56 protein-coding genes and 2 riboswitches (2 of these 58 cut by a window edge) are annotated in these 56,167 nt (G+C 62.5%); of the genes, 34 read left to right on the top strand and 22 right to left on the bottom strand.

Annotated elements, in window-relative coordinates; all coding sequences use genetic code 11:
- Both M1D51_RS17270 and M1D51_RS17265 read left to right on the top strand, forming a co-directional pair.
- Positions 1-1,075, top strand: the 3' portion of a protein-coding gene (locus M1D51_RS17270; protein ID WP_458107367.1) for an AAA family ATPase. Its footprint begins 35 nt before the window's first position; the window shows 1,075 of its 1,110 coding nt (coding positions 36-1,110); its start codon lies off the left edge, out of view; its stop codon occupies positions 1,073-1,075.
- Positions 1,072-1,842 (top strand): NUDIX hydrolase, encoded by a 771-nt coding sequence (locus M1D51_RS17265; RefSeq protein WP_458107366.1) that lies wholly within the window; start codon positions 1,072-1,074, stop codon positions 1,840-1,842. Before M1D51_RS17270 ends, M1D51_RS17265 begins: the two co-directional genes overlap by 4 nt.
- A gap of 28 nt (positions 1,843-1,870) precedes the next feature.
- Here the strand turns inward: M1D51_RS17265 and M1D51_RS17260 are convergent, their stop codons facing one another.
- The 6 genes from M1D51_RS17260 to M1D51_RS17235 all read right to left on the bottom strand — a co-directional run bounded on the left by M1D51_RS17260 (position 1,871) and on the right by M1D51_RS17235 (position 8,440).
- Positions 1,871-2,557, bottom strand: coding sequence for a DedA family protein (locus M1D51_RS17260; protein WP_375154254.1), 687 nt, complete (start codon positions 2,555-2,557; stop codon positions 1,871-1,873).
- A gap of 117 nt (positions 2,558-2,674) precedes the next feature.
- Positions 2,675-3,754, bottom strand: coding sequence for a LacI family DNA-binding transcriptional regulator (locus tag M1D51_RS17255; protein ID WP_172324452.1), 1,080 nt, complete (start codon positions 3,752-3,754; stop codon positions 2,675-2,677).
- A 38-nt stretch (positions 3,755-3,792) separates the two neighbouring features.
- Positions 3,793-4,692, bottom strand: coding sequence for a carbohydrate ABC transporter permease (locus tag M1D51_RS17250; RefSeq protein ID WP_172324451.1), 900 nt, complete (start codon positions 4,690-4,692; stop codon positions 3,793-3,795).
- On the bottom strand, positions 4,692-5,570 hold the full coding sequence (locus M1D51_RS17245) for a carbohydrate ABC transporter permease (protein WP_172324450.1): 879 nt from the start codon (positions 5,568-5,570) through the stop codon (positions 4,692-4,694). The genes M1D51_RS17250 and M1D51_RS17245 overlap by 1 nt, the downstream gene beginning before the upstream one ends.
- Positions 5,571-5,616: 46 nt before the next feature.
- The gene (locus tag M1D51_RS17240; RefSeq protein ID WP_172324449.1) at positions 5,617-6,954 is read right to left on the bottom strand and encodes an ABC transporter substrate-binding protein; all 1,338 of its coding nucleotides are present in this window, start codon (positions 6,952-6,954) and stop codon (positions 5,617-5,619) included.
- Positions 6,955-7,003: 49 nt separating this feature from the next.
- On the bottom strand, positions 7,004-8,440 hold the full coding sequence (locus M1D51_RS17235; protein ID WP_458107365.1) for a family 43 glycosylhydrolase: 1,437 nt from the start codon (positions 8,438-8,440) through the stop codon (positions 7,004-7,006).
- Between the two features lie 338 nt (positions 8,441-8,778).
- On the opposite strand from M1D51_RS17235, the gene M1D51_RS17230 reads away from it, so the two are divergent.
- The 3 genes from M1D51_RS17230 (at position 8,779) to M1D51_RS17220 (ending at position 12,869) form a co-directional block, all read left to right on the top strand.
- Entirely contained in the window at positions 8,779-10,338 is a 1,560-nt protein-coding gene (locus M1D51_RS17230; RefSeq protein ID WP_458107364.1) for a glycoside hydrolase family 32 protein, read from the top strand.
- 125 nt (positions 10,339-10,463) lie between these two features.
- Complete coding sequence (locus M1D51_RS17225; protein WP_458107363.1) at positions 10,464-11,072, top strand: dihydrofolate reductase family protein; 609 nt, start codon at positions 10,464-10,466, stop codon at positions 11,070-11,072.
- A 129-nt stretch (positions 11,073-11,201) separates the two neighbouring features.
- A complete protein-coding gene (locus M1D51_RS17220) occupies positions 11,202-12,869 on the top strand; it encodes a RecQ family ATP-dependent DNA helicase (RefSeq protein WP_458107362.1) in 1,668 nt (555 codons plus the stop codon).
- Positions 12,870-12,884: 15 nt separating this feature from the next.
- On the opposite strand, the gene M1D51_RS17215 is transcribed toward M1D51_RS17220, so the two are convergent.
- Complete coding sequence (locus M1D51_RS17215) at positions 12,885-13,802, bottom strand: NAD(P)H-hydrate dehydratase (protein ID WP_458107361.1); 918 nt, start codon at positions 13,800-13,802, stop codon at positions 12,885-12,887.
- A complete protein-coding gene (locus M1D51_RS17210; RefSeq protein WP_172326173.1) occupies positions 13,786-14,571 on the bottom strand; it encodes a histidine phosphatase family protein in 786 nt (261 codons plus the stop codon). Before M1D51_RS17210 ends, M1D51_RS17215 begins: the two co-directional genes overlap by 17 nt.
- A gap of 124 nt (positions 14,572-14,695) precedes the next feature.
- Between M1D51_RS17210 and M1D51_RS17205 the strand changes: the two genes are divergently transcribed.
- On the top strand, positions 14,696-15,991 hold the full coding sequence (locus tag M1D51_RS17205; protein ID WP_458107360.1) for an NAD(P)/FAD-dependent oxidoreductase: 1,296 nt from the start codon (positions 14,696-14,698) through the stop codon (positions 15,989-15,991).
- On the opposite strand, the gene M1D51_RS17200 is transcribed toward M1D51_RS17205, so the two are convergent.
- The gene (locus M1D51_RS17200; protein ID WP_172325993.1) at positions 15,977-16,261 is read right to left on the bottom strand and encodes a DUF3040 domain-containing protein; all 285 of its coding nucleotides are present in this window, start codon (positions 16,259-16,261) and stop codon (positions 15,977-15,979) included. The two genes, M1D51_RS17205 and M1D51_RS17200, sit on opposite strands and share 15 nt — an antisense overlap.
- Before the next feature lie 277 nt (positions 16,262-16,538).
- Between M1D51_RS17200 and M1D51_RS17195 the strand changes: the two genes are divergently transcribed.
- Positions 16,539-17,000, top strand: coding sequence for a GatB/YqeY domain-containing protein (locus tag M1D51_RS17195; protein ID WP_458107359.1), 462 nt, complete (start codon positions 16,539-16,541; stop codon positions 16,998-17,000).
- Positions 17,001-17,049: 49 nt separating this feature from the next.
- Here the strand turns inward: M1D51_RS17195 and M1D51_RS17190 are convergent, their stop codons facing one another.
- The 4 genes from M1D51_RS17190 to M1D51_RS17175 all read right to left on the bottom strand — a co-directional run bounded on the left by M1D51_RS17190 (position 17,050) and on the right by M1D51_RS17175 (position 19,589).
- Positions 17,050-17,781 carry a DUF72 domain-containing protein gene (locus M1D51_RS17190; protein ID WP_458107358.1) on the bottom strand — a complete coding sequence of 244 codons (732 nt, stop codon included), beginning with the start codon at positions 17,779-17,781 and terminating at the stop codon, positions 17,050-17,052.
- A 41-nt stretch (positions 17,782-17,822) separates the two neighbouring features.
- A complete protein-coding gene (locus M1D51_RS17185; RefSeq protein ID WP_458107357.1) occupies positions 17,823-18,695 on the bottom strand; it encodes a glycosyltransferase family 2 protein in 873 nt (290 codons plus the stop codon).
- Positions 18,696-18,802: 107 nt separating this feature from the next.
- Positions 18,803-19,024: a hypothetical protein gene (locus tag M1D51_RS17180; RefSeq protein ID WP_458107356.1), complete on the bottom strand. Its 222-nt coding sequence runs from the start codon at positions 19,022-19,024 to the stop codon at positions 18,803-18,805.
- Positions 19,025-19,130: 106 nt separating this feature from the next.
- Positions 19,131-19,589, bottom strand: coding sequence for a MarR family winged helix-turn-helix transcriptional regulator (locus M1D51_RS17175; protein ID WP_172325989.1), 459 nt, complete (start codon positions 19,587-19,589; stop codon positions 19,131-19,133).
- Positions 19,590-19,728: 139 nt separating this feature from the next.
- On the opposite strand from M1D51_RS17175, the gene M1D51_RS17170 reads away from it, so the two are divergent.
- From M1D51_RS17170 to M1D51_RS17115, 12 genes are all read left to right on the top strand, one after another.
- On the top strand, positions 19,729-20,667 hold the full coding sequence (locus M1D51_RS17170; protein WP_458107355.1) for an SDR family NAD(P)-dependent oxidoreductase: 939 nt from the start codon (positions 19,729-19,731) through the stop codon (positions 20,665-20,667).
- Positions 20,668-20,669: 2 nt separating this feature from the next.
- Positions 20,670-21,560, top strand: a complete 891-nt coding sequence (locus M1D51_RS17165; protein WP_458107354.1) for an amidohydrolase family protein — start codon at positions 20,670-20,672, stop codon at positions 21,558-21,560.
- 1 nt (position 21,561) lies between these two features.
- Complete coding sequence (locus M1D51_RS17160) at positions 21,562-22,794, top strand: acyl-CoA dehydrogenase family protein (protein WP_458107353.1); 1,233 nt, start codon at positions 21,562-21,564, stop codon at positions 22,792-22,794.
- A gap of 31 nt (positions 22,795-22,825) precedes the next feature.
- Positions 22,826-23,281, top strand: coding sequence for a MaoC family dehydratase (locus M1D51_RS17155; protein ID WP_172325295.1), 456 nt, complete (start codon positions 22,826-22,828; stop codon positions 23,279-23,281).
- 32 nt (positions 23,282-23,313) lie between these two features.
- Positions 23,314-24,639 carry an MFS transporter gene (locus M1D51_RS17150; RefSeq protein WP_458107352.1) on the top strand — a complete coding sequence of 442 codons (1,326 nt, stop codon included), beginning with the start codon at positions 23,314-23,316 and terminating at the stop codon, positions 24,637-24,639.
- Positions 24,640-24,651: 12 nt separating this feature from the next.
- Positions 24,652-26,202 carry an o-succinylbenzoate--CoA ligase gene (gene menE, locus M1D51_RS17145; protein WP_458107351.1) on the top strand — a complete coding sequence of 517 codons (1,551 nt, stop codon included), beginning with the start codon at positions 24,652-24,654 and terminating at the stop codon, positions 26,200-26,202.
- A complete protein-coding gene (locus M1D51_RS17140) occupies positions 26,199-26,669 on the top strand; it encodes a DUF3237 domain-containing protein (protein ID WP_458107350.1) in 471 nt (156 codons plus the stop codon). The genes menE and M1D51_RS17140 overlap by 4 nt, the downstream gene beginning before the upstream one ends.
- Positions 26,670-26,838: 169 nt before the next feature.
- The gene (locus tag M1D51_RS17135) at positions 26,839-27,333 is read left to right on the top strand and encodes a DUF805 domain-containing protein (RefSeq protein WP_172325299.1); all 495 of its coding nucleotides are present in this window, start codon (positions 26,839-26,841) and stop codon (positions 27,331-27,333) included.
- Positions 27,334-27,437: 104 nt separating this feature from the next.
- Positions 27,438-28,655 (top strand): L-2-hydroxyglutarate oxidase, encoded by a 1,218-nt coding sequence (gene lhgO / locus M1D51_RS17130; protein WP_458107349.1) that lies wholly within the window; start codon positions 27,438-27,440, stop codon positions 28,653-28,655.
- A gap of 64 nt (positions 28,656-28,719) precedes the next feature.
- A complete protein-coding gene (locus M1D51_RS17125) occupies positions 28,720-28,923 on the top strand; it encodes a hypothetical protein (RefSeq protein ID WP_458107348.1) in 204 nt (67 codons plus the stop codon).
- A gap of 125 nt (positions 28,924-29,048) precedes the next feature.
- On the top strand, positions 29,049-29,351 hold the full coding sequence (locus M1D51_RS17120) for a DUF4193 domain-containing protein (RefSeq protein ID WP_026542556.1): 303 nt from the start codon (positions 29,049-29,051) through the stop codon (positions 29,349-29,351).
- Between the two features lie 215 nt (positions 29,352-29,566).
- On the top strand, positions 29,567-30,112 hold the full coding sequence (locus M1D51_RS17115; RefSeq protein ID WP_458107347.1) for an AMIN-like domain-containing (lipo)protein: 546 nt from the start codon (positions 29,567-29,569) through the stop codon (positions 30,110-30,112).
- Between the two features lie 84 nt (positions 30,113-30,196).
- On the opposite strand, the gene M1D51_RS17110 is transcribed toward M1D51_RS17115, so the two are convergent.
- The 4 genes from M1D51_RS17110 to map form a co-directional block, all read right to left on the bottom strand.
- Positions 30,197-31,735: an APC family permease gene (locus M1D51_RS17110; RefSeq protein WP_458107346.1), complete on the bottom strand. Its 1,539-nt coding sequence runs from the start codon at positions 31,733-31,735 to the stop codon at positions 30,197-30,199.
- Positions 31,736-31,747: 12 nt separating this feature from the next.
- Complete coding sequence (locus tag M1D51_RS17105; RefSeq protein ID WP_172323996.1) at positions 31,748-32,773, bottom strand: agmatine deiminase family protein; 1,026 nt, start codon at positions 32,771-32,773, stop codon at positions 31,748-31,750.
- The gene (locus tag M1D51_RS17100; RefSeq protein ID WP_458107345.1) at positions 32,770-33,786 is read right to left on the bottom strand and encodes a nitrilase-related carbon-nitrogen hydrolase; all 1,017 of its coding nucleotides are present in this window, start codon (positions 33,784-33,786) and stop codon (positions 32,770-32,772) included. Before M1D51_RS17100 ends, M1D51_RS17105 begins: the two co-directional genes overlap by 4 nt.
- A gap of 247 nt (positions 33,787-34,033) precedes the next feature.
- A complete protein-coding gene (gene map, locus M1D51_RS17095; RefSeq protein WP_458107344.1) occupies positions 34,034-34,813 on the bottom strand; it encodes a type I methionyl aminopeptidase in 780 nt (259 codons plus the stop codon).
- Between the two features lie 68 nt (positions 34,814-34,881).
- On the opposite strand from map, the gene M1D51_RS17090 reads away from it, so the two are divergent.
- Positions 34,882-35,184 carry a helix-turn-helix domain-containing protein gene (locus tag M1D51_RS17090; RefSeq protein WP_458107343.1) on the top strand — a complete coding sequence of 101 codons (303 nt, stop codon included), beginning with the start codon at positions 34,882-34,884 and terminating at the stop codon, positions 35,182-35,184.
- Between the two features lie 18 nt (positions 35,185-35,202).
- Here M1D51_RS17090 and M1D51_RS17085 read toward each other — a convergent pair whose 3' ends face one another.
- Entirely contained in the window at positions 35,203-35,784 is a 582-nt protein-coding gene (locus tag M1D51_RS17085) for a helix-turn-helix domain-containing protein (RefSeq protein ID WP_172323992.1), read from the bottom strand.
- A 108-nt stretch (positions 35,785-35,892) separates the two neighbouring features.
- Here M1D51_RS17085 and M1D51_RS17080 point away from each other — a divergent pair, with 108 nt between their 5' ends.
- Positions 35,893-36,894 (top strand): NAD(P)/FAD-dependent oxidoreductase, encoded by a 1,002-nt coding sequence (locus M1D51_RS17080; protein WP_458109608.1) that lies wholly within the window; start codon positions 35,893-35,895, stop codon positions 36,892-36,894.
- Between the two features lie 83 nt (positions 36,895-36,977).
- Here the strand turns inward: M1D51_RS17080 and M1D51_RS17075 are convergent, their stop codons facing one another.
- A complete protein-coding gene (locus M1D51_RS17075; RefSeq protein WP_458107342.1) occupies positions 36,978-38,201 on the bottom strand; it encodes an amidohydrolase in 1,224 nt (407 codons plus the stop codon).
- 90 nt (positions 38,202-38,291) lie between these two features.
- Between M1D51_RS17075 and M1D51_RS17070 the strand changes: the two genes are divergently transcribed.
- Positions 38,292-38,951: a cyclodeaminase/cyclohydrolase family protein gene (locus M1D51_RS17070; RefSeq protein WP_458107341.1), complete on the top strand. Its 660-nt coding sequence runs from the start codon at positions 38,292-38,294 to the stop codon at positions 38,949-38,951.
- A gap of 64 nt (positions 38,952-39,015) precedes the next feature.
- Here the strand turns inward: M1D51_RS17070 and M1D51_RS17065 are convergent, their stop codons facing one another.
- On the bottom strand, positions 39,016-40,569 hold the full coding sequence (locus tag M1D51_RS17065; protein WP_458107340.1) for an MFS transporter: 1,554 nt from the start codon (positions 40,567-40,569) through the stop codon (positions 39,016-39,018).
- A gap of 73 nt (positions 40,570-40,642) precedes the next feature.
- On the opposite strand from M1D51_RS17065, the gene M1D51_RS17060 reads away from it, so the two are divergent.
- From M1D51_RS17060 to M1D51_RS17020, 9 genes are all read left to right on the top strand, one after another.
- A complete protein-coding gene (locus M1D51_RS17060; RefSeq protein WP_172323987.1) occupies positions 40,643-41,182 on the top strand; it encodes a TetR/AcrR family transcriptional regulator in 540 nt (179 codons plus the stop codon).
- A gap of 93 nt (positions 41,183-41,275) precedes the next feature.
- A riboswitch (glycine riboswitch) is annotated at positions 41,276-41,373 on the top strand.
- Position 41,374: 1 nt separating this feature from the next.
- Positions 41,375-41,501: riboswitch (glycine riboswitch) on the top strand.
- A 52-nt stretch (positions 41,502-41,553) separates the two neighbouring features.
- Positions 41,554-44,400 (top strand): aminomethyl-transferring glycine dehydrogenase, encoded by a 2,847-nt coding sequence (gcvP, locus tag M1D51_RS17055; protein WP_458107339.1) that lies wholly within the window; start codon positions 41,554-41,556, stop codon positions 44,398-44,400.
- Between the two features lie 13 nt (positions 44,401-44,413).
- Positions 44,414-45,547 (top strand): glycine cleavage system aminomethyltransferase GcvT, encoded by a 1,134-nt coding sequence (gcvT, locus tag M1D51_RS17050; protein WP_458107338.1) that lies wholly within the window; start codon positions 44,414-44,416, stop codon positions 45,545-45,547.
- Positions 45,548-45,582: 35 nt separating this feature from the next.
- On the top strand, positions 45,583-45,969 hold the full coding sequence (gene gcvH / locus M1D51_RS17045; RefSeq protein ID WP_026542540.1) for a glycine cleavage system protein GcvH: 387 nt from the start codon (positions 45,583-45,585) through the stop codon (positions 45,967-45,969).
- 412 nt (positions 45,970-46,381) lie between these two features.
- Entirely contained in the window at positions 46,382-47,794 is a 1,413-nt protein-coding gene (locus tag M1D51_RS17040) for an L-serine ammonia-lyase (protein ID WP_458107337.1), read from the top strand.
- A 38-nt stretch (positions 47,795-47,832) separates the two neighbouring features.
- The gene (locus M1D51_RS17035; RefSeq protein WP_458107336.1) at positions 47,833-48,654 is read left to right on the top strand and encodes a DNA/RNA non-specific endonuclease; all 822 of its coding nucleotides are present in this window, start codon (positions 47,833-47,835) and stop codon (positions 48,652-48,654) included.
- A 118-nt stretch (positions 48,655-48,772) separates the two neighbouring features.
- Positions 48,773-49,861: a lipid II:glycine glycyltransferase FemX gene (locus M1D51_RS17030; RefSeq protein ID WP_458107335.1), complete on the top strand. Its 1,089-nt coding sequence runs from the start codon at positions 48,773-48,775 to the stop codon at positions 49,859-49,861.
- 119 nt (positions 49,862-49,980) lie between these two features.
- Complete coding sequence (locus M1D51_RS17025) at positions 49,981-51,297, top strand: peptidoglycan bridge formation glycyltransferase FemA/FemB family protein (RefSeq protein ID WP_458107334.1); 1,317 nt, start codon at positions 49,981-49,983, stop codon at positions 51,295-51,297.
- Positions 51,298-51,324: 27 nt separating this feature from the next.
- A complete protein-coding gene (locus M1D51_RS17020) occupies positions 51,325-52,812 on the top strand; it encodes a threonine/serine exporter family protein (protein ID WP_172325960.1) in 1,488 nt (495 codons plus the stop codon).
- A gap of 62 nt (positions 52,813-52,874) precedes the next feature.
- Here M1D51_RS17020 and M1D51_RS17015 read toward each other — a convergent pair whose 3' ends face one another.
- Positions 52,875-53,714, bottom strand: coding sequence for a siderophore-interacting protein (locus M1D51_RS17015; protein ID WP_458107333.1), 840 nt, complete (start codon positions 53,712-53,714; stop codon positions 52,875-52,877).
- Positions 53,715-53,929: 215 nt separating this feature from the next.
- Positions 53,930-54,700: a uracil-DNA glycosylase gene (locus M1D51_RS17010; protein ID WP_458107332.1), complete on the bottom strand. Its 771-nt coding sequence runs from the start codon at positions 54,698-54,700 to the stop codon at positions 53,930-53,932.
- Positions 54,701-54,806: 106 nt separating this feature from the next.
- Here M1D51_RS17010 and M1D51_RS17005 point away from each other — a divergent pair, with 106 nt between their 5' ends.
- The 3 genes from M1D51_RS17005 to M1D51_RS16995 all read left to right on the top strand — a co-directional run.
- Positions 54,807-55,142: a DUF3263 domain-containing protein gene (locus M1D51_RS17005; RefSeq protein ID WP_375154250.1), complete on the top strand. Its 336-nt coding sequence runs from the start codon at positions 54,807-54,809 to the stop codon at positions 55,140-55,142.
- Positions 55,143-55,191: 49 nt separating this feature from the next.
- Positions 55,192-55,800 carry a LytR C-terminal domain-containing protein gene (locus M1D51_RS17000; RefSeq protein WP_458107331.1) on the top strand — a complete coding sequence of 203 codons (609 nt, stop codon included), beginning with the start codon at positions 55,192-55,194 and terminating at the stop codon, positions 55,798-55,800.
- A gap of 172 nt (positions 55,801-55,972) precedes the next feature.
- Positions 55,973-56,167, top strand: the 5' portion of a protein-coding gene (locus M1D51_RS16995; protein ID WP_011773737.1) for a cold-shock protein. The gene runs 9 nt beyond the window's last position; 195 of the gene's 204 nt are visible here — the first part of the coding sequence; the start codon lies at positions 55,973-55,975; the stop codon falls past the right edge of the window.

Genomic DNA, 56,167 nt, shown 5'->3' with positions numbered 1-56,167 from the left:
TCCGCCGCACGCAGGCCACACCCACCTCATCACCACTGCCGCAGCGCAAGCCGAAAGAGTCGCTGTCCTGGTCTTGGGAAACCGCTTCGAGTCCATCAGCGTCGAAGCCCGGACCACATGGCTCGCCGAACAGTTTGAGGATGTCAAGGGTGTGGACATCACCGGGATGCGCAATGACTGCCCTGATGACTACTCCTCGGAGGAAATCTGGAAGGCCCAGGCCGAGTTGATGCGTCTGGCCCTGAAATCCCACGGCATATCCTCCATTGATGCTGTGTTCAGCTCCGAAGCATACGGCGCGCGACTGGCCGGGATCTTTGCCGCAGAGCACGTCCTGGTAGACCTCTCCCGGAGCACTTATCCGATCAGCGGCACCCTCTGCCGTGAAGACCTCGGGGCAGCCTGGCCCTGGATCATCCCTCCCGCCCGTCAGGAGATGGCAACGCGCATCATTGTGGTTGGTGCCGAGTCCACGGGGACAACCACGCTGGCCAAGGCACTGACCGAGCATTACCGGACGCAATTTCCCCTCATTATGGACGTTCCCGAATTTGGCCGTGAATACACCTACTTGAAGTTCGACGAGCTGCGCGCCCGTACGCCTGGCGCCGGGCTCCAGGACATGGTGTGGACAGCCCGGGATTTCGGCGTGGTTGGTGCACGGCAGACCGAGTTGGAGAACGCGGCAGCCGACGCCTGTCCCTTGGTGATCGCAGATACAGATGCACTGGCCACCACACTCTGGGAGCGGTTCTACCTCGGGGAAGGCAGCTTTGGCTCCTACCACGCTGCTGACGTTCTGCCGCGGCGGGACGTGTATCTGGTGACCGATCATGAGGGCGTGGAGTTCGAAGACGATGGATGGCGGGAAGGCGAACACCGACGCGCAGAGATGACTGAGTGGTTCAAAGAGACCCTGACTGAAGAGGGGCATTCCTGGATTTTGCTCACCGGCGATCACGACCGGCGCATGAAGACCGCCGTCGGAATCATTGACCTGATCCTTACCCAGCGGAGCAGCCTTGCTTCCCCGCCTTGGGCCACCAGAACCGTCCTGGAAGGAGCAGTTGCATGACCTTCGACGCGACGGCCGCCAAGAAGTTTCTGGAAAGCTACAACCCGCGCGATTATCCCTCCATAGCACTGACAGTGGACCTGGTGGTTTTTGCGGTCACCGACGGCGTGCTCAATGTGGCTTTGGTACGCCGGGGAGGACACCCCTTCAAGGATGCGCTTGCCCTGCCTGGAGGCTTTGTTGGCCCTGAGGAATCAGCCATCCAAGCAGCTGGGCGTGAGCTGGCCGACGAGACAACTCTGGATCTCGGCAGGCTCCCGGTTCACCTCGAGCAGCTGGCCACTTACACCAGCCCGGACCGGGATCCCCGAATGCGGGTGGTCTCCGTGGCCCACTTGGCGCTGTTGGCTTCCGACGGGACCTCACTGCCGAAGATCGCCGCCGGATCTGATGCTGCGTCTGCCGGGTGGTACCCCGTCCATGACGTTCTGCGCGGCAAGGAGATGGCTTTCGACCACGCAACAATACTGGGCGACGGGTTGGCGCGGCTTGCCGGAAAAATGGAATACACCACCGTTGCCGCACGCCTTCTGCCGGAAGAGTTCACGTTGACGCAGCTCCGCACCGTTTACGACGCCGTGTGGGAGACCACCATGGCTGCGGGCAACTTCACCCGAAAGATGACGCCCCGGCTCCACGACACCGGACGGAAGAGCCGCGGCGGTGCCGGTGGCGCCCCGGCCGCACTTTTCACCGCAACTGACCTTCACATCCATCCGCCGCTCACCAAACCGCAAGCGCCGGGCTCCCCAGTTACCCCGGAGTGATGAACCACGCTTATGTCTTGCTTGCTGCCTACTTTGCGTTTGCCTTTCCGCGCCTGACCCTGCGGACAACGAGCCACACTATGAAGGCGGCAACTCCTGCATACACGGCGTAGTTGAGGAACCGCGAGTACTGGTCCACCAAGTGGTACTGCTTGCCGAGCAATGCGCCTAGTCCGATCAGCAGCGCATTCCACACACCCGTGCCGGCGATGGTGAAGATGCTGAACGTCATCAGGTTCATGCGCTCGGCGCCTGCCGGGAGGGAGATGAGGCTGCGCACCCCGGGCAACAGCCTGCCGAAGAAGATCGCGGACTTGCCGTGGCGCTCGAACCAATCGGCTGCCTTCTCAAAGTCTTCCCGGTCAACCAAGGGAAGCTTCGACAGCAAGTTGATGGACCGCTTCAGTCCAACTTTGTAGCCCAGCCAATACAGCAGCAGCGCCCCCGCATAAGCGCCAAGGGTGCTGGTAAGAAACACCAGAATCAGGTTGATGCTGCCTTGCTGGGTGAGGAAACCTGCCAGGGGGAGGATGACTTCGCTGGGAATCGGGGGAAACACTGTCTCGAGAAGCGTCAGCAAGCCCACGCCCCATTCGCCGAGGGCCTCGATGATCCGCGCGGCGACGCCTACGATCCCGGTCAGCTCGTCGGTGGAACCACCTGTTTCCAAAGGGCCGATCAAAGCAATGTCCTTTCCAAGGGCTGACGGGTTCACAAGGGAAGCCCAGTGATGGGGGACCACTGGGCTTCCACCCTCAACGCTATTCCTCCGGGGGCCCGGGGGCAATGCGCACGAGGTACGACTTCGGTCATCCCGGGTACAGCTGCGCCGCTATGCAGGTGAGCGCACCGCCACGGACGCCCGTTCAACCGGCGGGCAGGCGATTTTCACGGCTTTATCAAGGGGAGCCGCCTCCAGGCCCAGGAGCATACGCACACCCGCAGCGCCGAGTTCGTAATGCGGCAGCGACACTGTGGACAGCGGGGGTCGCAGGTGGGCTGCGATGACTTCCTGGTTATCGAAACCCACCACGGCAATGTCCTCTGGAATGGAGAGGCCGTTTTCCCGCAAGCCATCATAGAGTCCCATGGCCATGCGGTCGTTGTAGCAATAAACGGCACTGACCTTGAGCTTGAGCAGGTCGCCTGTAGCGCCGTAGCCGCCTTCCTGGTCCGGGTAGGCCTCCAGAACCAACGCCGGGTCAAAGGCAATGCCGGCGGCTTTCAGTGCGTCCTTGTATCCCTGGAGCCGGCCGTCCCTGGCAGGTGCGGGAGTGGTGGCATTGATGAAAGCGATGCGACGGTGCCCGCCGCGGAGCAGGATCTCCGTGGCAGATTGTCCACCCTGTGCTTCGTCCGGGACCACGGCACGCGCTGCTCCGGCTTCCGGAGAAAAACAGTTGACCAGGACGAAGTCCGATTCCCGAAGGGTCTCAGGGATGTCGGTGGTGCGGTGGAACCACGTGGAGTACAGGATGCCGCGGACCTTATATTCCAGCATCATGGCAATCGCGTCCTTTTCAAGGTCGTGATTGCCCTCGGTGTTGGCAATCAGCAGCGCGTAGCCATGTTTCCAGGCCTCGTCTTGAGCACCGTGGATGATTTGTCCGGCGAACGGCGTGGTGGCCACGCCGTCGGCAACCAGTCCGATGAATTTTGAGGTGCCGCTTACCAACGTTTTGGCCATGGCGTTGGGACGGTAACCCAACCGGGCGATCGCCTCGGTAACGCGTTGACGGGTTTCGTCGGCGATCCGGGCATTCTTCTTTTTGTTGATGACCAAGGAGACGGTGGCAGTGGACACTCCGGCAAGTTCAGCCACTTCGCGGAGGGTCACCGGATGGGCACGGTTTTTTCTGACAGGAACGGCGGGGCTGGCCGCGTTGCCTGACTCTCTCTCCTGCGAAATCATCTGTCCTCCATCAGGAGTATATCCGTCTGCCGTGGCCGTCATCCTTTGTTTGCTCCGCTCTCAAGGCCTTGGATCATGGCCTTGTTGAGGACCAGGAACACCAGCAGCAACGGTGTGATGGTCACGCAGACGGCGGCGAAGGTTGCCGTCCAGTCAACCTTGCCCATGGCGCCGATGTAGTTCTGCAGACCCAGAGGGATGGTCTTGAGGTCCTCGGAAAGTACAAAGGTGTTGGCGAAGATGAAGTCGTTCCAGATGAAGATGCTGTTGACCAACACCACGGTGACCACCGTATTGAGGGACAACGGAAGCGTGATCAGCCCGAAGATCCGGTAAGGACCCGCCCCGTCCAAGGACGCTGCCTCATAGGTTTCACGCGGAATGTACTCGAAGAATGATGAGAAAAGGTAGATGGACATAGGCAATGCAAATCCTGCCAGTGGGATGATCATCGACTGGTAAGTGTCCAGCAGGTTCACTGCGGAGTAGTCGATGAACAGCGGAACCAGCGCGATCTGGACCGGAACAATGATCCCGATCAGGAACAGGCCCCGGACGAACCTGCTGAAGCGGAAACCAAGGACCTGGATGGCATAGGCGGCCATCATGCCGAACAAGACAATGAGGACATTTGCGCCCATGGTGACGATGAAACTGTTCAGGATATTCCGTCCGAGGTCACCGGTTTCGAAGGCCCGGGCGTAGTTTTCCCAGGTCAACGAGCTGGGAAGCGCGAAAGGATCTCCGGTGGCAAAGTCCTGTTCGGTCCGCAGGCTGGTAACGAACAGCCAGGCAAGCGGATAGACCTGGACGATCACGATGAGCATGATCAGGACCCTCGAGAGTGTCCGGTAAAGGCTTGGCCTCCGTCGTCGCTTCTGAGGTACGGGAGCAGGACGTGCACGGGCGGGCTGGGACGGAGCTGTCTGGGTGATCATTAATCTGCCTTCCGCTTGAGCATGAACAAGATGAGGCCGACGGCGATGAGGCACTCGATCACGATGAAGACGGAGATGGTGCTTGCGTAGCCGAAATCCGTGCTGGTGAAGGCTGTCTTGTACATGTAGGTGGTGAGGAGCTCGGACGACTGCCCGGGGCCGCCGTTGGTCATGAGGTACGGGATGTCGAAGCCTCGCAGGCCGTACGTGGTGGCCATGATGGTGGTGGTAATCCAGACGGGTCGAATGTAGGGGAAGCGGATCTTGGTGAAGAGCGTCCACTTCGATGCGCCGTCCAGGACCGCGGCTTCTTCGAGTTCCTTAGGCACGGCGATCAAAGCCGCGTAAATGATGAGCATGTAGAGCCCGGTGAACCGCCATCCTTCAGGGGCGGAGACTGCGGCCAGGACAGTGTTGACGTCGGACAACCAGGCCCGCTCCAAGGAACCCAGTCCTACCCAGTGCAGGAGCTGATTCAGCAGGCCGACTGGATCAATGGAGTAGATGCGGACAAAGAGGAAGGCAATGGCCACCGTTGAGATCACGGCGGGCAGCAAATACAGGGTCTTGATCAGTTCACGTCCCCTGCTCAGGGACGTGAGCAGGCTGGCGACAACCAGTGCGCCACCCAGTTGCAGGACCAGGCAAATGGCCAGGTAGATCAAGGCGTTGAAGAAGGAACGCCAGAAGATGTCGTCAGCGGTGAGCATCCTGACGTAGTTTGCCAGCCCGACGAACTCCATGTCGCTGATGCCGTTCCAGGAGAAGAAGCTCAAGACCAGGGACTGAAGTATGGGGAAGAGGACTGCTGCGCAATAGAGCAGCAGGGGTGGGAGCAGGAAAACCAGGACTGAGGTCCTTGACCTGTTGGGAAGCATGGTGGGCCTTTCGGGCGGGGGCCTTGCCGGCCCCCGCCGTTTCGGTTTACTTGAAGAACTTGGGCGCGTTCTGCTTGATGGCGTCGTCCATGGTCTTGGTGAATTGTTCAGGCGTGATGTTGCCCTGGACCAGGAGGACCAGCTCTTGCTGCAGGCGGCCGTTGGTGGTGGGGTCCAGCTGGGTGTCCCACGGCATGGCCTGCTTTTCCCCGAGGGTGTTGGCCGTTTCGAGGGCCTTCTTGTACAGCGGCGTGGCGTTCGCGGGGACGGTGGTTTCCACGGTGGTGGTGGGGGAGAGCGCCCCGGTGGCAGCGTATTCAGCCGGGTACTTCTGCAACGCGAACTTCAGGAAGTCGCTGACCAGGGGATCATACGTTTTCGAGTTCACTGCCATGCCGATGCCGGAGGGGGAAACGAACTCGTTGGCCGCCGTCACGGAACCCGACGTTGTGGGAAGGGTGAAGAAGTCGATGTCGTCCCGGACGTCAGGGTTGAGTTTGTCGGTGGCGAGGCTGGGAAGTTCCCACGTGCCGATGTTGTACATCGCGGCTTGGCCGGAGGTGAACTGGTTCTGCGCGTCCGAGTAGCCCTGGGCGGAGAAGCCTTCCTGGAAGCACTTGGCCTTCCCTAGCTCGGCCATCCATTGAACGGTCTTCTGGCCGGCGGGATCGCTGAAGGCAGCTTCACCCTTCTTCAGTTTCTGGACGAAGTCCGGCCCTGCAGCCCGGAACGGCTGGTACGCGACGTAGCGTTCCAGCGGCCACTGGTCCTGCCCGTCGATGGCGATCGGCGTGATTCCTGCGTTGCGAAGGGCCGTGCACATCGCCGGGATGTCGTCCAAGGACTGCGGGACGGCCACGCCCGCTTTTTGGAGCAGGGCCTTGTTATACCAGATGAATTCCAGCTCGAACTGGAACGGGATCATGTAGAGGGATCCGTCATCGAAGCGCTGATAGTCCAGGGCTCCGGGCCGGTAGTCGTCGTAGAGGTCCAGCGACTTCAGCAGCTTGTCGGCCTCCACCATCTTGCCCTGCTTGGCCAGCTGCTGGGCGAACGGAGTGGCATCGGTGTCAAACAACTCGGGGAGCTTGTTGGCCGCAGCCAGGGTTTCGAGCTTCTGGATGTAGGAGGGCCGGTCCGGGGTGGTGATGAGGTTCAGTGCAAACCCCGGGTGTTCCTTGGCGTAGTCGTCGGCGAGCTTCTTCATGATGTTGATGACGGCGCCGTCGGCCGGTCTGGACAGGAGCCACGAGATTTCGCGGGGCTTGATCTCCCCGGTGGGGCTGACGTTGGAGGGGTCTGTAGCAGCTCCTCCGCCGCCACAGGCTGTCAAGGCCAGAGCGGCGGCGGCTGCGATGGCGGCAGCACGGAGTAGTTTCTTCATTGCGGCAATCTCCCTTGATTGGAACAGAGGTTGGGTGGGTGCGGGATATTCAGTTGTCGGTGCGCTGTCGTATCTCAAGTTCGGTAACGGTGACGGTTCCCTCGCCGGTAAAGACGCCGATCCTGCCGGTAGTGAGGTCGTACATCCTGGCGCTGAGCGCCACTTGACGGTCGACGACGGCGACGCAAGTGTCGCCGTCGACGATCACTTCAAGGGTGTGCGCGCCCGGGGTGAGGTCGCAGGGCCGCTCAAGTTCGACGTCGAACGGGACATCGCCTGAGACCTGCCATTGGGCATCGCCGGTGACGGCGCGGGGCCAGCGGTCGAAGACGAGCCGGCCGCGCTTGGGTTCCAGGCGTAGCACGTAGGAATGGTCGCCGTCGTGGGTTGAGCGGAGCAGCAACCCGCACTCGGTGGTGTTCGAAGCGATGTCCAGCACCACCTTGGCGTAAAACTGTTCCGGAAGCTCCTCCTCGGACACCAGCGCCGTGTACCCGTCAGGCACATCGAGCCGGGTGGGCACCGCACTTGTCAGGGAGACCGGGACGTCATCCCAGAAGCTCTCCACCAGTTCATCCGCGAAGCAGAATCCCAAGGTTCCGTCCGGGTTTTGGCGGGCTTCCAGCACGGACATGGTGCCGGCCCACTGCCACGGCCCATGATCGGTGTTGTTTTCCTTGGTGGCGATCCAGCCAAAGAAGAACCGGCGGCCATCGCGCTCGGCGGACTTTGAGGCGTAAAAGGCGCGGCCGTCCACGCTGTCCAGGTGCGGCACAGTCCACGGGCCGTCGGGACTCTTGGCCATGCGGTAGCGGGTGGTGAACGATTCCGAGAACTCGGAGTACACCATGTACCACCAGTCACCCCAGACGAAGACATCCGGGCATTCATGGGTGATGTACCGGCGTGGATCCCAGAACGGATCGGTGTACTGCCAGGTCATCAGGTCAGTGGACACGCACTGGGCTATCACGCCGCGGCGGCGTTCCGGGCCGGTGGAGTGGCGGGCTGCCAGCAGCATCCTCCACTGCTTCTTGTCGTCATCCCGGAACACGAAGGGATCGCGCCAGTCACCGGACTCGTAGCCGTCCGGAGCGCCGAAAGTCAGTTCAGGATGCTTTTGCCAGGTCCGCATGCCATCGGTACTGGTGGCGTGCATGACCAACTGGAGCGGAGCGCCGTCGGCCCCGAGGTTCCGGGGGTTCTGACCGGTGTAGAAGAGGTGGTGGACGCCGGATGCGTCCGCCACCACGCTGCCGGTGTAGGCGTTGAAGTCCATGTCGGTTTCGCTGCCATGGTGCAGTGAGACGCCATGGTTCTCAAACTGTGTGAGGTCCTTGGTGGTGACGAGGTTCCAGGACGTTCCGGGCTTTGGGTCTGAGCGGTCTTCGTGAAGATAGAAGAGCCAGAACTCCCCGTCCTTCTCGTAGGGGATAAGGTCCCCAACCCATCCGTCGGCGGGTTGGAAGAAGACTGGGCGTTTCATCTGCGTTGATGTCCGTTCTGCTAAAGCGTTTGACCATTCGTAAGTTAGCCCGGAAGTCTTCTGCGATCAAGCGTTTTAGCAATTTTTATTTTCGAGCAAGTTTAGGGTGCTAAAACGCTTGACCGGAGAATCGTCCGCCACTAATGTCCTGCGTAGCCGATGACTTACCGGACCGCTCGATGCTGAGCCGTCCGGACCCGGCAATGAGTACCGATCCAGCTCTCCATCCGACGTGCAGTTCCAGGCTGCCCGGGACCTTTCCCGACGGCCCTGCACACTCATCACCATGACGTTTGGCGTGCCGTCGCGCCCGCCAAACACTGAGAGGAAACGAATCAATGACGTATGACATCTCTCGCCGCACTGCGCTTCAAGGTGCAGGAGTTGGTGCCCTGGCACTGTTCATGAGCAGCGCCATCCCCGTGGCTGCCCACGCCCGGACATCCCTCCGGGCGATTTATCACATGACTCCGCCCTCTGGCTGGCTGTGCGATCCGCAGCGTCCCGTTCACACCAATGGCGCCTACCAGCTCTACTACCTCCACTCCGGCCAGAACAACGGACCCGGCGGATGGGACCACGCGACTACCAGCGACGCAGTGTCCTACACCCACCATGGAGCGGTGATGCCACTGCAACCGGATTTCCCCGTGTGGTCGGGATCGGCAGTAGTGGACACCGCAAACACCGCCGGCTTCGGTGCCGGCGCAGTGATCGCGCTCGCCACCCAACCCACGGACGGCATCCGAAAGTTCCAGGAACAATACCTTTACTGGTCCACGGATGGCGGCTATACCTTCACCGCATTGCCTGACGCGGTCATTGTGAACACTGATGGACGGACGGCCACCACCCCCGCCGAGGTGGAGAACGCAGAATGGTTCCGTGACCCCAAGGTTCACTGGGATGCGACGCGCAGCGAGTGGGTTTGTGTCATCGGCAGGGCACGCTACGCTGCCTTCTACACCTCGCCCAACCTGCGCGATTGGCAATGGAAATCCAACTTCGACTACCCCAACCACGCCCTCGGCGGCATCGAATGCCCGGATCTGTTCGAGATGACCGCAGGAGACGGAACCCGGCATTGGGTGTTCGGCGCAAGCATGGACGCCTATAGCATCGGTTTGCCCATGACCTTTGCTTACTGGACAGGTTCATGGAACGGCACAGCGTTCATCGCGGACAACCTCACACCGCAATGGCTTGACTGGGGATGGGACTGGTATGCCGCCGTGACCTGGCCGGCTGTGGAAGCACCTGAGACAAAGCGCCTTGCCACCGCGTGGATGAACAACTGGAAATACGCAGCCCGCAACGTGCCCACGGATGCATCCGATGGTTACAACGGACAGAATTCCATCACGCGCGAGCTCAGGCTTGAGCGCCAGCCGGGCGGCTGGTACACCTTGCTCAGCACCCCTGTTCCTGCCCTTGCGAACTATGCCACGTCCAGCACCACCCTTCCGGACCGCACGGTAAACGGCAGCTTTGTGCTGCCGTGGAGCGGGCGGGCGTATGAGCTGGAGCTCGATATCTCATGGGACACGGCAGCGAACGTTGGAGTGTCAGTGGGCCGCTCGTCCGATGGCAGCCGCCACACGAACATCGGCAAATACGGCGACGAGCTGTACGTCGATCGCGCACCGTCGGACCAAAGCGGCTACGCGCTGGCCCCTTACACCCGCGCCGCCGCGCCCATCGACGCCAACGCCGGATCCGTCCATCTGCGGATTTTCGTAGACACCCAAAGTGTTGAGGTGTTTGTAAATTCCGGGCACTCGGTGGTGTCCCAGCAGGTGCACTTTGCTGCCGGGGATACGGGTATCTCACTCTATGCTGACGGCGGTCCGGCCAACTTCACCGGAATCACCATCCGCGAGTTCGGGAATCCCATCTAAGGCTGCACTTAAAGCTGGAAAGAACGACGGCGGCGCAACAGCGGGCGGAAGCGTCCGCCGTCGTTCTTTGAGCACGGTTGACGTTCTCACCTTGACAAGCCGCGCGCGCCCAACAGACTGAAGGGATGTACAGGAATCGCCGGGTCTCGGCCCAGTTCTCGATGTCGCTGGACGGCTTCATTGCCAGCGATGATGACAATGTGGGCCCCTTGTTTGACTGGTACGAGGCAGGGGAGGTCGAAACCTGGATGCCGGGCCACCCCGTACCGTTCCATCTCAGCGAGGCCGATGCAGCCTACTGGAACTCGCTTCCACGCGAGGGAGCGTTTATCTCGGGCCGGAGGCTGTTCGACATCACCAAAGGCTGGGGAGGGCACCCACCCAACGAATCACCCACCGTGGTGCTTACGCACAGCGAACCGCCGGGGGATTGGCCGCCGGCCAGAAGGGACGGGTTGCCCGTGCCCTTCGAGTTTGCCGGTGACCTGGAAACGGCCTTGGAACGTGCTGCCGGACTCGCAGCTGGAGGGGAGATCGGGGTTGCCGGTGCCGACGTCTTTCAACAGTGCTTGAGGCGCGGAGTGGTGGATGAGGTCCGAGTGGACCTGGTTCCGGTGCTGCTCGGAAACGGTATCCGGCTGTTCGGAGAACGTGGCGGCGAGCTCTTGCTTGAGGACCCCGTAGTGGTTCCGGGCGCCCGGGTGACCCACCTGAAGTACCAGGTTCGCCACTAGGCAGCGGGCAATAGGAGGTTATCCACAGCGGTCAGGAAGCGCACGACGGCGGGTCCCCGCCTCAGATAGGCTGGTCATCACGGCTGATGCAAGTGGCCGCAGGAATCTCTATGCGGAGCCACCCTACGAATGTCTGATGACCTTGCCCTGAGCGCCCTCGCGGCGTCTTCTTTTTCCCTCCCTGCATTGCGCGATGGCCAACTCGCAGGCATGAGCGCCCTTGTCGAGGGCCGTGACGTCCTGGCCGTCATGCCCACCGGATACGGCAAATCCGCCACCTATCAGGTGGCGGCCCTGCACCTTTTCCATCAAACGGGACGCCCCGCCGTCGTAGTTTCACCTCTCATTGCCTTGCAGGAAGACCAGCTTGACGGGCTCACCGAGGACCTGGGCGCCCATGCGGCTGTTGCGATCAACTCTTCCCGCAGCGATTCGGAGGTGGAAGCGGCTTGGGAGGCGGCCGAATCCGGCAAGGCCGTGTTCCTTTTCCTCGCCCCGGAGCAACTGGCCAAGCAGGCCACCGTAGACCGGATCGCCGGCCTCGATATCACTATGTTCGTGGTGGATGAGGCGCACTGTGTCTCCTCCTGGGGCCATGACTTCCGCCCCGACTACCTCGGCTTGGGCACAGTCCGTGAGCAGCTGGGCAATCCTCCGGTGGTTGCGTTGACGGCCACCGCCTCCCCGCCGGTGCGCGATGAGATTGTGGAACGGCTCGGCATGAAAGAGCCGCTGGTGCTGATCCGCGGCTTCGACCGGCCGAACATCAGCCTCGATGTGGTCCGGCACCAGGAAGACAAAGCCAAGCGAAAAGCCGTGCTGGAACACGTAGCCTCACTGGCCAAGGCCCAGGGTGTGGGGCTGCTGTATGTTGCCACCCGCAAGGACAGCGAAAAGTACGCGGCCAAACTGGCCGATGCCGGGCTCCGTGCGGAGGCGTATCACGCAGGCAGGTCGGACAAGGACCGGGAGGCCATCCATGAGGCATTCATGGATGACCAGCTGGACGTAGTGGTTGCCACTACGGCGTTCGGCATGGGGATCGATAAACCCAATGTGCGGTTCGTGGTGCATGCCGACATTCCCGAGTCATTGGACTCCTACTACCAGGAGATCGGCCGGGCCGGCCGCGACGGCGAACCAGCGGAAGCGATCTTGCACTACCGTGCCGAGGACCTGGGGCTGCGCAAGTTCTTCAGCACCCATGCCCCGGACGCTGACGCGCTGATGTCCGTGTTGAAAGTCGTCAAGAATGCCGGTGCTCCTGCTCCGAAGACTGCGTTGACGGAGCTCACGGGCCTCCCCGCCCGGAGGATTACCGCACTGGTCAACCAGCTGGAAGAAGCGGGCGCCGTCAGCACGGGCAAGCGCGGAACGCGGCTTGATTCAAAAGCCAGGTTGTCCACCCTGGTGCGGCGCGCCGTCGAACGCGCCGAGGCCCGGCAGCGCGTGGAACAGTCGCGGCTGACCATGATGCGCGCCTATGCGGAGACGGACAGTTGCCGCCGTCAGTTCCTGCTCGGCTATTTCGGTGAGGACATGCCGGAGCCCTGCGGAAACTGCGACTCATGCGCCGACGCGCAACACCAAAACGCTCCGGACCAAACGCAGCAAGCGCCTGCATCCAACGCAGTTGAGCCGTTTCCCCTCCAGTCCACTGTGGTGCACAAGGAATGGGGGCCGGGCCTGGTGATGCGCCACGAGGATGATGTCATCACAGTCCTGTTCGAGCAGGAGGGCTACAAAACGCTGTCCCGTTCCGCTGTCGTCGAGCATGGCTTGCTGAAGCCCGCCTAGGTGCCTGTGCCGGTTTCAGGTGTTGAGTTCCAGCATCAGCGCCGGCAGTTCATCGGCCAGTTCGCGTGCCAGGAATCCCAAGGGGCCGAGCTTGCTGGCCAAGCGGTCCGCTGCCGCGGCGTGGAGGTGGGTGCCCCAGCAGGCTGCCTGCGCATCGCTGGTTCCCCGCGCCCGCAGCCCGGCGACGCCGCCTGTGAGAACGTCCCCGCTGCCGGACGTTCCCAGCCCGCCGTACCCGGTGGTGATCTTCCAGAGGTTCCCGCTGCCGCCGCCCGATGGCCCGGCAATCACGCCCTGGCAGCTCACCACGGCATCGAAGCGATCAGCCACAGCGGCAACATCGCGTTCGAGGTCCTCCACGTCACGGCCAAGCAGGATTCCTGTTTCGGTTGGATTGGGGGTCAGGATCAACCGTCCCCGCCACGGTTCGAGCTCTTCCTCGATGTTCACCAGTACTCCGAGGGCAAAAGCATCAAGCACGACGGCGGGACCTCCCGCGGCGCCGGCACCGCCGTCGGATTGCTCCCGCTCCAGCAACGCCCGCAGCAGTGCCTCAGCGAGGTCGACGTCGTCCAGGCCCGGCCCGATCAGGACGGCATCCGCTTTCTCCAGGTTGCGGGCAACACGGTCCAGGCCGTCGCCGGTCACGGAGCCATTGGTGTTTTCCGGCAAGCCTATGGCGCCGCATTCAGGCAGTGCCACGCCGAGTTGAGCGGCGACGGACTCGGCAACTGCCAGGGTTATTTTCCCGGCTCCGGCACGGAGCGCTGCGGTGCCGGCCAGCAGCGCCGCGCCGGGAGTGGTCCGGGCCCCTCCGATGACCAGAACGGCTCCGCGCGAGTATTTGTCCTCGCCCGGTGCCGGCAAAGGCCAGTCCCGGAGAAGGGAGGGCGTCACCAGAACCGGAGCGCTCGAATCACTGCGGGTGGACACTGGCGTCTCCTGCATGTTCGGTCACGGCCACTCCCTGCTCGCTCAGATGGTCGGCCACATTGAAGCTCTCCAGTTCCCATGGGCCGGCGCCCGTGGGCCGTACATAACGGGTAATGGACGCATTCAGCACCGACGTGCTCGCAGCAAGGTCCAGTATTTGGTCCTCGGACATCCCTTCCAGCACATAGCGGACCAGCAGGATGACGGCATCGTGGCAGACCAGCATCACCCGGTGCCCCCTGCCGAGGGTGTTGAGCTCGTCCAGGACTGACCGCAGGCGGAGGGCAACATCGGCCCAGGACTCACCACCAGGCGGCCGGTAGTAGAGTTTGCCGAGCCAAAGACGCCGCTCGGCTTCATCCGGGTACCGCCTTTCAACGCCCAAGCGTGTCAGTCGGTCCAAGATCCCCAGTTCCCTGTCCCTGAGGCGTTCGTCGCTGCGGATTTTTATCGGCCAGCCGGCCGCCTCAACGGCGATTTCCGCTGTCTGTCTGGCACGGGCATAAGGGGAGGACACTACGGCGTCCGGGCGGAACTCTTCTGCGATCCGTGCCAATGCCGTTCCCAGTGCTTTCGCCTGCTCCTGGCCCGTGCCGGACAAGTTCACGTCGGCATCCCGGGCCGGAACCTGGATAACTTCCGCCCCGGCCAGGCGTGCCTCCGTGGCAGCGACGTTGCCTTCGCTCTCACCGTGCCGGATCAACAGCAGCTCTACGGCACCGGCCTCCTGCACTGCCTCCGTCAGCCCGTCCTCATTCACAAAGATCACTCCTCCGCGTGCGTTGCCGAATGCAGAACACTACCCACTGCGTACCCACCGGGCCAGATGGTAAACGCATGAGCGTAAGCCACAACCCCTTTTGCCCGGACGGGGAGTGAAGTAAGTTGCTCGCATGGAGGACTCATACCAAGTCATCATTGTCGGTGCCGGATTTGCGGGCGTAGCCGCAGCCAAGGAACTGGGGCGCAAAGGCGTGCGGGTCCTGCTGATCGATTCGAACAATTACCACCAGTTCCAGCCGCTCCTGTACCAAGTGGCGACGTCCCAAATAGGTGTCTCCGCCATTGCCCGCCCGCTGCGTTCGGTTTTCCGCCGCTACAAAACGGTCAAAGTCCTGACAGCCAAGGTCGAGTCTGTCAGTGCGGCAGAGCGGCTGGTCACCACCTCGGATGGCCGGACCATGCGCGCAGATACTCTGGTGATCGCAGTAGGGGCGGTTCCGAACTTCTTCAATACTCCAGGTGCCGAAGAGCTGGCGTTCCCGCTGTACTCCGTCACTGACGCCACACGACTTGGCACCGGCCTCACCAGGCTTCTGGACCAAGCCGACAGAAACCCTGACGGTTCGGTGGATGTTGTGGTGGTGGGAGGCGGACCCACCGGTGTGGAGACCGCAGGAGCGATGGCGGAAAACGTCAAATACGTGGTGAGCAAATATTTCTCGCCCGAGCTCGCGGCACGGTGCCGGGTGCATTTGGTGGACATGGTTCCCAGCGTCCTGAATATGTTCTCCGCCAAGTCCCAGAGCTATGCCACCGATCATTTGAAGAAGGTGGGCGTCCAACTTCATATGGGAGTGGGCGTTACCGAGGTCCGGCCGGACGGGGTGACTTTGGCGGACGGCAGTTCCGTGCCTGGACAAATTGTGGTGTGGGCCGGGGGCCTCAAAGCGGGCGACCTCATTGCCGGCTCCGGCCTTGCCCAGGGGAGAGGGGGCCGCGTTGACGTCCTTCCTGACCTGACTGCTCCTGACGTGGACGGCGTCTATGTCATTGGCGATGCAGCAAACATCACGGATTCCACGGGGGCAAAGCTGCCCCAGCTGGGTTCCGTAGCTCAACAGGCTGGGAAATGGGCGGCCAAGAACATCCTCGCGGACCTCGGCGGGGAGGGGCGGACTCCATTCCGCTACGTGGACAAAGGTTATATGGCGATGGTTGGCCGCGGCGCCGCAGTGGCAGAGTTGGGCCGCAAGCGCCTTCAGTTGCAAGGCATCCTTGCCTTCCTGTCCTGGCTCTTGGTGCACTTGGCCTTGTTGTCCGGACTGCAACAGAAGATCCGCGCCTTGTTCTCCTGGCTCAATGGGTACCTCCTCCACAGTCCCGCGCAGGTTGTGGTCAGCGGACCAGTTGAGAAGGAGCCGCCGGAACAGGATTCACCAGGCCCGGCGGTTTCACCGGAGTCTTGACGAAGCTTCGTTTTTGTAGCTGCGATGGGCCAACAGTGCGTGGACTGTCAAGAGGACGCCGGCCAGGGCCAGCGGAAATATGTTAAACGGAATGGCCAGCAGGATCACCATGACTCCGACGGCGGCGGCCATGACATCCCGGATGCGGGGTTGAACCGGACCGCGAACGGGGACACCTGATTCCAATTGCCGGGCCAGCTCGGGGTCTTGGATGAAGAGCTCGCGCTCAAGCTGTTCCAGGGCTTTGCGCTCCCTTTCTGAAAGTGGCATGGGAGTCCCTCCTAAGGGCCATGGCTCTTTGGTGCGATGGGCGGGTCAGCTGGCTTCCCGGGAAGCCCCATTTTCCAGCGACCCAATAAGCTAAGCATGCTTATTATCCTGTTCGCAAGCATGATTTTGGCGGCGGTAACAAGGCCGTCCAAGCACTCCGCCCGAGGGGCGCCGGGGAGTAAAGGTGTGTCTTGGAGGCCCCGCTCCGGTGTCCAATCCCGGACGCGCGGCCGAGCTGGGAAGATAGCAGGAGGAACCCCACACAAGGAGAAACATCGTGACGCTCAAAGAACGCCTGAAAGCCGACGTAGTTGACCACATGAAAGCGGGCAACAAAGTTGCCCTGACCACGGTACGCAACGTGCTGGGCGAGATCACCACCCGTGAAAAATCAGGTAAAACGCCGGTAGAGCTCGACGACGCACAGGTCACCTCGCTGCTGCAGAAGGAGGCTACCAAGCGTCGCGACACGGCCCGTATCTATACCGAAGCCGGGGAGTCCGACCGGGCAGCGGCTGAGGTGGCCGAAGCGGAGATCATCGAGGCTTACCTCCCGAAGGCGCTGACGCGCGAAGAAGTGGAAGCCATTGTGGATGAAGCCGTCGCTGCGCTGAAGGCCGATGGGCAAGAGCTTTCCATGCGTTCCATTGGAGCGGTCATGAAGCCCGTTACAGCAAAGGTCGCGGGGCGCTTTGACGGCAAAACGGTCAGTGAAATCGTGCGCGGACGCTTGGGCTGACCACTAGCCCCCCGGGGCCAACAGGCCCTGCCCGGGGGGGGGCGGGACATCAGTTGACTCCCAGCAGCCACCGTAAAGTGTCAGCATTCCGCACGGCGTTACCGCCGCCGTCGTTGTTGAAATAGACGTACACGTCCTTGCCGGAGCCGTCCCACTCCCGGATGCGGTCCGCCCACCACCGAAGATCCGCATCGGAGTAGGAGCCGGCGTACAGGTGCTGATGGTCCGGACCGTGCATCCGCAGGTACACGAACGGTGGCGTGGCGCGGAGGATGCAGGGCAGATTGGCGCCACTCATGATGCAGTAGGCGGCCCCGTGCCGCTCAAGCAGCGCGTACACCTCCGGGTGGTCCCAAGTGTCGTGCCGGAACTCGACGGCGACACGGACCCAAGGGGGCAGGGCTGCCAGGAAGTAGTCGAGCCTTGCATCGTCACGTGCGAAACCGGGCGGGAGCTGCACCAGCAGAACAGCCCTCTTGTCTCCGAGCTCATGCCAGCAGCGGGTTATCCTTTCCACCCAGACCTCGGGGCTGTAGAGCTTCTTCGCATGCGTGAGTCCGCGGGGTGCCTTCACCGACATCGCAAAACCGGCCGGAAGACGTTCCCGCCAGCCGGCGAACGTCGTGTCCCGGGGCCAACGGTAAAAACTCGCATTCAGCTCCACGGTGCTGAATCGCGCCGTGTAGTGGTCCAGGCGCTTGGATGCAGGCAGGGCCGGGGGATAGAGCACGTTCTCCCAGTGATCGTAGCTCCAGCCCGAGGTGCCGATGCGGATGCCCATGGTGTGGATACTAGCTGACGGCCGGAAGTGAAAGGCGGGGATCAGCCGTGGTGCTTGACGCCCAGCACCGCTTCGTAGGCCTCGACGTGTCGGTCAATAACCGTGGTTGGTGATTCGAGATGGACGGCCCCGGAAGGCAGGATTCCTGCGCCTCCGAACCTTTCCATGACCTGCCACTGTGCCACCACATCCTCGCCGGCGTGATTGGAGGGACGGGTTGGCCAAAAAGCGAAACCACCGGAATCGATCAAGGCCTGCCGGTTGTAGAGAATGCACCCGCCAAGCCACGCCACACGGTATGGCACCCAACCTTCCGGCGGCAAGGGGACCTCGGCGCTGAGGTGGCTCAGGTTTGCGGCATTGTGGAGTGGCCATCGGTCAAAAGCAGGGGTGCCCGGACGGATGCGTTCGGGCGTGACCGGCCCATGCCAGCGTTCAAAGGTTGCGGTTTCCTCCGGCCTCCTGTCCCCAAGGTAGGACAATCCCTGGGGTGCCATGCCCACAAAGCCGCAGCCCAACATGTCCAAGGCATGGCTTAAACGCTCCAAGGCTCCTGGTTCCAGCCAAATGTCATCATCAAGAAAGAGGCACTGCCTGGCATTGGACTGATCCAAAAGGAATTGCCGGTGTTCGGCCAGGCCCTGCCGCGGGAGGTGGCGGAACAGTTCGACCTGCCGCCCCTGAGCTTCAAGCAGCCTGATCATGGCGGCAACGGCCGGATGTTCCCAGTCTGGGGTGCCGTTCGACTGGTCGCTCATCACCACCCTGAATGTCGGTTCGGATTGAGCCGCCAAACCGGCCAAAGTCACAGCTGCCTCCGCAGGGCGGTCGCAGGTGGGGATGAGTACATCCACGATGGCCGTCTCGGGGGAGTTCTCCGGCTCCGCCCAACGCTTGGAAGTTTTCCAGCTCACAACACACCTCCGGCAGGCAGGATCGGCATAGTTTGTGCAGGGTTTCCCCTATCTATACCCCTTCAGGCCGGATCTATGCTGCCAGCGTCTCCTTTTTGGCTTGGAAATCAGCCGTTGGCCACTGACCTTTTCATCAAGGCCCGGAGGTCGTCAGCCACCTTGGCTACTTCACGCTGCCTGATGCTTCCCGCTTGCTGTTCCCGCCGATGGGTTGCGGGTCGGGTGGAACGCTGGGTGGCTCGGGCTTGGCGGCGGATTTGGGGATCGCGGGCGGGTGCGTCAACGGTGACGGCGCCCTGCAAGGGATCGTGAAAGAGAGGGAAGTCCATGATCCCTGATCCTGACATACCTGGCCACGCACCGGTATGGACAGATGCCTCCCAGCACATCAAACGGCTGTGCAAATGTCCATGGGTGGGTGGAGAACCGTGATCCCTAGCCCCACAGCGCCTTCTTGAGGAGCGCGCGCAGCTGCACATTTTCTTCATCCGTCAGCGCCGCCAACTGGGTCTGCTCGCAGGCCTCGAGCCCGGCCCGCGCTTTGGTGTGGATCCGCCGGCCCTCGGCGGTGGAGACGATGATCTTGGCTCGCCGGTCCTGCTTGCCCTGGGCGCGTTTGACCAGGCCGCGGTGTTCGAGGTCGTCCACGAGGCTGACCACCTGGCTTGGGTCCAGGCTGAGGAAATCGGCCAGTTCACGCTGGGTGGGCTCCAGACCACTGCAGGCGAGGGTCAGCACGGAAAAGGACCGCTCACGCAACCCGTAGTCAGCCAGCGCCTTGTTGTTCAGGAGTGAGCCGGTGGCATGCAGTTTGGCCAGGAGCAGGCCCACGTCGTTGCCGATTTTGGCCGCGGCCAGGCGCGGGATTTCCACTTCGGTACTCTGCGGTCCCATGGCAACTCCAATAGTAATGAAAAACAATCGTTGACTTTTTCAATGATCCGTATTCTCATTGATCATGACAAGGATCTCACGCCGCAGTGGGATCGGCCCCACCGGCTTCAGCCGGTTACTGCATGCGAAGGAGCACGCCATGAGCTTGAACGGCAAGGTTGCAATCGTCACCGGGAGTGGACAGGGTCTTGGACTCGCTTACGCGAGGGAACTCGCCCGCCAGGGGGCCGCCGTCGTGATTAATGACGTGAACACCGAAACCGCTGCTGCTGCAGTCGCGCAGATTGAGGCCGACGGCGGCCGGGCCGCCGCCGTGGTAGTTCCGGTAGGGTCCACGGATGCCGCCAAGGCATTGGTGGCCGGCGCTGTGGAGGCTTTCGGCCGCCTGGACATCCTGGTGACGAACGCCGGGATCCTGCGGGATAAGAGCCTGTTAAAAATGACGGACGAGGATTTCGACCTCGTCATCAACGTCCACCTGAAGGGCACGTTCACGTGTGTCCGTGAGGCGTTCGCGTACTTCAAGGAAAACAACATCGCGGGCCGGATCATCACCATCGGTTCGCCCACCGGCCAGCGCGGCAACTTCGGGCAGGGCAACTACGCTGCGGCGAAGGCCGGGATCGTTGGGATGGTCCGTACCTGGGCGTTGGAGATGAAGAAAGCCGCAGTGACGGTGAACGCCGTGATCCCCGTGGCCGCTACGGCGATGACCAAGACGGTCCCGTATTTCCAGAAGGCCGTCGAAGCGGAGGAGCGTGGTGAGGCGATGCCGTCTTTCTTCCGCCATGATCTTGGGTTCGGAACGGCCGACGACGTCGCAGGACTGATTGCCTTCCTCGCCTCTGATGCGGCTGCCGGAATTACCGGCCAGGCGATTGGCGCCGGAGGCGACCGGCTGCAGGTGTGGACGCACCCGACGCCGGCGAGCACCGAGTACCGTGAGGGTGGCTGGAGCTACGCAGCGCTGCAGGAGAACGCAGGCTCACTGTTTGGCCCGGAGGCTTTGCAGAGTTTCGGTGAGGAATTCCTGCCGCTGCCCGCGGAACTCCAGCCCGAGCCGGTTCAGGCGCGCTGATCATGGCTGAGCGTTACGAATTGGGCATCGACGTTTCGGGGCTCGATGCGATCGACATGCACGTCCACCTGGAAGTGGACAGTTGCGGGCATGGGTCCCTGCCGGCGGCGTTGACGGAGGCCTCGGCGAAGTACTTCAAGTCCGAGGACCGGACACCGTCGCTGGACCGGATCGCTGAGCTCTACCGCGAACTGAACATGGCCGCCGTCGTCTTTACCGTCGATGCCCGAACGCAGCTCAAGCACGAACCCAACAGCATCCCGGAGCTCATTGCCGGGGCTGCGCGGAACAATGATGTGCTGATTCCGTTCGGCAGTGTTGACCCGCGGAGAGGCGAAGACTCGATCGCCGGGGCAAAACACCAAGCCGTTGAGCTCGGTGCCCGCGGGTTTAAGTTCCATCCCTCACTGCAGGGTTTTGACCCGTCCAACGAGGCGTTCTACCCACTTTGGGAGGCCCTGCAGGAGTTGGGCCTGCCGTGTATCTTCCACACTGGCCAGAACGGCATGGGCGCCGGCCTTCCGGGCGGGTACGGGATCAAGTTGGCGTACTCCAACCCGTTGCTGCTCGATGCTGTGGCAGCGGATTTCCCGGGGTTGCAGATCATTATGGCCCACCCCTCGGTGCCGTGGCAGGACGAGGCGAACTCGATCGCGACGCACAAGTCCAACGTGTTCATTGATTTGTCCGGTTGGTCGCCGAAGTACTTCCCGGAATCGCTGGTGAAGGCCTCGAATTCGGTGCTGCAGGACAAGGTGCTGTTCGGCACGGACTTCCCGCTGATCACGCCGCAGAAATGGTTGGGTGCTTTCGCTGACCTGCCGTTGAAGGACGAGGTCCGCACGAAGATCCTCAAGGACAACGCCGTCCGCCTTCTCGGGCTCGGGGGCTGAAATGACCACCACAACCACTGCACCAGGGACGGATCAGCGGCTGTATTCTGTGGCGGACTGGTACGACGCTGAAGCGTTGCTCACCACCGAGGAACGTCAGGTGTTGGGCCGGTTGCGGAGTTTCCTGACCACCGAGGCGAAGCCGTTGCTGGCCGAGTACTGGGAACGCGGCGAATTCCCGGAGCAACTGGCCCGGCCGTTGATCGACCTGGACCTCATGGAACCGGCTGATCTCACTGTCGATGCCCCGGCGCGGGGGATCTTCCACGGCTTCCGGATCTTCGAACTCGCCCGCACTGACGCGTCCCTGGCTACTTGGTACACCGCGCAGGCCGGGTTGTTCCGGACCGCTATCCGGGTTGGTGCTTCCGAGGAACAGCAGAAGGAGTGGATGCCCCGGGTCATCGACTTCTCCCTCAAAGGTGTCTTCTCCCTGACCGAACCCGAGCACGGCTCGGACATCGCCGGCGGCCTCGCCACCACAGCGCGCTACCAACCCGGCGCCGGGACAGACTCCGACGGCGGAACCTGGGTCCTGGATGGTGCCAAGCGGTGGATCGGGGGAGCCTCCACTGCGGATGTGCTGTGTGTGTTCGCCCGGGACGTTGCGGACGGCCAGGTCAAAGCGTTCCTCGTGGACCGAACCGCCGCCGGGGTGTCCTTGGAGAAAATCCAGGGAAAGACCTCACTGCGGATGATGCAGAACGCCCACATCACCCTGGACAATGTCCGGGTTCCCGACGCCATGCGCCTGCACAATGTGAACTCCTTCAAGGACGTCGCCGCGATGCTGCGGGCGATGCGCTCCGACGTTGCCTGGATCGCCACCGGTATCCAAGCCGGCGCATTCGAAGCGGCGCTGGCGTATGTGAAGGAGCGCCAGCAGTTCGGCCGGCCCTTGGGTTCGTTCCAATTGGTCCAGGAGAAACTGGCCCGGATGCTCGGCAACATCACCGCGAGTTTGTCGCTGGTGGTGCGGTTGACCGAACAGCAGGGCTGGGGGATTTACCGGGACCAGGACTCGGCCCTGGCCAAAATGCAGACGTCCCTGATGATGCGCCAAACCGTTGCCCTGGCCCGGGAAGTGGTGGGCGGTAACGGCATCACGCTCGCGGCCGACGTCGCGCGTTTCCACGCCGACGCCGAAGCCGTCTACTCCTATGAAGGCACCCACGAGATCAACGCCCTCATCATCGGACGCGCCCTCACCGGCGCCGGGGCTTTCACCAACTAATCCTTTTCAAACAACTACTCAGGAGGCAAAGATGCCTAATCTCGTCGTCGATTTCGACACCCTGCTCACCATGTCCGGCAAGGACCTCGGCACCACCGATTACCGCGAAATCACCCAGCAGCAGATCAACCTGTTCGCCGACGCCACGGATGACCAGCAGTGGATCCACACCGACCCCGAACGTGCCAAGGACGGTCCCTTCGGCGCTCCGATCGCACACGGCTTCCTCACCCTGTCCCTGATCATCCCGTTCTGGGGTGAACTGTTCGACGTCGCCGGGGTCACCACCAAGGTCAACTACGGCCTGGACAAAGTCCGCTTCACCTCCCCGGTGAAGGTCGGCTCCAAAGTCCGTATGAACGGCAGCATCGCCGAGGTCACCGAAGTCAAAGGCGGCGCCCAAATCAAGGTCAACGCCACCATCGAAATCGAAGGCCAGGAACGCCCCGCCGTCGTCGCGGAATTCCTCGCCCGTTTCTACAAGTAAAAATCCTTTCCCTCCTCTCCCAAGGAACAGCCATGTCAGGACACACTGCGCTCGCCCAGCCGAGCACGGCCGCCAAGCGTAAAGAGGCGCGTACGGTCATCATGTCCAGTTATCTGGGCAGCACCATCGAGTTCTACGACTTCCTGCTCTACGCAACGGCCGCAGCGGTTGCGTTCCCCAAAGTGTTTTTTGCAGGCACGGACGAGTGGGTCGGCGTCGTCGCCGCGTATGCCACGTTCGCTGCCGGCTATGTAGCGCGTCCCCTGGGCGGCATCATCTTCGGGCACTTCGGCGACAGAATCGGCCGCAAGGGCATGCTGATTGTCTCCATGGCGATGATGGGTATCGCCTCAACTTTGATCGGCCTCATTCCCGGAGCCAACGTCATTGGTCCTTGGGGTGCCGTGATCCTGGTGGTCCTGCGTGTCTGCCAGGGAATCGCCGTCGGAGGTGAATGGGGCGGCGCTGCCCTCATGGCCTTGGAGCATTCGGATCCCAAGCGCCGCGGTTTTGCCGCCTCATTCGTCAATGCCGGTGCCCCAACAGGAGCAGTGCTAGGCACGGTTGTCATGGGCATCTTCTCTGCCCTTCCCCAAGATGCGTTCCTGGCCTGGGGTTGGCGTGTGCCGTTCCTGCTGTCCTTCGTGTTGCTCATTGTGGGCATGTTCGTGAGGTTGCGGGTTTCGGAGAGCCCGATCTTCGCCGAAGCCGTTGCCAAGGAAAGCGCCCAGGGCACCAAACGCAAGATCCCCCTGCTTGAAGTACTGAAGCGTCCCAAAGCACTGATCATGATCATGTTTGCCGGTGCTGCCGGCTTCGGCCTCCAGGTAGTGCTGCCCACGTTCTCCGTCACTTATGCAGTTTCCAAGGGTGCGCCGCAGCAGGGTGTGCTCTACGCATTCGCCGGAGCCTCGGCCATCTCCATCCTGTTCGTCCTGCTGGGAGGCCGGCTCTCCGACCGCTTCGGCAGGCGTCCGGTCATGGTCATGGGCCTGGGGCTTTTCATCCTGTACCTGTTCCCGATGTTCGGGATGCTCAGCTCCGGCAACGTCGCCTTGGTCTTCCTGGCTTTCACCGTGGCGCTGATCCTCCACTCCTCCCTTTACGGACCCCTCGCCGCGTTTGTGTCGGAACAGTTCGGAACCACCAACCGCTACACCGGCGCAGCGGTGGGCTACCAGTTGGCTACCCTGATCGGTGCTGGCTTCACCCCCGGGATCGTCGCCGGCCTCTACAAGGACGCGGGCCAGAGCATTGTCCCCGTGGTGGTGTTCCTGTCAGTGATGTCGCTGGTTTCGATTGTCTTCATCCTGCTGACGCGGGAGTCTAAGAACAACGACCTCTCAACGGTCAGTTAGGAGCATCGCACCATGGACAACAACGGAGTTGGATCCTGGCTGCACAGGCGCCGGATCAAGTCCGGCACCGCAACGGCCCTCATTTCCGGCGAACAAACCCTGAGCTACGCAACGCTCGCCGATCGGACCGACCGCCTGGCCAACGCCCTCAAGGACAGGGGAGTGGCCAAGGGAGACCGCGTGGCCTATCTCGGTGAGAACCACCCGTCCTTCGTGGAAACCTTCTTCGCCTGCGGGCTCGTGGGTGCCATCTTCGTCCCGCTCAACACCCGGCTCGCCGCCCCGGAGCTGCAGTTCCAACTGCAGGACTCCGGCGCGCGGCTCCTGGTCAGCGCCGAAGCCCTGGACGTTGTGGCCTCCGAGTCAGTGACGGACACCGTGGTAACCCACCGTCTTGTGGTGGCGCCCGAGCACGACACTGACGGATTCGCGCCGAAGCTGCCGTCCGGCGTCGAGCACTATGGGGAGGTGATGGCGGCCGCGTCCGCAACGCCGCTCGAGGAGACCGTCACCCTGGACGACGCCGCCATGATCCTCTACACCTCAGGTACCACCGGCAAGCCGAAGGGAGCGCTCCTGACCCACGGCAACATCACCTGGAACTGCATCAACACGGTGGTGGACATGGACCTGAACCGTAACGACGTAGCGCTCATGATCTCGCCGCTGTTCCACGTGGCGTCCCTGGATATGGGGCTGCTGCCCATGCTGCTCAAGGGTGCCACGGTGGTCCTTGAAGCAAAGTTCGACGCCGGCCGGGTACTGGAGCTGGTGGGGCGGCACAACGTCACCACCCTCAATGGCGTCCCCACCACCTTCCAGATGCTCTGCGACCACCCCGGATGGTCGACGGCGGACCTTACGTCCCTGGACAAGCTCACCTGCGGCGGGTCGGCCGTTCCGCAGCGGGTGCTGGACGCGTACGAAGCCCGCGGCATTGGTTTCACCAGCTGTTACGGCATGACCGAAACTGCGCCCGGAGCCACCATGCTGCCCGTATCGCGGTCCAAGGAGAAAGCCGGATCAGCCGGGCTGCCGCACTTTTTCACCGATGTGCGGATAGCCGATCCGATGGGCGGAATGGTTGCCGTTGGGGAGGTGGGGGAGATCCAAATCTCCGGACCCAACGTGATCAAGGAGTACTGGAACCGGCCGGAAGCCACCATGGAGAGCTATTCCGATTCCTTCTGGTTCCGCTCGGGGGACATGGGCTACCGCGACGACGAGGGCTTCTTGTTTGTGTCCGACCGCATCAAGGACATGATCATTTCCGGCGGTGAGAACATCTACCCCGCAGAGGTGGAGAGTGCCATCGCCGAATTGCCCGCGGTAGGCAGTGTTGCGGTGATCGGCGTTGCCGACGAGAAATGGGGCGAAGTTCCCCGGGCCATCGTCACCTTGCGGGACGGCGGTTCCCTGAGCGAGGAGCAACTGCGCTCGCACCTGGAAGGACGATTGGCCCGGTACAAAATCCCCAAGTCCGTGGTGTTCGTCGAGGAGATGCCACGCACCGCCAGCGGCAAGATCCGCAAGATGGACCTTCGGAAGCACTACGCGCTGTGACCGGCTTGCCCGAAGCCCCTGCGTTGACGTTCCTGGCCACCCTCAATGTCAAAGTGGGCCCGGCGCTCGATATCGGGATGACCCCGGAAGGGCAACGGCGGGTCATCCCCATCGTGGGAGGAACCGTGTCCGGACCGTGCCTTCAAGGAAGGGTGCTGCCGGCGGGGGCCGATTACCAGGTCCAGCGCGACGCCGGACTGACCGAGCTGGACGCCAGGTACGTTGTGGAACTTGAGGATGGAGCCATGGTCTACGTCCACAACCAGGCGCTTCGTTCAGGAGCGGCGGAAGACCTGAACAGGCTCAATAGCGGTGAGGACGTAGACCCGGCATTGATCTATTTCCGCTGCACCCCACGGTTTTCCACCGCCGCTCCGGAACTGGCCTGGCTGAACAGGGTAGTCACTCTCGGAACCGGGCGCCGAAGGCCTGGCTCGGTGGAAATCGATGTCTTTACTGTCGGGTAGCTAAAGACCCGAGAGGCGGCTACCGGCCCGACATAATCCGTTACCAAGCTAAATCCGGGTTAATTTCCTCCATCGAACTGCCTAATTCGCCTCTGGGGCATTACGATAGGCACGACTCACTCTGAGCAAGACGCATCATCAACTCACACCTAACCCGGGGGATATACCAATGAGCACTTACCCGCAACAACCGCAGCAGACCCAGCCCTACGCCGCACAGACCGGCGAGCCGCCGCTGTGGGCACCCTACTACGGCGCTCCCATCGGTGCCGCCGTCAAGCGTTTCTTCAAGAAGTACACCGCGTTCAGCGGCCGTGCCAGCCGTAGCGAATACTGGTGGGTGGCACTGGTTCTGGGTGTAGTGGGCTTCGTCCTGCAGATCCTCACCCTGGTACTTGGCAGCGCCGGGGCCACCGTTTCCGCAAACGGGACGGCCACTCCAGGTCCGGGCTCCGTTGTAGGCCTTATTCTGGCGTTCGTCTTTTACCTGGCGATCCTCATCCCGTCCATCGCACTGCTGGTTCGGCGTCTCCACGACGGCAACTTCAGCGGTTGGCTCGTCCTGATCGGCCTTATTCCGGGCCTGGGCGGCATTGCGCTCTTCATCTTCGCTCTCCTGCCGTCAAACCCGGCCGGCCAGCGTTTTGATCAGCCGACTGCCTAGTCAGCCACGCACCACGTTCCATCAGAAAAAGGGCGGCACCACGTGTGCCGCCCTTTTTCGTATGCTGTGACTGATACGGACCCACCCCAATGACGAGGAGTGCCATGCCCAAGCCTTCGCGCACCAGGACCATCAAGCGTTGTGCCGTGGTGGGTGGGGGGATCATCGGTGTTGCTGTGGCCAGGGAGCTCGCCAACACGCTCGACGACGTCCACGTCACCGTATACGAGAAAGAAGACCGGCTCGCGGCACACCAGACCGGGCATAACTCGGGTGTGGTCCACGCAGGCCTCTACTACGAGCCAGGCGGACTGAAGGCACGGCTCTGCCGCAGGGGAGTGGAGCTGCTCCAGGAATTCTGCGCCACCAAGAACCTTCCCTATGAGGCCTGTGGCAAGTTGGTCATCGCCCAGACCCCGGAGGAATCCAAGCGCCTGGACGCCATCTTCGCCAGGGCCAAAGCCAACGGGGTCCCCGGCGCGCGGATGCTGGACGGTCGCCGGATCCGCGAGGTGGAGCCGAACGCCGTCGGACTTTCCGCCTTGCACTCGCCGGAAACGGCGATCGTTGACTACACGGCCATCACCAACGCGCTCGCCGACGACGTCCGGAGCTCCGGCGGGACCATCCGGCTGGGGCAGGAAGTGGTGTCCTTGGAGCAGCAGGCCAAGGGGGTGGTGGTCACCACCAAGGGCGGCGGGGAACACTATGACCTGGTGGTGGCGTGCGCGGGGCTCCAATCGGACCGCTTGGCCGAGGTGACCGGCGAGCCCGCAACTCCTAAGATCGTGCCGTTCTTTGGGCAGTACTACCTGCTGGGCAAGGAAGCCCGCGATCACGTGCGGGGTCTCATTTATCCTGTCCCTGACCCCAGGCATCCATTTCTTGGTGTCCACCTGACCAAACGCATCGACGGCGAAATGATGCTTGGCCCGAATGCCTTTATCTCGTTCGGGCGGGAGTCCTACGCCTGGAATGAGGTCAATGTGCGGGACATCGCCAATTACGCGCTCTTTCCTGGTTTCTGGAATTTTGCCCGACAGAACGTGCCATCGGCGGTCCGCGAATTCCAGACCGTAGTGAGCCGGAAAAAATTCATCCGGGAAGCAGTGCGCTTTGTTCCGGCCCTGGAAGGGGCAAGCATCCTGCCCGGCACCCGTGGCGTGCGGGCCCAGGCCATGAACGGTAACGGATCCTTGGTGGATGATTTTGTGATCGCACGACGCCGGGACACGGTTTTGGTGCGCAACGCGCCATCGCCGGGGGCTACGTCGTCCATGGCCATCGCGGAGTACATCGTGGAGCAGGCGCTGCAGGACTGAGGAGTTAACACGCCCGTGACGCGGCAGAAACCGCCCCCACATCAGGGCTGGATACGGTTGCCGCATGATCGCTTCACTGGCCTCGCTGGCAACCCGTATCGGCACCACCTTGGGGGCCTGGATCGAGGCCGCCTATGTCCAGGATTGCCCTGAAGCTGAATCCGGGGACGAGCACCGCCTGGCGTGGCTGCCAGCCCTCAGCGGCGTGACGGTAGCCAGCGCGCAGGCCATTCACTCCCATGCTGTGAAGGTGCCTTCCAAGCCCTAGGTAATGCTGCCAAAGCTGCACAATGTTGCGTTGGGCACACTATTCGTTGATCGCGGGTACTATGCCCTAAACTGCTTCACTGGGTGCCGGAAGAGGCACTATGCAGCAACGAAAGCGACCCCTCAATGGCTACTGATTACGACGCCCCTCGCAAGACCGAAGAAGAGTCTCCCGCTGAATCTCTTGAGGCACTTCAGGCATCACGTGGCAACGCTGCACAGACTGCAGTCATCGACGTCGAAGAAAATGATACTGCTGAAGGAATCGACCTTCCCGGTGCCGATCTTTCCGGTGAAGAACTGACCGTCATTGTTGTCCCGGAGCAGTCGGATGAATTCACCTGTGGTTCCTGTTTCCTGGTCCGCCACCGCTCCCAGATTGCCTTGGAAAAGAACGGCCTCAAGTTCTGCAAGGACTGCGAAGGCTAGGTCACGCCAAGGTCTCGTTATCTTCGGTTACGAACAAGTGCGCGAAGGACCTCAATACTGTCCGCCTCACCGTGAAAATGCGGCTTTGACGGCCCTCCCGTGACCGCCTTGTTGTCCCTTTAACGGTTATGCGCCGAAGCGGCATCAACCGGCCCAAAGAGGCCCCTGCCCTCCTACTGTTGAAGTATCAACTTCGCCTGAAGGGGGCACAAAAAATGAGGAAATTTGGAGCGGGCCTGGCAGCGGTCCTGGCTGCAGCCGGGCTCGGTCTTGCAGCGCCGGGACCGGCCTCGGCAGCAACCTACTGCGGTATTGCCTGGGGGTCGTTGGCCAAGGCCGACCCCGACATGAGCTCCGCCAACGTCACCAATGTCCGCACGGGCCAACAGCCGTGTTTCGACCGCCTGGTGATCGATATGACCGGCAAAGTGGCCGGCTATTCCGTGCGTTATGTTCCCGTGGTGATCCAGGATGCCACCGGCTATCCCATCCCCGTGATCGGTGACGCAGACCTGCAAGTGGTGGTAACGGCGCCGTCGTACAACCAGTACAGCCAACCCACGTACCTGCCCGCAGCCAAAGCGGAGCTGTCCAACGTCTCCGGCTACCAGACCTTCCGGCAGGTGGTCTACGCCGGCAGCTTTGAGGGCACCACCAGCATTGGGTTGGGTGTTCGCGCCCGGCTTCCGTTCCGGGTCTTCACCCTGGACGGGCCCGACGGCGGCTCCCGCCTGGTGGTGGACGTCGCCCATCGCTGGTAGGGGCGCGCCAGAACCCACGAAAGCTGCCAGTTCGCCCGGAAAATTCCGGCGAACTGGCAGCTTTCCAGGGTTTTCGGGAGGCAGCTACTCCGGTACCACCAGAGCCGGGGTATCCCTCCGGATAGTCTCGCCGCGGAAGAAACCGGGCCGGATGCGGGACATGACCAGCATGACCACGGCACCCAGAGCCAGGATTCCGATGCCAAGGACGAACACGAGTCCCACACCGAAGATCTCGGATCCACTGCCGAACTCCGGAGCCCAGCTGTCCACGGCGGTCTGAACGAACACCACGAACAGTCCTACGCCACCCACCAGCGGGCAAACGAGCCGCAGGAAGAAGTTCCGGGCACTGGCAAACACGCTGTTGCGGAAGTACCAGACGCAGGCGATCGCCGTGAGCCCGTAGTAGAAGCAGATCATCAGGCCCAGGGCCAGGATGGTGTCATTCAGGACGTTCTCGCTGATCACGTGCATCACCGCGTAGAAGCCTGCGGACAGGACGCCGGCCGCAACGGTGGCGAAGCCCGGCGTCGAGAACTTCTTGCTCATGGTGCTGAAGCGCTCTGGCAGGGCACCGTAGTGTGCCATGGCCAGCAGGCTGCGCGAGGGCGAGGTGAAGGTGGACTGCAGGGAGGCCGCCGAACTGGACAGCACCGCGAGGGACATGAGAATCGCGAACGGACCCATGACCGGTGATGCGAGGGCAGTAAAGACGTTGGCGTGGTTTTCCTCGTTGTTCAGGCCGATGCCCGTGTCGCCCACACCGGCGAACATCATGGTGGCGATGGTGACCAGCAGGTAGATGCCCAGCACGATGACGGCCGTGAGCGTACCTGCGAGTCCGGCGGTCTTCTTGCCGTTGGCGGTTTCCTCGTTCACGGTCAGGCAGACATCCCAGCCCCAGTAGACAAAGATCGACAACGAGATACCGGCAGCGATTTGGCCGAAGGTTTCAATCTTGGTGACGTCGAACCAGTCCCAGCTGAACGGAACAGCGGTCTCGGACGTGGACCAATTAGCGAAGGCCATGGCCACAAAAATGCCGAGTACCAGCAGCTGGAAGCCCACCAGGCCGTACTGGACAATCTTGGTGGTGTGCAGGCCGCGATAACTGATCCATACCGCCAACGCCACGAATACGAAGCAGGTGGCCACATTCAGGAGCTTGTTGGAGGCGAGGTCGGCCAACTCAGGTGACCCTGTGGCCTGGGCCAGGAACAGGTAGAAGAAGTCCACGGCCACGCCAGCCAGGTTGGACAGGACAATGATGTTGGCCGCGAGCAAGCCCCAGCCGCCCATCCAGCCCACCCAGGGGCCGAACGCCTTGGTGACCCAGGTGAACGTGGTGCCGCTGTCCGGGGAATCGGCGTTCAGTTCCCGGTACGCAAGCGACACCAGGATCATCGGGATGAAGCCGATCAGGAAGATCACGGGCAGTTGCAGCCCGACTTCGTTGACCGTGGGGCCCAGCGCACCCGTCAAGGTATACGCCGGTGCGATGGTTGAAATGCCAAGAACGACGACGGCGAGGAGCCCCAACTGCCCCGTCTTCAGTCCCTTGCCGCTGATGTCGTGCGACGTTGCGGCATTGTTGCCGCTGCGGCGGATTGTCTGGCTCATAGGAGGCCCTTTCTAGATGGCCGAAGGCTGTTGCTGCGTGATGCAGTGGATGCCGCCGCCCCGTGCAAAAAGTTCGCGTGCGTCAACACTGACCACGCGGCGGCCGGGGTAGGCATCGGCGAGAATGCGGAGTGCTTTCTCGTCCGAGGGGTCGTTAAAGCTGCAGGCAATGACTCCGCCGTTGACCACGAGGTGGTTGATGTAGCTGTAGTCCACAAACCCCTCGTCATCGGTCAGGGCTTCCGGGGCGGGAACTTCGATGATGTTCCATTCCCGGCCGGCTGCGTCATGGGTGGTGCGCAGGAAGTCGATGATCTCGCGGGAAACCTTGTAATCCGGGTGTTCTGGGTTCTGCTGGGAGTGGACCAGCAGGGTGCCGGGGCTGGAGATGGCTGCCACGATGTCCACATGTCCACGGGTGCCGAACTTCTCGGAATCGCGGGTGAGGCCACGGGGCAGCCACACTACGTGGGTGGCGCCGATGGTGCGCGCCAGCTCTTCTTCGATGTCGGCTTTGGTCAGTCCGGGGTTCCGGCCCTGATCCAGCTGCACGGTCTCGGTGACCAGCACTGTTCCTTCGCCATCAACCTGGATTCCGCCGCCTTCATTCACAATGCCGGAGGGGAGGTGGGTGGCGCCGGCACGTTCGGTCACGTTTGCCGCTATCAGGGAGTCTTTGTCCCACGCAGCCCAGTCCTGGCCACCCCAGCCGTTGAAGATCCAGTCCACGGCTCCGAGCTTCTTGGTCGAATCCAGCACGAATGACGGCCCGATGTCCCGCATCCAGGCATCGTTGAGCTCGGCGGTGAGTACCTCAACGCGAGGGTCCAGGTAGCGCGAGGCCGTCTCGACGTCGTCGGGCGCTACCACCATGGTGACCGGCTCGAACTCAAGGATGGCGTTGGCGACGGCGGCCCAAGTGGAGCGCGCCGCATGGGCCTCTTCTTCGCTGTCACCCAAGGTGTAGCCGCCGGTGGGGAAAGCCATCCATACGCGGTCTTGCGGAGCCGTTTCGGCCGGCATGCGCCAGGCGCTCATGCGGACACTGCCTGTGCCTGTGCTGCACCGAGCGGGGCGTTGGGGTCCACCGGTTCGGTCAGGCGGGCGTAGGTTTCCGGGCGGCGGGTAGCGAGGAAGGGGAACAGTGTGAGCCAGTCCTTTCGCTGGTCAAGATCCAGGTCTGCGACGAGGACGGCGGATTCGTCGCGGGGTGCCTGGGCCAGGATGCGGCCGTAGGGATCGGAGATGAACGATGAACCGTAGAAGTTCAGGGTGCCCTCGTTGCCGTAACGGTTGGGGGCGATCATGAACAGGCCGTTGGCGATGCCGTTGCCCACGATCACCTGCTGCCAGAGCGGCTGGGTGTCGAAGTCGGGGTGGTCCGGCTCTGAGCCAATGGCTGTGGGGTAGACCAGGATTTCGGCGCCGCCCAAGGAATACAGGCGGGCGAGTTCCGGGAACCATTCGTCCCAGCAGGTGGGCATGCCCAAGCGGGCGCCGCCCAACTCGGCAGGAGCATGGACGGCATAGGCGTCCTCTGCTTCCGGACCCTTGCGGAAGAACTTGTCCTCGTAGTATCCGGCGGTCACGGGGATGTGAAGCTTATGGGTGCGGGCCACGAGTTCGCCCGCGGGGTTCACCAGGATGGCGGTGTTCAGGCCCAGGCCGTCATCGCTGCCGTCCGGATTTTCGGCCCGCTGGTACAGCGATGCGTGCACGGAGACGCCGTACTTCCGGGCGGCTTCGGCAGCAAACGTGAAAGTGGGGCCGGTGAGGAGGTCCTCGGTGATATCCGAGGGGCGGATGCCCGCAGCCGGGTTGTTCTCCGGGCGGGTGTCCGCCGGGTAGCGGGAGAGGGTCAGCTCAGGCAGGAAAACAACAGTGGCTCCCAGCTTGGCAGCGCGCTCGATGCCCTCCGTGAGTTCGGCGCGGAGAGCGCCTTCATCGGCGTGCCAGCGGTGCTGGATGACGCCCACGCGCAAGGGGGTGCGCGTGGAGGGCTCGGTGCGGGCCAGGGAAGTGGGGGCTTCGAGGCAGGTAATTTCAATCATGGTGGCATGTACTCCGGTGAGACGACAGTCACTAAATGAATAGCGTTCATTTAGTATGGCGCGAGTCACTCCTGAGCGCAAGGGGTTAAGTGAATGCCTTTCATTTATGACTGCGGAGTCTCGGCGGGGGAGTCTCGGCGGGGCGGGCCCCCGAGATGGCAGATCACCCCCATGTTTGTGGTCAACATGGGGGTGATCTGGAGTCTCGGCGGGGTCGGCGGGCGGGCTCGGCGGGCGGGCTCGCGGGCTAGGGGGCCAGCGTCGGCAGGGTGAGGATTTCAGCTGCGCCGTCGGTGATGGCAATGGTGTGCTCGCTATGGGCGGTGCGGCAGCCGGTCACGCTGCGCAGGGTCCAGCCATCGGGGTCGGTGACAAGCCGGGCGGTATCAGCCATGACCCACGGCTCAAGGGCGAGCAGCAATCCGGGGCGAAGCTTGTACCCGCGGCCGGGCCGTCCCATGTTCGGCACGTGCGGCTCCTGGTGCATGGTGGAGCCGATGCCGTGGCCGCCAAACTCGGTATTGACGGGGTAGCCGGCCTCACTGAGGACTGAGCCGATGGCATAGGAGAGGTCCCCGATGCGGGCTCCGGGCCGGGCTGCTTCAATGCCTGCCTGCAGCGCCCGTTCGGTTGCTTCAATCATTGCCACGCTCTCCGCAGGCTTGGACTCGCCCACAATAAAGCTGATGGCCGAGTCCGCGGCGATTCCGTTCTTGGAGACAGCCAGGTCCAGGGTCAGCAGATCTCCGTCGGCCAAGGCGTAGTCCCTGGGCAGGCCGTGCAGGACAGCGTCGTTTACCCCCGTGCAGATGTAGTGGCCGAACGGCCCGCGGCCGAAGGAGGGTGCGTAATCGACGTAGCAGGACACCGCTCCAGCCTCTAGGATCATCGACTTGGCCCAGCGGTCTATGTCCAGCAGATTTGTGCCCACGGTTGCCCGGCCCTTCAGCGTATGCAGAATGTTAGCGACCAAGGCGCCGGTCTCCTTGGCGCGGCTTACTTCCGGACGGCTCAGGATCTCAATCATGCGGGGGCCTTTCGTGTGGCGACCAATAACTATCCCGGCCATATTATCCCGGTATTACAATTGGAGCCATGGTCAGGTTGCCGCTTACACCCGCAGAGGCCGAGCGTGGACAACGCCTCGGTGCTCTTTTGCGTCGCGCCCGGGGTGAACGCTCAATGTTGGAGACGGCCCTGGATGCCCGGGTCTCGCCAGAGACCCTGCGCAAGATCGAGTCCGGCAGGGTGGCGACGCCGGCTTTCCCTACGGTTGCTGCGATCGCCGATGTCCTCGGACTCTCCCTCGATGAAGTCTGGGCTGAGATCAACCGCCCGGAGCTGGGGGTCGACCCGGCCGCCTCCCGCAGCAGCGCCCGGGAATGGCTTGCTTCCTAGCCTCTGCGCTTGCCCTTCCTAGCGCTTGGGTCGTGCCCGTACATGAAGGCGTTCACCTTGCTGGCCGAACAGGGTGAGGAGTTCCACGGGCTCCGAGGTGGCGCTGGCAAACCAGTGCGGTGTTCGCGTATCAAATTCCGCGACCTCGCCGGGTTTCAGCACAAAGTCGTTCTCACCCAGTACCAGCCGAAGCTTGCCGTTGAGGATGTACATCCAGTCATAGCCCTCATGTGATTGGGGCTGCGGTATCTCTTTTCCTGTTCCGCTTTTCAGCACCATTTTGAAGGCCTGGATACCGCCCGGGCGCCGGGTCAGGGGAAGTGCGGTTCCCCACTCGTGAACGTGCGGCTTGAGGTGAATCCGGGGGTCGCCGGTTTCCGGGGCGTCGATGAGTTCTTCGAGCGGAACTTGATGCAACCTCGCGATGGGGAGGAGCAGTTCCAGGGTGGGCTTGCGTTGTCCCGATTCCAGCCTTGAGAGTGTGCTGACGGAAATGCCCGTACCTTCCGAGGCTTCGGCCAAGGTCACGTTGCGTTGGGTCCGCATGGCACGCAGGCGGGGGCCGACGGCGTCGAGCATGCTGCTGAAATCCGTTGTCATGCCCCTCATTTTGCCATACTGGCAAACTTCCTTGCTGTTCTCGACCTTCCTGTCCAACCATGGAAGGAGCGGCGCATGGCCGCAGGAGACGCACGGAGGCATTTGGGTATGGATACAACGAGCAATCCCTTGGCAGCGGAATACGACGCAGTGGTGATCGGAGGTGGCGCAGCTGGGTTAAGTGCAGCCGTGACGCTGGGCAGGGCCTTGCGGTCCGTCGTCGTTATCGACGCCGGTGAGCCGCGGAACGCACCCGCAGCCGGGGTGCACGGATTCCTCTCCCGTGACGGCATCAATCCCCGGGAGTTGCTGGAACTGGGCCGGGCAGAGGCGATCCAGTACGGAGCCGCAGTGGTGGAAGGCACTGCTGTTGGGGCGCGCTCGACGGCGGCAGCCACCGAAGGGGCGGAGCCTGCCTTTGAGGTGGACCTGGCTGATGGCCGCACCATCAAAGCGCGAAGGGTGCTGGTCACCACGGGACTGATCGACATCCTGCCCGAGATCGACGGGATCAGGGAGCGGTGGGGACGCGACGTTCTCCACTGTCCCTACTGCCACGGCTGGGAAGTGCGGAACAAAGCGATCGGAATCCTGGGTTCGGTGCCCATGGCATTGCACCAGGCGTTGCTGTTCCGCCAGTGGAGCCCCAACATCACTTTGTTCCTCAATGACGTGGTGGAGCCTACGGAGGAGCAGTGGGAGCAATTGGCTGCCCGCTCCATCACCGTGGTGGACGGTAAAGTCCGGGCGCTGGAAGTCACTGACGATGCATTGAGCGGCGTTGTCCTGGATTCGGGAACGGTGATTCCGATGCAAGCGGTTGTGACGGGCCCCCGGCTGGAGGCAAGATCCGGCGTGCTGGAGTCCCTCGGGGTCCCCGTGGTGGAGCACCCGATGGGCGTCGGGACCCATGTTGAAGCCGGTCCGATGGGCGGGGCAACATCGGTGCCTGGCGTCTGGGCGGCCGGTAACGTCACCGATCTCACTGGCCAGGTGATGGCCTCCGCAGCTGCAGGGGTCATGGCAGGCGCTGCCATTAACGCTGATCTGATGATGGAGGAGACCACCCTGGCTGTCCGGGAGGCACGTCAGGCGGCGTTGTCCCACTAGTCACTGCACCGGCTCGGTGAAGGAAGCAAGGGTGAAGGCGCTGCACTCGCGGCGCCTTCACCCTTGCCGGACCGGATGAATCCCTAGGACTGGGTAGCCAGGAATTCCCGGGCGGCCGTCACCAAGGCTTCGGTCCCGCGCGACAACGTCGGCTCAATGACCGGAGCAAAATACGGTGAGTGATTCGACGGAATATCTTCGGGTAGACGGCCCGTTGTGGCGAATTCCTTGAACAGGGCAGGCTCGGCGCCGCCCAGGAACCAGAAAACCAGGGGAGCGCCGGCGGCCTTGGCCAAGGCGCCCACGTCTTCGCTTCCGGAGACAGGACCGGGGTCAATGATCTGTGTTTCGCCGAACTTTGCCTTGAACGCCGCGGACACCCTATCGGTGGCAGCCTGATCGTTGACGGTCAGCGGAAAGTGCTCTTCAAACTGAATCTCCGGGTCTTTGGGTGCCCCTGACGCTGTGGATTCTGCCGCGGCAATGCGCTCGATGGAACCGAGGATCTTATCCCTGGTGTCATTGCTGAAGGTGCGGACGCTGAGGCCCAAAGTTGCTGTTTCGGGAATGATGTTGTTCTTGGTCCCCGAGTGGATCTGCCCCACGGTCACTACCGCGGAATCACTCGCTGCCAGCTCACGGGCAACAATGCCCTGCAGCCGGACGGTGGTTGCCGCTGCCATCAGTACCGGGTCGATAGTGGTCTCAGGGCGTGAACCGTGACCACCGCGGCCATGGAGGGTGATGTTGAGGGAATCGGCGGATGCCATGGTGACGCCGGGCCGGATTCCGAACCAGCCGGCGGGGAAGGGGGCCACATGCTGGCCCAGGACGACGTCGGGTTTGGGCACAGCGTCATACAGGCCATCGGCCACCATGGTTTCTGCCCCGCCACCCCATTCCTCGGCTGGCTGGAAGAGGGCGATCAGGGTGCCTTGCCACTGATCACGTTGAGCGACCAGAGCCTCCACCGCACCCACGAGGCAAGTGACGTGTACGTCATGGCCGCAAGCGTGCATGACCGGCATGTCCTTACCCTGGTGGTCAACACCCATGGCCGTGCTTGCGTAGTCCAGGCCTGTTGTTTCCTTGACGGGCAATGCGTCCATGTCTGCCCTGAGCATCACTACGGGTCCGGGCCCGTTTTCCAGAACACCCACAACCCCGGTTTTTCCGATGCTGCGGTGAACGGCGAAGCCGAGTTCTTCCAGATGTCCCGCGGCGATACCTGCGGTCCTGGTCTCTTGGAAGGACAGCTCGGGGTGGGCATGCAGGTCCTTGTATAGCTTTTCGAGGTCAATGGTCATGAGTCTGCCCTTTTCATTCGACGCCTAGGTTTGGCCAGTGTATCCAGCCCAAAGCTGCGAAGGCTGAAAAGCCCCGGCACACTGGATGGCATGAACGATTCTGAATCAGTCACCACCCAGCAATCCACCGTTGAGGAGTGGACCAAGGCCCTGGCGGAATCCACTGGCTCACCTGGTGGGGGCGCCGGGACCGGGGTCATGCTCTCCATTGCGGCTTCCCTGACCTCCATGGTGGCCGGCTACACCGAGGTGGAAGACTCCGAGCACCAACACCTCGCCGGCATCCACGCCCGTGCCCGCGAACTCCGCCAAGTTGCCCTTCACTTAGCCGACGACGACGCTACGGCCTCCAACGCTTTCGGCGCCGCCTTCCGCCTCGATCCCGGGCCGGAGCGCGACGCCGCAATCCATCAGGCCTCCGTTGATGCCGCCAAAGCGTCAGCGGTCTTGGGGGAGCGGGCCATCCGTGCCATTGAAGACCTCGCATGGCTCGCTTCGCACGGCAACCCTGCGCTGATCGCCGACGTCGTGGTGGGTTTCGGAGCCCTCCGGGCAGCTATTGCAGGAGCCCGAACCAACGTAAGCTTCGACCTCGGTTCCCTGACCTCGGCCGGCACCACCCTCGAGGAAGTCAGGGACCGGCATCCGGAACTCTGGACCACGGTCACCCGGCTCACCGACGCCCTGGACAGGATCGATGAACTGGCCGCCGGCGTCGACAAGAAAGCGGCGCCGACCGAAGCCGTGTGAGGCCCGATATGCGTGCCAAATTCCCAGAGAATCGCGCAGAGCGGGCCCCGCAACGGCGCTGTACCTACTTCTGCGCCTTCGGCACACGGCGAAGCACGACGGCGGCGAGCACCGCAGCTCCGGCCATCAATACCAGCCCAATCGCCGCTGTGATGTGGACGCCGGACTCGAAAGCCGTCCGGGCGGCGACCGTCAGCGCCTCCGACAATGGCGACGGAAGGGCGGACGCTGCGTCAACAGCGCCGGCGAGTGTTTCCGCGGACTTTCCGGCTGCCTGCGAGGAAACGCCGTCTGGAATCACGAGGTTGTGCTGGTAGGAAGCAGTGAGGATGGATCCGAGTACAGCCGTTCCCAGGAGCGATCCCAGTTCGTAGCCGGTCTCGGAGATGGCCGAGGCGGCTCCGGACTTGTCGGCCGGCACGGAAGCCAGGATGAGATCGTTGGAGATGGTCTCCGCGGCACCCACGCCAACTGCCAGGACAGTCAGCGCCGACAACAGGAACACGGGTCCGCTGCCGTGATCGCCAACAACCACAATCAAGTAGCCCACGGCGCTGAGCGTCAAGCCCGCGGCCACCACGTATCCGGGGCGGACGCGCTTGACCAGCGGCACCACCAGCAGGCCGGCGATGACAGTTGCCAGGAGGGCAGGAATCATTGCGATGCCGGCCTCCATGGGGGATTGGCCTTCAACAAGTTGCAGGTGCTGGGCGAAGAAGTAGATGAAGCCCGTCATGGAGAACAGTGACAACACGTTCGCCACGATTGCCGTGCTGAACACCTTGTTCTTGAAAAGGGCAACGTCCAGCATGGGGTTCTGGATCCGCTGCTGGCGACGCACAAACAGAATGCCCATCACCAGGCCGAAGCCCATGAACGCGGCCGCGGATGCCCCGAAACCATGGACTGCGAATTCCTTGATGCCGTAGACGAACGGAGCCATGGTGACCACGGACAGGACGATGCTGGGCACATCCACGCGTCCGGGGTTGGCGTCCTTGGATTCGGGAATCAGGACCCGGCCGAAGGCGAGCAGCGGCAGGAGAAGGAAAGCTGCCACCAGGAAGACTGCGCCCCACCAGAAGTGCTCCACCAGCCAGCCGCCGAAGATCGGACCAAGGGCTGCGCCGCCCGAGAACCCGGCAGCCCAGACGGCGATGGCAAGCCGGCGCCGGTTGGGATCGGTGAAGATGTTCCGGATCAAGGACAGGGTTGACGGCATCAGCATTGCGCCAAAGACGCCAAGGCCGGCCCTGCCGGCGATGAGCCATTCAGCGGAGGGTGCAAAAGCTGTAGCAGCCGAAACCGCAGCGAAGCCTGTGCTGCCGACCAGCAGCAGCCGCCGTCGTCCGATCCTGTCGCCCAGGTTGCCCATCGACACCAGCAACGCGGCAAGAACCAGCGGGTATGCGTCAACGATCCACAGCAATTGGACGCCGCCCACGTCCAAAGAGCGGGCGATTTCAGGCAAGGCAAAGGTGAGCGCGGTGTTGTCGACGGCCACCAGCAGCACCGGAAACATCAGCAGTGCCAGTGCCGTCCAGTCGCGCCACGGTGCTGCTTGGCCCTTGAGGGGATCAGCGGAACGGGGTGCTTGGGTTGAGGACGGCGAGTACATGTCATTTACTGTACCGTCCAGACGGTACAGTTTCAAATGTAACCCCAGTGAAGCTTTAGGGAATGATGGACACATGCCACGAAAACCAGTTGCCCGGGACGCAGTCCTGGATGCCTTCGAAGCCCTCCTGATAGAGGTGGGGGAGCGGGCTGCCACCCTCGACGCCGTTGCCAAGCGTGCAGGGGTGTCCAAGGGCGGGCTGCTCTACCACTTCCCCAACAAGGAAGCGCTGATCACAGCGCTTTTGGAGCGTCTGGACTTGCTCGCCGATGAAGACACCGCGCTGATGAAGGCGGCGCCCGATGGTTCGGCCGCCTACTTCATCCGGTCATCGCTCTGGGCGGATACGCCCATGGACCGGGCGTTCGTCGCTGCCACCAGACTGGCCGAGGTGGCCCATGAGGAAACGCGCCGGAGGTTTGCCGCCATCCAGCAGCGTTGGCTGGACGTGCTGGCGGAGGACGTTGGTCCGGACGTCGCCAAAGCCGTCAGCTATATGGGTGACGGCCTGTATTTCAATGCCATCTTCGAAGGCGGGCAGGAGGGTGGCAATGCCGGGCGGGAGGCCGACGTCGACATCCTGCTTGGTGTCCTTGATCGGTTGCGGAAGTAGCAGGCCGTCCATTTGCGGCGGCGCCCGTGACGTAGGACAATTAACCCTTGTGGCGTGCCCTACACGGTGCCCATACATAACTGAACATGCCTTTGATCTGCGGCGGGAGAGTCCTGCAAGCAAGTGATGCAGGCGCCGTAGGAGCAAACCCTCCCCAGGAATCTCTCAGGCCCACGCACCGCCGCGGCAAGGCAACTCTGGAAAGCAGCAGGCAATCAGCCCACCTCAGGGTGAATGAGCGCTGTGCTCACCGACGGTGCAAGCGATGGTTGTTCACGCAACGCGCGGAAACTCTCAGGTCCAATACAGAGCGGGGAGGAACCCAACCGCTGTGGCGTACCCAAACGCCGCCCAAGTAATGGAGTTCCTTCGTGACGGTTAGTTCTGCCTCCACCACCTTCGTCGATCGGCATATTGGCGCCCGCCGCCAGGCCGACATTGAGACCATGCTCAAGTCCGTCGGCTACGACACCGTCGATTCGTTGGTCGACACCGCCGTCCCGAACGACATCCGCCAGGACGTTGCCCTCACCCTGCAGAACGCGCTGAGCGAAGTCGAGGTCCTCGCTGAGCTGCGCAAGCTCGCCTCCAAGAACAAGACCGCTGTCCAGATGATCGGCCAAGGCTACTACGACACCGTGACGCCGCCGGTGATCCGCCGCAATATCCTGGAATCCCCGGCGTGGTACACGGCCTACACGCCGTACCAGCCGGAAATCTCGCAGGGCCGCCTCGAAGCGCTGCTGAACTTCCAGACCATGGTCCAGGACCTGGTCGGCCTGCCGATCGCCAACGCCTCCCTGCTTGACGAAGCAACCGCCGTTGCCGAGGCCGTCCTGATGATGCGCCGCGCCAACAAGAACAAGGCTGCCCAGGACGGCAAGACCGTCCTCGACGCCGATTGCCTCCCGCAGACCATCGCGATCGTCAAGGGCCGCGCCGAAGCACTCGGCTTCGAGGTTGAGGTCGCGGATCTCTCCCTCGGCCTTCCGGAAGGTGCCATCAACGGCGTCGTTCTCCAGCAACCCGGCGTGTCCGGCCGCGTATTCGATCACTCCGCCGTCATTGCCGATGCCAAGGAACGCGGTGCGCTGGTCACCGTCGCTGCCGATCTTCTCTCGCTGACGCTGATCACCCCTCCGGGCGAGCAGGGCGCGGACATCGCCGTTGGTTCCGCGCAGCGCCTGGGTGTTCCGCTGTTCTTCGGCGGCCCGCACGCGGCCTACATGGCCGTTCAGAAGGGCCTGGAGCGTTCCATGCCCGGCCGTCTGGTGGGCGTTTCCAAGGACGACGCCGGTGTCCCCGCCTACCGCTTGGCGCTGCAGACCCGCGAGCAGCACATCCGCCGCGAGAAGGCCACATCCAACATCTGTACCGCGCAGGCCCTGCTGGCCATCGTGGCTTCCATGTACGCCGTTTACCACGGCCCGGAGGGTTTGAAGGCGATTGCCGAGACCGCCCACAGTCACGCCCGCACCCTCGCGGCGTCACTGAAGGCTGCCGGCGTCGAGGTCCTTCACGGTTCCTTCTTCGACACCATCACCGTCCGCGTCCCGGGCAAGGCTGCAGAGATCGTCGCTGCTGCCGAGGCCAAGGGCATCAACCTGCGAGGCGTTGACGCTGACACTGTTGGTATCTCTGTTGATGAGACCACCACTTCCGAGGTTGTTGCTGACGTCGCGGCGGTCTTCGGCGCTTCGGTTGCTGACGCCGCTGAAGGTCTCGCGCTTGAAGCTTCCGTGGAGCGCACCAGCGACTTCATGCAGCACCCGGTGTTCAACACGCACCGCTCCGAAACCCAGCTCCTGCGCTACATCCGCAAGCTTTCGGACCGCGACCTCGCGCTGGACCGCACCATGATCCCGCTGGGTTCCTGCACCATGAAGCTCAACGCCACCGCAGAGATGGAAGCCATCTCCTGGCCGGAATTCGCCTCCATCCACCCGTTCGCTCCGGATTCCCAGACCGAGGGCTGGCGCGAACTCATCACCGACCTCGAATCCCAGCTGACCGAGATCACCGGCTACGACCAAGTGTCCATCCAGCCGAATGCCGGTTCCCAGGGCGAGCTCGCGGGCCTGTTGGCCATCCGCGGCTATCACCTGTCCCGTGGCGACGAGCAGCGTAACGTCTGCCTCATTCCCGCTTCCGCCCACGGCACCAACGCAGCCTCGGCAGTGCTGGCCGGCATGAAGGTTGTAGTGGTGGCCACGGCCGCCGACGGCACGATCGACCACGCGGACCTTGCCGCCAAGATCGAGGCCAACCGCGAGGTGTTGTCGGCCATCATGATCACCTACCCGTCCACGCACGGTGTGTACGATGCCGACGTCCGCGAAGTCTGCGACGCCATCCACGAGGCCGGCGGCCAAGTCTACATTGACGGCGCAAACCTCAACGCCCTGGTTGGGCTCGCCCAGCCGGGCAAGTTCGGCGGCGACGTATCCCACCTGAACCTGCACAAAACCTTCTGCATCCCCCACGGCGGTGGCGGACCCGGCGTTGGCCCGGTTGCTGCCAAGGCGCACCTTGCACCGTTCATGCCCGGCGATGCAGCTTCCTGGACCGAAGGCAACGACGTCCCGATTTCGGCATCCCGTTTCGGTTCCGCCGGCGTTCTGCCCATCTCTTGGGCTTACGTGAAGCTCATGGGTGGCCAGGGCCTCACCGAGGCAACCAAGTCGGCGCTGCTGGCTGCGAACTACATCGCATCCCGCCTGAACGAGCACTTCCCGGTCCTCTACACCGGCGAAGGCGGACTGGTGGCCCACGAGTGCATCCTGGACCTCCGCGAGCTGACGGCCAAGACCGGCGTCACTGCTGAAGACGTTGCCAAGCGGCTCATCGACTTCGGCTTCCACGCCCCCACCCTGGCGTTCCCGGTTGCCGGAACCCTGATGGTGGAGCCCACCGAGTCGGAGGACCTTGCCGAGATCGACCGGTTCATCGAAGCTATGATCACCATCCGTGCCGAGATTGAGCAGGTTGCTCACGGCGACTTCTCCGTGCAGGATTCCCCGCTTCGCCGCGCACCCCACACGGCAGCCGCCGTCGTAAGTTCCGATTGGGACCGGGCGTACCCGCGCGAGCAGGCTGCCTTCCCGGTCCACCACCTCAAGCAGGACAAGTACTTCCCGCCGGTCGGCCGTATCGACGGCGCGGCAGGTGACCGCAACTTGGTGTGCTCCTGCCCGCCGATCGAAGACTTCGAGAACTAAGGGGTTCCGGAAAATGACAGAGAACTACACAGCTCTTTACGAAGAGCACAAGAAACTCGGCGCGTCCTTCACCGACTTTGGTGGCTGGCAGATGCCGCTCAAATACTCCTCTGAGTTGGCTGAGCACCATGCTGTCCGCAAGTCCGCAGGCCTGTTCGACCTCTCCCACATGGGCGAAGTCTGGGTCACCGGCCCCGAGGCAGCAGCTTTCCTGGACTACGCCCTGGTGGGCAAAATCTCCGCCATGGCAATCGGCAAAGCCAAGTACTCGCTGATCTGCCAGGAAGACGGCGGCATCATCGATGATCTCATCGCCTACCGTCGCGGTGAGGAGAAGTTCCTCGTGGTACCGAACGCCGGAAACGCTGCGGTTGTTGCCTCGGCCCTTCTGGAGCGCGCTGCCGGTTTCGACGTCGTCGTTGAGGACGCATCCGCTGACACCTCGCTGATTGCCGTTCAGGGGCCGCTGGCCGAATCGATCCTCCTCCGCCTGGTGCCCGCCGAACAGCACGCAACGGTCACCGACCTGAAGTACTACGCCGCGGTTGATGTCCCGTTCACGTTCGACGGCGGCACGCAGGAACTGCTGTTGGCCCGCACCGGCTACACAGGCGAAGACGGCTTTGAGATCTTTGTGGCCAACGAATCCGCAGCAGCCCTGTGGCAGGCCATTGCCGACGCTGCCGAAGACGGCGAACTCACTCCCGCCGGCCTGGCTTCCCGCGACTCCCTGCGCCTGGAAGCCGGCATGCCGCTCTACGGAAACGAGCTCTCCCGCGAAGGCAACCCCTTCGCAGCAGGACTCGGACCGGTGGTGGCTCTGTCCAAGGAAGGCGACTTCGTCGGCAAGGACGCACTCGCTGCCCTCAAGGCAGATGGCGCAGGCTCCACCAGCGGACGCAAGCTCGTTGGCCTCAAGGGCCTGGGCCGCCGTGCCGGCCGAGGCCACTACCCGGTCCTCAAGGACGGCGCAGTGATTGGCGAAGTCACGTCCGGTCAGCCGAGCCCCACGCTCGGTTACCCGGTAGCGTTGGCGTATGTCGACGTCGAGCATTCAGGGCTTGGCACCGCACTGGACATTGACCTGCGGGGTAAGTCTGAGCCATTCGAAGTCGTTGCCCTGCCGTTCTACAAGCGCCAAAAGTAACTCCCGGTTTCATCACCACACGTAAAGGAAACAGAATGCCCAAAGTAGCGCCCGAACTTCAGTACTCCGACGAGCACGAGTGGGTTTCCCGCGGCGAAGGGAACTCGGTATCCGTCGGTATTTCCGAGGTTGCCACCGACGCTCTGGGTGACATTGTGTACGTTGACCTGCCCGAGGTTGGCTCCACGGTGACCGCTGGCGAGACCTGCGGCGAGGTTGAGTCCACCAAGTCCGTCTCTGACTTGTACTCGCCGGTCACCGGTGAGGTCACGGAGATCAACGACGCCGTTGTATCGGACCCGGCCCTGATCAACAACGACCCCTACGGCGCCGGCTGGCTGTTCAAGGTCGCCGCCGAGTCCGACGGCCCGCTGCTCTCCGCCGAGGAATACGCCTCCAAGAATGGCGGAGACCTCTCCTAAGCCCTTCCTCTTAGCTGGCGGCCCCTTGGGGTTGGCGTCCTCCGCGGGCTCGGTCGCATAGGCACCCGCTGGGCGGATGCGATGCTCCCTTGGACGCCCGCTTCCGCACGCCGACCCCAAGTGCACCGGCCGATTCGTGGGTTTGCTGCTGGGGGTGCCGTGCGCACGGCATGTTTGGCAGCGAATCCCCGAATCGGGGAACGCCGTCCGATGAGCGTTGGCCATGTGGCCCACCCACGGACGCATGGGCGTAGCGTGGGATTTGTAGAACTGAATAAAATTGCGACGCCGGGTTGCCGCCTTTGGGGGCCATCCGGCGTCGTGCTTCGGTCGATCTCCGCCACAAGCGGGGTAGGCCATCCGGCAGGACCATCTGCCGGACCGTTTCAAACTGTATTAAGGAATCCCGACCATGGCTGTTGGTGTTTTCGATCTGTTTTCCGTGGGTATTGGTCCGTCGAGTTCTCATACTGTGGGGCCGATGCGGGCTGCTGCGGTGTTTGCTGGTGAGTTGAGGGACGCTGGGGTCCTGGGTTCGGTGGCTTCGTTGCGGGTGGATTTGTATGGGTCGTTGGCTGCGACGGGTCGTGGCCACGGGACCATGACGGCGACGCTGTTGGGCTTGGAGGGGTATCACCCTGAGCTGATTCTGCCTGAGGAGGTGGAGGCGCGGTTGGCTGCTATTGCTGAGACGGGTGTGTTGAACCTGGCTGGTGCCTCTGGTGAGGGGGTGGAGTTGCCGTATGCGGTGGAGGATATGGTGTTGCATCCGTTGACGGTGTTGCCGCGGCATACGAACGGGATGAAGTTTGCTGTCTCTGATGCCGGGGGGAATGTGCTGCGGGAGGCGACGTTCTTTTCTGTGGGTGGCGGGTTCATTGTCCGTGAGGGTGAGGAGAACGCCGCGCAGCAGGAGCTGGAGGAGTCCAAGAAGGAGTTGCCGTTGCCTTTTAGGACGGCGGCGGAGTTGTTGGGCCGGTGCCAGTCGAAGGGGTTGGGCATCAGCGAGATCATGTTCATTAATGAGCGGGCGTCCCGGTCCGAGGAGGAGATCCGGGAGGGTTTGCTGCATATCTGGTCCGTGATGGAGGCCTGTGTGGAAACCAGTTTGAAGCGTGAGGGTGTGCTTCCTGGCGGGTTGCGGGTCCGTCGTCGTGCGCCTGATTGGTTGGAGCGGCTCCTGAAGGAGGATAAGGACCGGAACGATCCGAAGTATTGGCAGGAGTGGGTGAATCTGATCGCGTTGGCGGTCAATGAGGAGAACGCCTCGGGCGGGCGTGTGGTGACGGCGCCGACCAATGGGGCTGCGGGGATCATTCCGGCGGTGTTGTATTACGCGTTGAATTATGCGCCGGGGATGGATAAGGCTTCCCAGCAGGATCGGGATGATGTGGTGGTGAAGTTCCTTCTGACTGCCGGTGCTGTGGGGGTTTTGTATAAGGAGCAGGCGTCCATTTCGGGTGCTGAGGTGGGGTGTCAGGGTGAGGTGGGGTCGGCGTCGTCGATGGCTGCCGCTGGGTTGGCTGAGGTGATGGGTGGTACGCCGGGTCAGGTGGAGAACGCGGCGGAGATCGCGATGGAACATAACCTGGGGTTGACGTGTGATCCGATCGGGGGGTTGGTGCAGATTCCGTGTATTGAGCGGAACGCGATTGCTGCGGCGAAGGCGATCAACGCGGCGAAGATGGCGTTGTGGGGTGATGGTACGCACCGGGTCTCGTTGGATGAGGTCATTGTGACCATGCGGGAAACGGGCAAGGACATGTCCCATAAGTACAAGGAAACCGCGATGGGCGGCCTCGCCGTCAACGTCGTCGAATGCTGAGCCTGTTTACTGTCAGTGCCTAGTGCCATGCTGTATCCATGAGCGGGGGATACGACAAGGATTTTTTGCGGGCACGGCTTGAGCTGCCCAGTCCGTCGGCAACGACGATTCTGTTGGACTACATCCACTTCTCCGTGCGTTTCCGGGCTGCCCGGAAGCTCGCGGCGATCGTGGGCGTCAACATCCACGGTAAGGAACTGAATCCGCTGGCGCGCGAGGGCACGTGGCACTTCGATGACAGGATTCCCAGGGAGCACCAGGCGGGTCCGGACGTTTACAAGAACAACGCCTTCGACCGCGGCCATTTGGTCAGACGGCTGGATCCCGTCTGGGGGGACGCTGCTACGGCGAAGAAGGCCAACCAGGACACCTTCGCCTTCACCAATGCTGCCCCTCAGGTGGACGACTTCAACCAAGGCAAAGAACTCTGGGTGGGGCTGGAGGACCACGTCTTGAGCCACGCGGATGCCCACGATGCCAAGCTCAGTGTCTTTACGGGCCCCGTGTTCCGGGACGACGATCAGCCCTACCGGGGTGTCCAAATCCCGCGGAAATTTTGGAAGATCGCGGCCTGGACCAACGATGCCAAGCTGGCCGCCGTGGGCTTCGTCCTGGACCAATCACCGCTGCTCGGGAAAGTAGAGCTCAAACGGGCCATTGACCAGCGGCTCCTCGAAGGAGAGCCACCTCCGCTGGGACCCTTCCGAACGTTCCAGGTTCCCATTGGGCAGATAGCAGACCTGACAGGACTGAGCCTTAGCAGGCTCACCAACGCGGACCGGCTCGTCAGCGGCCAGCGTGAACTGGGCAGGCAGCCGAAGGCGATCGAGTTGGAGAGCGCGGACCAGATCCGTTTGTGAGCAACGGCAGATCGGCGCTTTCGCTCGTAGACCAGCCGATTTCGCTTGGCCCGATAGACTTGGGGCTGCATGTCCGCATGCGTACCGAGCTTTTGAACACTGCACCAAACCCCTGAGATTGGACACGGCCACCTTGCGAGAATTTACCGCCCGCTTTGCCACCGCCGAGGAAATCGACAACTGGGACAAGCACGTCACGGCCAACCCGAACGGCGGCAACATGCTGCAGTCCGACGCCTATGCCGCAGTCAAGGACGGTAACGGCTGGTTGGTCCGCCGGCTCGTCATCGAAACCCAGGAGTACAGCAGCTACAACTTGCTCCTTGAGAAGAAGTTCCCTGTCCTGGGCCGGCTCTGGTACCTGATCAAAGGCCCGGACGTTGCTGCTGTGGAAGACATCCAGCCCCTGCTGATGGCCGTGGCCACTTTGGCCAAGGAACAGAAGATGAACGTCTTCACCATCAAGATAGAGCCCGACGTCGTGGAGTCACCTGAGGTGACCGCGCAACTGAAGGCTGGTGGCTTGGTTAAGGCTCCCAACATCCAATCCAACGACTCAACAGCGATCCTGGACATCTCAGCCCCTGCCAACGAAGTACTGAGGAGCATCTCCTCGCGTGCCCGGAACGCTGTCCGCAGGGCCGAGCGTGAAGGGTGCGAGGTTGTGCAGGGAGAGCCCGGCGAGGACAGTTACCGCAAGCTGTACGCCCTCATGCGGAACACCATGGACGCTAAAGGTGCCATGCCGCTGCGGAGCTACGAGTACTACGCAAAGTTCTGGGAAGAGTTCTGCAGCCGCGGGCAGGGCCACTTCTTCTTCGTTCACGAGGACGGGGCACCCAGTGTTGGTGCCTTCGTGATCAACTACGGATCAAAGGCCACGTACAAGGACGGTGGATCAACCCAGAACCGTAAGCAGTACGGCGATTCACACCTGGCGCAGTGGGCAGCAATCCAGCGCATGCAGGAGCTCGGCTGTGTGGAGTACGACTTCTGTGGGACTCCGCCGGCGGCACACATCAAGGACAAGTCCCACCCGCTTTACGGCCTGGGATCCTTCAAGACAAGCTTCACCAAGACCGTCACGGATTTCGTGGGCTGTTACGACCACGTGGTGGGGCCAATCCGCTACAAACTCTGGCTCAAGGGGGCGGAGCGCGTTTTCCGCCGTGTCGAGACCATGCGTACCGGCGGCCAGTTCTACTAGGAGCCGGCCCCGGCTAACACCGCCCCAAGCTAAATTCAGGCCCGCCCCGGCCACCAACGGGTGCAAATCTACTGTTAGGTGAGGTAATTTCTTTGACTCCGATTGAGGCTGGAACCGCCATGGAATTCGTGATTCTCAGTGACGCTGATTTCGAGACATTCGCCAAGGGACACCCGCAGGGCAGCTTCATCCAGTCCCTGGACCTCACGCGTTTTCAGCGTGCCCGCGGCCAGGAAGTGGAACTCTTCGGAGTAAAGCAGAATGGCGCGCTGATTGCTGTAGGAAAGCTGGTCTACACGGCCAACCGCCTGGGCTACAAAATCGCAGACTGCGCCAAGGGACCACTGATGGACTACAGCGACCCCGCGGTGGTTCGCTTCGTCGTCGAGCAGTTGAAAAAGCACGCAGCCGGCAAGAAGGCTGCCGAGCTGCGGATCTCGCCCAACATCCGGTACATCGCACGGGACGAAGAGGGCGCCGAGCACCCCGAAGTTGAGGACAACCGTCCGCTGCTGAAGGAATTCGAAGGCCTGGGCTTCAAGCACCAGGGCTTTGAGATGAACTTTGCCAATATCAACTGGATGTTCATCAAGCAGTTGGACGGAATCGCTGATTCCGAAGAGCTCATCATGGGCATGAACTACCGGACCCGTAAAGCCATCCGTAAAGCCGAGAAGAATGGCGTCTACCTGGAACAGGCAACGCTGGAGACGCTGGATGATTTCTACACCGCCCTGAGCACTGCCGGGGACGAGAAAGGCTTCACGTACCGCGAACGCGAGTACTACGAGCACCTGCTCCGCAACACCTCGGACGAGTTCACCAAGCTCATGATGGCCAAGATCAATATCCCTGAGTACCGGGCCTCCATCACCGAACGGCTCGATGCCGAATCCAAGACCCTCGCAGACCTGAAGCGGGAAGTCGAGGAGACCGGCAGCAAGAAGAAGGCCAACCGGATCAAGGTAGTCCAGGACCTCGTTGACAGTTACGAGCGCAGCCTCAAGGACATCGAACGCTTCCCGGATTCAGTTGGCGTTGCCACTGTGGCCGCCATCCACTTTGCCTGCTCCGGCGACGAACTGGTGTGCGTCATTGGCGGCACCGTGCAGGATTACATCTACTTCAATGGCGCAACGTCCCTGTACTGGGGCATGATGCTGCACGCCTTGAATAACGGATACTCGCGCTACAACTTCTACGGCACGTTCGGCATCCAGGGCCAGGATGAGACCGGCCATGGAGGGTACGAGTTCAAGAAGGGCTTCGGTGGCGAAGTGGTCCAACTGGTGGGCGACTTCGTGGCCCCGGTCAATCCGGTCATTTTCCATGGATACCGCGCGGTCAGGAAGCTCGCAGGGGCCGCCCAGACAGTGCTGGGACGATTGCCACTTGAGAAATTGCCGGTAGTAGGAAAACTTCGGAGGAACCGCTAATCACACAAGCCAAGGGAGGATCACCGCGTGACTGAACGCCCCGACGGGTCCGCCAGCAGGCCCCATACCGATGGGTTGCCCAAGACCCAGCCATTGCGGCCATCCCAGGTCCGGCAGAACGTCAACGCCAAACGCATGCTCATGCGTCTGGTTCAAGGCGATAGCCCACCTACAGCACCAATGAACATCGTGGACCGGTTGGCGGGAAGCCCCTATGCCAACCCCACCATCCAAGTGGTGGGAGTGGACGCCTCCGCCCGCAAAACCATCGACTTCGCCCTGCATCTGGCCGAGGTCATGTTCCGCTATGGTGCCGGTGCCCTTGAGGTCGAGACCAGCATGATCGCCGTGACGGCGGCGCTGGGATTGAAGAACGTTGAAGTGGACATCACCAACCAGTCGGTGGCCATCAACTACGCGCCCAAGGACCAGACACCCATCACGCTCCTGCGTGTAGTGCGCTCCTGGACCAACAACTACGCGGGGCTGGCGCAGGTGCACCAACTGGTGACTGACATTGTGGCCGGGGGAGTGGGGCGCGATGAAGCTGTGCGCCGCTTGAACGAGATCATTCGCAGCGCCAAGCCTTTCCCGCGCTGGATGGTCACCATTGCGTTCGGCATTTTCTCGGCCGTTTTCGTGGGCGTTCTGGGCGGCGGGCTGGGTGCATCTGCTGTGGCTTTCTGCTCCAACATCCTGATCAGCCTGTTGTCACGGCAGCTGGCACGGTGGCGGACGGCGGACTTCTTCAACACCATGGCGTGCGCGTTCCTGGTCACCTTCATTGCCCTGATGCTGCGGTGGGCGGGTGTGGACATTGCTCCTTCCATTGTGGTTGCCGGCGGGATCCTGCTGCTCCTGCCAACGGGTCGCCTTGTCTCCTCAGTGCAGGACGCGATCAACGGATTCCCCGTGACAGCAGCAGGCCGGTTCCTTTCCACGGCGCTGACGTTCGGTGCCATCGTGGCAGGTATAGGCGTGGCTGTAGTGGTCGGAACGTTGATGGGCAGCGCCGTACTTGATGTCACGGACACATTCCCCGACGCTTACCCTTTGTGGGGCCAGGCCATTCTGATCGCCATTGCGGTGGTGGCCATCGGCGTCACCGAACAAACGCAAATGCGTCTGTTATTCCCGACGGCGGCAGTCGGCTTGGTGGGCTTCTTCGTCTTGTGGGGGGCTGGCGCAGCCGGACTCGGCGATCGCTTGTCGCCCGCAGTGGCTGCGGTGGTGATCGGCCTGCTGGGCCGGGTAGTGGCGCTCAAACTCGGTGCGCCGCAGCTGGTGGTTGCAGTTCCGGCGGCATTGATCCTGCTTCCCGGCCTCACCATCTTCCGGTCCATGTATGTTTTGACTGTTGAAGAGGGCGACATCCTGGCCGGTGCTGGTGGCATGCTCAACGCGGGTGCGATTGTCCTTGGCGTTGCGGCGGGCATCGTGCTCGGGGACAACTTGGCCAGGCCGCTGACGAAGGGCCTTTCCAGCAATGAACGGCGCAGGGTGCGCAGGCGTTAGGAAAATTGAAACTCAACGGAAAAGGGCGCCGCTTCAAGCGGCGCCCTTTTCCGTGGTGAAGGCTAGATCTGCCCGACCGGAAGCTTTTTTTCGGCTTGGAAGACTTCCTCCACGCGGCCTTGCGCCCAGTAGCCGGACAGCGAGACCTGCGAGCGTTCCAAGCCTCGCTGGACGAAGAGGATCTCGCGGAGTCCCTTCATGTAGCCCCGCTCGCCGTGGGCGAAGACGTCCACCCGCCCGGGCAACCATTCGGTGGTGCGCAGGGCCTCGAGTAGAAGATCACTGGATCCTGCAGGCACTCCGTTGCGGTACAACCAGTGGAGCTTCACGCCGGAGGGTGCCGAAATGGGCAGGATGTCTGCCGCGCTGTCCACCTCAAGGAAGACGGTTCCGCGGGCATCGGGGGCAAGAGCCTCGACGCAGGCAGCGATGGCCGGAATCGCTGCGTCATCGCCGGCGAACAAGTACCAGTCGGCGTCGGGGGCCCGGTTGTAAGCGCCACCGGGACCTGTGAAGACCAACGAGTCGCCGGGTTTGGCCTCTGCTGCCCACGGACCTGCCAGGCCTTGGTCGCCGTGGACCACGAAGTCAATGGCCAGCTCTTGTGCTTCCAGGTCTACCCAGCGGATGGTGTAGGTCCGGGTGTGGGGCCACAGCTCCCGGGGCATGGTCTCGCGGATGGCCCAGAGGTCCAGCGGAAGCTCGTAATCGACGCCCGGCTGAGGGAAGACGATCTTGACGTAGCGGTCCACATACTCGTTGTTCGCGTAATCGCTGAACCCTGGTCCGCCTGCCACGATTCGCACCATGTGCGGCGAAAGGCGTTCGTTCCGCAGGACGGTCAGATTGACCTGCGGGCGTGTTGTGCGTGAGGCGGACGAGGTGACGGGGAGAGCGGTCATGTAGGTAAGCCTAAGCTAATTACCTGCACGTCTGCTGGGGATGAGTCGAAGGTTACACGCCCTCTTGCATATCCCGCGTGCTTGGGCCGGACCCTCTTGCATGTCCCAGGTGCTTCGGGAGCCAGGTGAGTGAGCGTTGGGGTTGAAGGCTTGGGATGTGAGTGAGCGTTGGGTTTGAAGGGCTTGGGATGTGAGTGAGCGTTTCAGGACGAAGGTTACAGGACCGGCAGTTCCCACTCGACGGGTTGGGCACCTTGTTCCAGCAGTAGTTCGTTGCTGCGGCTGAAGGGCTTGGAGCCGAAGAAACCGCGTGAGGCGGAGAGGGGGCTGGGATGGGCCGACACAATCGACGGCGCTCCCTCAAGAAGCGGCACGACGCCCTCGGCGTCCTTTCCCCACAGGATCGCTACCAAGGGGCTGCGCCTCCCGGCGCTGTCCGTTCGGTTGGCGACTGCGGTGACTGCCGCCGTCGTGATGGCCTCCCAGCCCTTGCCGCGATGCGAGCCTGCATCTCCGGCGTTGACGCTAAGGACCCGGTTGAGCAACAGGACGCCTTGGTCCGTCCACGCCGTGAGGTCGCCGTGGACCCGGGGCGGAAGCCCAAGGTCGTCATGGAGTTCGCGGTAGATGTTGGCCAGGCTGCGAGGGATGGGTCGCGTTTGCCGCGAAACGGCAAAGGAAAGCCCGACGGCGTGTCCCGGCGTGGGATACGGATCCTGACCAAGAATCAATACTCTGACATCGGCCAGCGGTTGCTGGAAAGCGCGGAGAAGGTTGCCGGCTGAAGGAAGGACATGGGCCCCGTTCCTGGCCTGGGCCGCCACGAAAGCCAGGGCGCTCCGAAGCTGTCCTTCCACGGGTCGCAGGGCATCGGCCCAATCCGGGGCCATCAGTTCTTCCAGCGGCCGGTCAGGGAGCCTGGCGAAACCCGCGTCATCCAGGTCCGTCGGCTCAAGGTCAAAGAGTGCATCCTCGCCATTCACCACGCCATTGTCTCCCGCGCCGTCCCGGCCCGGCGAATGACAGCGTTGTTATTCGCCCGTAACATGGGGGTAGGACATTTTCCCCCAACACGCGTCGAAGGAGTGTGCCGTGGCAGAACCAGCACCGGAACCGATGGCGCCGCAGGCAACCGGGTTTGCCCTCGAAGACCTTGCGGCCGGGACCCGCAGTGACTCGCCGCTCAGCGAACGGGACCAGCAGATGCTGGCCCTGGAACGGCAGTGGTGGAAGTACTCAGGGGCCAAGGAACAAGCGATCCGCGAGCTGTTCGATCTCTCGGCTACACACTATTACCAGATCCTGAACGCACTGATCGACACTGAGGACGCGTTGGCCCACGATCCCATGCTCGTCAAGAGATTGCGTAGACTACGTACGTCCCGCCAGCGTGCGCGGACGGCACGTCGCTTGGGGTCCGACGCGTAAATAGCCCGGCTGATCTGTCAGCAGCAACCAGCAAGGACATCGCTTCACCATGACCAAATATGCCAAGGACGAATTCGACCAGGTCCCGCAGAACACCTCCCGGCAGGGCGTGCACCGTGACGCCCAGGAGACCGCACGCCCCACTTTGTGGCCGGTCCTGACCGTCGGGGTGGTTGCCCTGGTCCTGGGACTGGTGGCTTTCCTGGTCCTTCCGAACCTCGGCGTGGTGGCCCCCGGTGCTGCGCCCGCTGTCTCGACGCCGGCACCCCAGCAGACTGATGCGACCCCTTCGGCTACTCCGAGCGAATCCAGCAGCGCCCCCTCTCCTTCCAGCGAGCCGACCCCGTCCGACAGTCCGTCGGCAACCCCGTCCTCCGCTCCCGTGGACAAGGCCACTCCTGTGGCGGTCTACAACGGCGCAGGCACCGCTGGTTTGGCCGGCCGTGTAGCAGGTTTGGTGGAAGCCGACGGCTGGACGCTGAGCACGGTGGGCAACTGGGGCGGCATGCCGCAGCAGACATCCGTGATCTTCTACAACGTCCCTGAGCAGAAGGCCAACGCCGAAGCCTTGGGCGCGTTGCTGGGCATTCAGACCATCCTGGAATCGCCCGAAGTCCAGCAGCCGTTGGTGGTTGTTGCAGGACCCGGCTACCAGTAGTTTTCGAGCCCCCGCTTTCGCCCGAAAGCCCCAACTCGGTTAAGCCTCAATAACAAAAGTGATGCCCTGGCCCTCCATGGGAGCGCCGGTGGAGTGACTGTGGTTACAGTGGATTGATTCCGGTACGGAGATCCCGGCAACCGGTCTTGGCTACTGCGAAAGTGTGGGCATCATGGCATTGGGAACCGTCAAATGGTTCAACGCCGAAAAGGGCTACGGATTCATCACTGTGGATGAATCGGGTGACGACGTTTTTGTGCACTGGTCCGCCATCCAAATGGACGGCTTCCGGGCCCTTGAAGAGGGTCAGCGTGTTGAGTTTGAACTGGGCGAGGGGCAGAAGGGCCCGCAAGCCGAAGGTGTGCGC

Source organism: Arthrobacter sp. R3-55 (assembly GCF_054161505.1).
This window is presented reverse-complemented; position numbering and strand designations above follow the sequence as displayed.

Bases quoted from the DNA above. Each gene is read 5' to 3' on its own strand.
- M1D51_RS17265 (WP_458107366.1), top strand. From the start codon at position 1,072: ATGACCTTCGACGCGACGGCCGCCAAGAAGTTTCTGGAAAGCTACAAC.
- M1D51_RS17255 (WP_172324452.1), bottom strand. From the start codon at position 3,754: ATGATTTCGCAGGAGAGAGAGTCAGGCAACGCGGCCAGCCCCGCCGTT.
- M1D51_RS17250 (WP_172324451.1), bottom strand. From the start codon at position 4,692: ATGATCACCCAGACAGCTCCGTCCCAGCCCGCCCGTGCACGTCCTGCT.
- M1D51_RS17245 (WP_172324450.1), bottom strand. From the start codon at position 5,570: ATGCTTCCCAACAGGTCAAGGACCTCAGTCCTGGTTTTCCTGCTCCCA.
- M1D51_RS17240 (WP_172324449.1), bottom strand. From the start codon at position 6,954: ATGAAGAAACTACTCCGTGCTGCCGCCATCGCAGCCGCCGCCGCTCTG.
- M1D51_RS17235 (WP_458107365.1), bottom strand. From the start codon at position 8,440: ATGAAACGCCCAGTCTTCTTCCAACCCGCCGACGGATGGGTTGGGGAC.
- M1D51_RS17230 (WP_458107364.1), top strand. From the start codon at position 8,779: ATGACGTATGACATCTCTCGCCGCACTGCGCTTCAAGGTGCAGGAGTT.
- M1D51_RS17225 (WP_458107363.1), top strand. From the start codon at position 10,464: ATGTACAGGAATCGCCGGGTCTCGGCCCAGTTCTCGATGTCGCTGGAC.
- M1D51_RS17220 (WP_458107362.1), top strand. From the start codon at position 11,202: ATGTCTGATGACCTTGCCCTGAGCGCCCTCGCGGCGTCTTCTTTTTCC.
- M1D51_RS17205 (WP_458107360.1), top strand. From the start codon at position 14,696: ATGGAGGACTCATACCAAGTCATCATTGTCGGTGCCGGATTTGCGGGC.
- M1D51_RS17200 (WP_172325993.1), bottom strand. From the start codon at position 16,261: ATGCCACTTTCAGAAAGGGAGCGCAAAGCCCTGGAACAGCTTGAGCGC.
- M1D51_RS17190 (WP_458107358.1), bottom strand. From the start codon at position 17,781: ATGGGCATCCGCATCGGCACCTCGGGCTGGAGCTACGATCACTGGGAG.
- M1D51_RS17180 (WP_458107356.1), bottom strand. From the start codon at position 19,024: ATGGACTTCCCTCTCTTTCACGATCCCTTGCAGGGCGCCGTCACCGTT.
- M1D51_RS17175 (WP_172325989.1), bottom strand. From the start codon at position 19,589: ATGGGACCGCAGAGTACCGAAGTGGAAATCCCGCGCCTGGCCGCGGCC.
- M1D51_RS17170 (WP_458107355.1), top strand. From the start codon at position 19,729: ATGAGCTTGAACGGCAAGGTTGCAATCGTCACCGGGAGTGGACAGGGT.
- M1D51_RS17165 (WP_458107354.1), top strand. From the start codon at position 20,670: ATGGCTGAGCGTTACGAATTGGGCATCGACGTTTCGGGGCTCGATGCG.
- M1D51_RS17160 (WP_458107353.1), top strand. From the start codon at position 21,562: ATGACCACCACAACCACTGCACCAGGGACGGATCAGCGGCTGTATTCT.
- M1D51_RS17155 (WP_172325295.1), top strand. From the start codon at position 22,826: ATGCCTAATCTCGTCGTCGATTTCGACACCCTGCTCACCATGTCCGGC.
- M1D51_RS17150 (WP_458107352.1), top strand. From the start codon at position 23,314: ATGTCAGGACACACTGCGCTCGCCCAGCCGAGCACGGCCGCCAAGCGT.
- menE (WP_458107351.1), top strand. From the start codon at position 24,652: ATGGACAACAACGGAGTTGGATCCTGGCTGCACAGGCGCCGGATCAAG.
- M1D51_RS17135 (WP_172325299.1), top strand. From the start codon at position 26,839: ATGAGCACTTACCCGCAACAACCGCAGCAGACCCAGCCCTACGCCGCA.
- lhgO (WP_458107349.1), top strand. From the start codon at position 27,438: ATGCCCAAGCCTTCGCGCACCAGGACCATCAAGCGTTGTGCCGTGGTG.
- M1D51_RS17125 (WP_458107348.1), top strand. From the start codon at position 28,720: ATGATCGCTTCACTGGCCTCGCTGGCAACCCGTATCGGCACCACCTTG.
- M1D51_RS17120 (WP_026542556.1), top strand. From the start codon at position 29,049: ATGGCTACTGATTACGACGCCCCTCGCAAGACCGAAGAAGAGTCTCCC.
- M1D51_RS17115 (WP_458107347.1), top strand. From the start codon at position 29,567: ATGAGGAAATTTGGAGCGGGCCTGGCAGCGGTCCTGGCTGCAGCCGGG.
- M1D51_RS17110 (WP_458107346.1), bottom strand. From the start codon at position 31,735: ATGAGCCAGACAATCCGCCGCAGCGGCAACAATGCCGCAACGTCGCAC.
- M1D51_RS17105 (WP_172323996.1), bottom strand. From the start codon at position 32,773: ATGAGCGCCTGGCGCATGCCGGCCGAAACGGCTCCGCAAGACCGCGTA.
- M1D51_RS17100 (WP_458107345.1), bottom strand. From the start codon at position 33,786: ATGATTGAAATTACCTGCCTCGAAGCCCCCACTTCCCTGGCCCGCACC.
- map (WP_458107344.1), bottom strand. From the start codon at position 34,813: ATGATTGAGATCCTGAGCCGTCCGGAAGTAAGCCGCGCCAAGGAGACC.
- M1D51_RS17090 (WP_458107343.1), top strand. From the start codon at position 34,882: ATGGTCAGGTTGCCGCTTACACCCGCAGAGGCCGAGCGTGGACAACGC.
- M1D51_RS17085 (WP_172323992.1), bottom strand. From the start codon at position 35,784: ATGACAACGGATTTCAGCAGCATGCTCGACGCCGTCGGCCCCCGCCTG.
- M1D51_RS17080 (WP_458109608.1), top strand. From the start codon at position 35,893: ATGGATACAACGAGCAATCCCTTGGCAGCGGAATACGACGCAGTGGTG.
- M1D51_RS17075 (WP_458107342.1), bottom strand. From the start codon at position 38,201: ATGACCATTGACCTCGAAAAGCTATACAAGGACCTGCATGCCCACCCC.
- M1D51_RS17070 (WP_458107341.1), top strand. From the start codon at position 38,292: ATGAACGATTCTGAATCAGTCACCACCCAGCAATCCACCGTTGAGGAG.
- M1D51_RS17065 (WP_458107340.1), bottom strand. From the start codon at position 40,569: ATGTACTCGCCGTCCTCAACCCAAGCACCCCGTTCCGCTGATCCCCTC.
- M1D51_RS17060 (WP_172323987.1), top strand. From the start codon at position 40,643: ATGCCACGAAAACCAGTTGCCCGGGACGCAGTCCTGGATGCCTTCGAA.
- gcvT (WP_458107338.1), top strand. From the start codon at position 44,414: ATGACAGAGAACTACACAGCTCTTTACGAAGAGCACAAGAAACTCGGC.
- gcvH (WP_026542540.1), top strand. From the start codon at position 45,583: ATGCCCAAAGTAGCGCCCGAACTTCAGTACTCCGACGAGCACGAGTGG.
- M1D51_RS17040 (WP_458107337.1), top strand. From the start codon at position 46,382: ATGGCTGTTGGTGTTTTCGATCTGTTTTCCGTGGGTATTGGTCCGTCG.
- M1D51_RS17035 (WP_458107336.1), top strand. From the start codon at position 47,833: ATGAGCGGGGGATACGACAAGGATTTTTTGCGGGCACGGCTTGAGCTG.
- M1D51_RS17025 (WP_458107334.1), top strand. From the start codon at position 49,981: ATGGAATTCGTGATTCTCAGTGACGCTGATTTCGAGACATTCGCCAAG.
- M1D51_RS17015 (WP_458107333.1), bottom strand. From the start codon at position 53,714: ATGACCGCTCTCCCCGTCACCTCGTCCGCCTCACGCACAACACGCCCG.
- M1D51_RS17000 (WP_458107331.1), top strand. From the start codon at position 55,192: ATGACCAAATATGCCAAGGACGAATTCGACCAGGTCCCGCAGAACACC.